Origin of the sequence: Marinomonas aquimarina (genome assembly GCF_900089755.1) — a bacterium.
GTDB lineage: Bacteria > Pseudomonadota > Gammaproteobacteria > Pseudomonadales > Marinomonadaceae > Marinomonas > Marinomonas aquimarina.
The window spans coordinates 1-57,671 of the sequence record NZ_FLOC01000015.1; the positions used below are offsets into that span (position 1 = coordinate 1).

The 57,671-nt window shown below is 47.3% G+C and carries 40 protein-coding genes, 6 tRNA genes and 1 riboswitch (1 of these 47 running past the window's edge); of the genes, 24 read left to right on the forward strand and 22 right to left on the reverse strand.

From position 1 onward, the window contains the following. Positions 1-27 precede the first annotated feature (27 nt). The 4 genes from MAQ5080_RS12500 (at position 28) to MAQ5080_RS12515 (ending at position 2,596) form a co-directional block, all read left to right on the forward strand. A tRNA-Asp gene (locus MAQ5080_RS12500) sits at positions 28-104 on the forward strand. Positions 105-152: 48 nt separating this feature from the next. Then, positions 153-228: transfer RNA gene (locus MAQ5080_RS12505), tRNA-Val, on the forward strand. A 153-nt stretch (positions 229-381) separates the two neighbouring features. Further along, positions 382-1,458, forward strand: a complete 1,077-nt coding sequence (dinB, locus tag MAQ5080_RS12510) for a DNA polymerase IV (RefSeq protein ID WP_067213405.1) — start codon at positions 382-384, stop codon at positions 1,456-1,458. Between the two features lie 121 nt (positions 1,459-1,579). Beyond that, positions 1,580-2,596: a cytochrome d ubiquinol oxidase subunit II gene (locus tag MAQ5080_RS12515; protein WP_067213408.1), complete on the forward strand. Its 1,017-nt coding sequence runs from the start codon at positions 1,580-1,582 to the stop codon at positions 2,594-2,596. Between the two features lie 16 nt (positions 2,597-2,612). Here MAQ5080_RS12515 and MAQ5080_RS12520 read toward each other — a convergent pair whose 3' ends face one another. Beyond that, complete coding sequence (locus MAQ5080_RS12520; RefSeq protein ID WP_067213411.1) at positions 2,613-4,028, reverse strand: aminotransferase-like domain-containing protein; 1,416 nt, start codon at positions 4,026-4,028, stop codon at positions 2,613-2,615. A 162-nt stretch (positions 4,029-4,190) separates the two neighbouring features. On the opposite strand from MAQ5080_RS12520, the gene ggt reads away from it, so the two are divergent. Next, on the forward strand, positions 4,191-5,942 hold the full coding sequence (ggt, locus tag MAQ5080_RS12525; RefSeq protein WP_067213414.1) for a gamma-glutamyltransferase: 1,752 nt from the start codon (positions 4,191-4,193) through the stop codon (positions 5,940-5,942). A gap of 88 nt (positions 5,943-6,030) precedes the next feature. On the opposite strand, the gene MAQ5080_RS12530 is transcribed toward ggt, so the two are convergent. Beyond that, on the reverse strand, positions 6,031-8,478 hold the full coding sequence (locus tag MAQ5080_RS12530) for an EAL domain-containing protein (RefSeq protein WP_067213417.1): 2,448 nt from the start codon (positions 8,476-8,478) through the stop codon (positions 6,031-6,033). Positions 8,479-8,676: 198 nt separating this feature from the next. Here MAQ5080_RS12530 and MAQ5080_RS12535 point away from each other — a divergent pair, with 198 nt between their 5' ends. The 11 genes from MAQ5080_RS12535 (at position 8,677) to MAQ5080_RS12585 (ending at position 20,213) form a co-directional block, all read left to right on the forward strand. Continuing rightward, positions 8,677-13,182 (forward strand): PAS domain S-box protein, encoded by a 4,506-nt coding sequence (locus MAQ5080_RS12535; protein WP_067213419.1) that lies wholly within the window; start codon positions 8,677-8,679, stop codon positions 13,180-13,182. 193 nt (positions 13,183-13,375) lie between these two features. Then, positions 13,376-13,452: transfer RNA gene (locus MAQ5080_RS12540), tRNA-Asp, on the forward strand. Positions 13,453-13,499: 47 nt separating this feature from the next. Continuing rightward, positions 13,500-13,575: transfer RNA gene (locus tag MAQ5080_RS12545), tRNA-Val, on the forward strand. Positions 13,576-13,609: 34 nt separating this feature from the next. Beyond that, positions 13,610-13,686: transfer RNA gene (locus MAQ5080_RS12550), tRNA-Asp, on the forward strand. 39 nt (positions 13,687-13,725) lie between these two features. Beyond that, positions 13,726-13,801: transfer RNA gene (locus MAQ5080_RS12555), tRNA-Val, on the forward strand. Positions 13,802-14,029: 228 nt separating this feature from the next. Next, a complete protein-coding gene (locus MAQ5080_RS12560; RefSeq protein ID WP_067211386.1) occupies positions 14,030-16,222 on the forward strand; it encodes an OsmC domain/YcaO domain-containing protein in 2,193 nt (730 codons plus the stop codon). A 189-nt stretch (positions 16,223-16,411) separates the two neighbouring features. Beyond that, a riboswitch (cobalamin riboswitch) is annotated at positions 16,412-16,623 on the forward strand. Positions 16,624-16,717: 94 nt separating this feature from the next. Continuing rightward, positions 16,718-17,512 (forward strand): DUF4198 domain-containing protein, encoded by a 795-nt coding sequence (locus tag MAQ5080_RS12565; protein WP_067211382.1) that lies wholly within the window; start codon positions 16,718-16,720, stop codon positions 17,510-17,512. Positions 17,513-17,527: 15 nt separating this feature from the next. Next, positions 17,528-18,148 (forward strand): cobalt transporter CbiM, encoded by a 621-nt coding sequence (cbiM, locus tag MAQ5080_RS12570; RefSeq protein ID WP_067211379.1) that lies wholly within the window; start codon positions 17,528-17,530, stop codon positions 18,146-18,148. Next, the gene (locus MAQ5080_RS12575; RefSeq protein WP_067211376.1) at positions 18,141-18,749 is read left to right on the forward strand and encodes a NikL family nickel/cobalt ECF transporter subunit; all 609 of its coding nucleotides are present in this window, start codon (positions 18,141-18,143) and stop codon (positions 18,747-18,749) included. The genes cbiM and MAQ5080_RS12575 overlap by 8 nt, the downstream gene beginning before the upstream one ends. Then, entirely contained in the window at positions 18,733-19,515 is a 783-nt protein-coding gene (gene cbiQ / locus MAQ5080_RS12580) for a cobalt ECF transporter T component CbiQ (protein WP_067211373.1), read from the forward strand. Before MAQ5080_RS12575 ends, cbiQ begins: the two co-directional genes overlap by 17 nt. Further along, positions 19,512-20,213 (forward strand): energy-coupling factor ABC transporter ATP-binding protein, encoded by a 702-nt coding sequence (locus tag MAQ5080_RS12585; RefSeq protein WP_067211368.1) that lies wholly within the window; start codon positions 19,512-19,514, stop codon positions 20,211-20,213. The genes cbiQ and MAQ5080_RS12585 overlap by 4 nt, the downstream gene beginning before the upstream one ends. A 71-nt stretch (positions 20,214-20,284) precedes the next feature. On the opposite strand, the gene MAQ5080_RS12590 is transcribed toward MAQ5080_RS12585, so the two are convergent. Both MAQ5080_RS12590 and MAQ5080_RS12595 read right to left on the reverse strand, forming a co-directional pair. Further along, positions 20,285-21,313 (reverse strand): methionine synthase, encoded by a 1,029-nt coding sequence (locus tag MAQ5080_RS12590; RefSeq protein ID WP_067211364.1) that lies wholly within the window; start codon positions 21,311-21,313, stop codon positions 20,285-20,287. 40 nt (positions 21,314-21,353) lie between these two features. Further along, positions 21,354-22,331 (reverse strand): DUF1852 domain-containing protein, encoded by a 978-nt coding sequence (locus MAQ5080_RS12595; RefSeq protein ID WP_067211361.1) that lies wholly within the window; start codon positions 22,329-22,331, stop codon positions 21,354-21,356. Positions 22,332-22,865: 534 nt separating this feature from the next. Between MAQ5080_RS12595 and MAQ5080_RS12600 the strand changes: the two genes are divergently transcribed. Both MAQ5080_RS12600 and MAQ5080_RS12605 read left to right on the forward strand, forming a co-directional pair. Continuing rightward, complete coding sequence (locus tag MAQ5080_RS12600) at positions 22,866-23,141, forward strand: hypothetical protein (RefSeq protein ID WP_067211358.1); 276 nt, start codon at positions 22,866-22,868, stop codon at positions 23,139-23,141. A gap of 32 nt (positions 23,142-23,173) precedes the next feature. Further along, positions 23,174-24,382 (forward strand): EAL and HDOD domain-containing protein, encoded by a 1,209-nt coding sequence (locus tag MAQ5080_RS12605; RefSeq protein ID WP_067211354.1) that lies wholly within the window; start codon positions 23,174-23,176, stop codon positions 24,380-24,382. 166 nt (positions 24,383-24,548) lie between these two features. On the opposite strand, the gene cydB is transcribed toward MAQ5080_RS12605, so the two are convergent. Together cydB and MAQ5080_RS12615 are read right to left on the reverse strand one after the other, a co-directional pair. Next, positions 24,549-25,544, reverse strand: a complete 996-nt coding sequence (gene cydB, locus MAQ5080_RS12610; protein ID WP_067211351.1) for a cytochrome d ubiquinol oxidase subunit II — start codon at positions 25,542-25,544, stop codon at positions 24,549-24,551. Continuing rightward, positions 25,544-26,950 carry a cytochrome ubiquinol oxidase subunit I gene (locus MAQ5080_RS12615; RefSeq protein WP_067211348.1) on the reverse strand — a complete coding sequence of 469 codons (1,407 nt, stop codon included), beginning with the start codon at positions 26,948-26,950 and terminating at the stop codon, positions 25,544-25,546. The genes cydB and MAQ5080_RS12615 overlap by 1 nt, the downstream gene beginning before the upstream one ends. Positions 26,951-27,255: 305 nt before the next feature. Between MAQ5080_RS12615 and MAQ5080_RS12620 the strand changes: the two genes are divergently transcribed. Then, positions 27,256-29,163 (forward strand): sensor histidine kinase, encoded by a 1,908-nt coding sequence (locus MAQ5080_RS12620; RefSeq protein ID WP_082861111.1) that lies wholly within the window; start codon positions 27,256-27,258, stop codon positions 29,161-29,163. Continuing rightward, positions 29,153-30,556, forward strand: a complete 1,404-nt coding sequence (locus MAQ5080_RS12625; RefSeq protein WP_067211344.1) for a sigma-54-dependent transcriptional regulator — start codon at positions 29,153-29,155, stop codon at positions 30,554-30,556. The genes MAQ5080_RS12620 and MAQ5080_RS12625 overlap by 11 nt, the downstream gene beginning before the upstream one ends. On the opposite strand, the gene MAQ5080_RS12630 is transcribed toward MAQ5080_RS12625, so the two are convergent. The 10 genes from MAQ5080_RS12630 to mbhE form a co-directional block, all read right to left on the reverse strand. Next, complete coding sequence (locus tag MAQ5080_RS12630) at positions 30,553-32,289, reverse strand: ABC transporter permease subunit (RefSeq protein WP_067211341.1); 1,737 nt, start codon at positions 32,287-32,289, stop codon at positions 30,553-30,555. The genes MAQ5080_RS12625 and MAQ5080_RS12630 overlap by 4 nt on opposite strands. Before the next feature lie 3 nt (positions 32,290-32,292). Then, positions 32,293-33,804, reverse strand: a complete 1,512-nt coding sequence (locus MAQ5080_RS12635) for an ABC transporter substrate-binding protein (RefSeq protein WP_067211338.1) — start codon at positions 33,802-33,804, stop codon at positions 32,293-32,295. Between the two features lie 28 nt (positions 33,805-33,832). Next, on the reverse strand, positions 33,833-34,645 hold the full coding sequence (locus MAQ5080_RS12640; RefSeq protein ID WP_067211335.1) for an ABC transporter ATP-binding protein: 813 nt from the start codon (positions 34,643-34,645) through the stop codon (positions 33,833-33,835). Next, positions 34,642-35,400: an ATP-binding cassette domain-containing protein gene (locus MAQ5080_RS12645; protein WP_067211404.1), complete on the reverse strand. Its 759-nt coding sequence runs from the start codon at positions 35,398-35,400 to the stop codon at positions 34,642-34,644. Before MAQ5080_RS12645 ends, MAQ5080_RS12640 begins: the two co-directional genes overlap by 4 nt. Positions 35,401-35,548: 148 nt before the next feature. Beyond that, the gene (mnhG, locus tag MAQ5080_RS12650; RefSeq protein ID WP_067211332.1) at positions 35,549-35,866 is read right to left on the reverse strand and encodes a monovalent cation/H(+) antiporter subunit G; all 318 of its coding nucleotides are present in this window, start codon (positions 35,864-35,866) and stop codon (positions 35,549-35,551) included. Continuing rightward, positions 35,866-36,144 carry a cation:proton antiporter gene (locus MAQ5080_RS12655; RefSeq protein ID WP_067211329.1) on the reverse strand — a complete coding sequence of 93 codons (279 nt, stop codon included), beginning with the start codon at positions 36,142-36,144 and terminating at the stop codon, positions 35,866-35,868. The genes mnhG and MAQ5080_RS12655 overlap by 1 nt, the downstream gene beginning before the upstream one ends. After that, positions 36,137-36,613 (reverse strand): Na+/H+ antiporter subunit E, encoded by a 477-nt coding sequence (locus tag MAQ5080_RS12660; RefSeq protein ID WP_067211326.1) that lies wholly within the window; start codon positions 36,611-36,613, stop codon positions 36,137-36,139. The genes MAQ5080_RS12655 and MAQ5080_RS12660 overlap by 8 nt, the downstream gene beginning before the upstream one ends. After that, positions 36,610-38,109, reverse strand: coding sequence for a proton-conducting transporter transmembrane domain-containing protein (locus tag MAQ5080_RS12665; protein WP_067211323.1), 1,500 nt, complete (start codon positions 38,107-38,109; stop codon positions 36,610-36,612). Before MAQ5080_RS12665 ends, MAQ5080_RS12660 begins: the two co-directional genes overlap by 4 nt. Next, positions 38,106-38,459, reverse strand: coding sequence for a Na+/H+ antiporter subunit C (locus MAQ5080_RS12670; RefSeq protein WP_067211319.1), 354 nt, complete (start codon positions 38,457-38,459; stop codon positions 38,106-38,108). The genes MAQ5080_RS12665 and MAQ5080_RS12670 overlap by 4 nt, the downstream gene beginning before the upstream one ends. Further along, entirely contained in the window at positions 38,459-41,116 is a 2,658-nt protein-coding gene (gene mbhE / locus MAQ5080_RS12675; protein ID WP_197464628.1) for a hydrogen gas-evolving membrane-bound hydrogenase subunit E, read from the reverse strand. The genes MAQ5080_RS12670 and mbhE overlap by 1 nt, the downstream gene beginning before the upstream one ends. A gap of 497 nt (positions 41,117-41,613) precedes the next feature. Between mbhE and MAQ5080_RS12680 the strand changes: the two genes are divergently transcribed. Next, a complete protein-coding gene (locus MAQ5080_RS12680) occupies positions 41,614-41,892 on the forward strand; it encodes a hypothetical protein (protein WP_067211316.1) in 279 nt (92 codons plus the stop codon). Between the two features lie 75 nt (positions 41,893-41,967). Here MAQ5080_RS12680 and MAQ5080_RS12685 read toward each other — a convergent pair whose 3' ends face one another. The 6 genes from MAQ5080_RS12685 to MAQ5080_RS12710 form a co-directional block, all read right to left on the reverse strand. Beyond that, positions 41,968-43,980, reverse strand: coding sequence for a sensor domain-containing protein (locus tag MAQ5080_RS12685; protein WP_231870842.1), 2,013 nt, complete (start codon positions 43,978-43,980; stop codon positions 41,968-41,970). Between the two features lie 390 nt (positions 43,981-44,370). Next, on the reverse strand, positions 44,371-45,486 hold the full coding sequence (locus tag MAQ5080_RS12690; RefSeq protein WP_067211311.1) for a DUF1513 domain-containing protein: 1,116 nt from the start codon (positions 45,484-45,486) through the stop codon (positions 44,371-44,373). Positions 45,487-45,489: 3 nt separating this feature from the next. Beyond that, on the reverse strand, positions 45,490-46,545 hold the full coding sequence (locus MAQ5080_RS12695; protein ID WP_067211308.1) for an imelysin family protein: 1,056 nt from the start codon (positions 46,543-46,545) through the stop codon (positions 45,490-45,492). Next, positions 46,545-47,891 (reverse strand): di-heme oxidoreductase family protein, encoded by a 1,347-nt coding sequence (locus MAQ5080_RS12700; RefSeq protein WP_067211305.1) that lies wholly within the window; start codon positions 47,889-47,891, stop codon positions 46,545-46,547. Before MAQ5080_RS12700 ends, MAQ5080_RS12695 begins: the two co-directional genes overlap by 1 nt. 71 nt (positions 47,892-47,962) lie before the next feature. After that, positions 47,963-49,258, reverse strand: a complete 1,296-nt coding sequence (locus MAQ5080_RS12705) for an imelysin family protein (RefSeq protein WP_067211302.1) — start codon at positions 49,256-49,258, stop codon at positions 47,963-47,965. Positions 49,259-49,419: 161 nt separating this feature from the next. Continuing rightward, positions 49,420-49,995: a hypothetical protein gene (locus tag MAQ5080_RS12710; RefSeq protein WP_067211299.1), complete on the reverse strand. Its 576-nt coding sequence runs from the start codon at positions 49,993-49,995 to the stop codon at positions 49,420-49,422. Positions 49,996-50,303: 308 nt separating this feature from the next. On the opposite strand from MAQ5080_RS12710, the gene MAQ5080_RS12715 reads away from it, so the two are divergent. From MAQ5080_RS12715 to proA, 3 genes are all read left to right on the forward strand, one after another. Continuing rightward, entirely contained in the window at positions 50,304-51,485 is a 1,182-nt protein-coding gene (locus tag MAQ5080_RS12715) for a BaiN/RdsA family NAD(P)/FAD-dependent oxidoreductase (protein ID WP_067211297.1), read from the forward strand. 400 nt (positions 51,486-51,885) lie between these two features. Next, positions 51,886-53,061: a DUF6161 domain-containing protein gene (locus tag MAQ5080_RS12720; RefSeq protein WP_067211294.1), complete on the forward strand. Its 1,176-nt coding sequence runs from the start codon at positions 51,886-51,888 to the stop codon at positions 53,059-53,061. A 46-nt stretch (positions 53,062-53,107) separates the two neighbouring features. After that, a protein-coding gene (gene proA / locus MAQ5080_RS12725) for an anti-phage protein ProA (protein ID WP_067211291.1) crosses the window boundary here: on the forward strand, positions 53,108-57,671 show its 5' portion. It continues 1,241 nt past the right edge of the window; the window shows 4,564 of its 5,805 coding nt (coding positions 1-4,564); the start codon lies at positions 53,108-53,110; the stop codon falls past the right edge of the window.

The following is a 57,671-nucleotide window of genomic DNA, read 5'->3' on the forward strand; positions in this document are numbered from 1 at the left end:
AACAGTGGCTAAACAATCTATGACAACGGAGTGGTAGTTCAGTTGGTTAGAATACCTGCCTGTCACGCAGGGGGTCGCGGGTTCGAGTCCCGTCCATTCCGCCACTTACTTTTAATGAGAAGTAAGTTGGTAAGCAGTACCATCATTATGATGGGTGTGTAGCTCAGTTGGGAGAGCGTCGCCCTTACAAGGCGAATGTCGGGAGTTCGAACCTCTCCACACCCACCATATCCTTCAGCAAACCTTTCTTCTTCAGTCATCTTCAATCTGTCTCTTCTTAATATTCTCTCCTGAGGATTAAAATCCAGCATGCTTGTCGTTTGTCTGGACAAATCTAGCCCAACTCTGTATTAATACTGTTTATTTAAACAGTGCTTCGCTATGCCGCCTATTCAGCCACAAAAGAAGATCATTCATATTGATATGGACGCCTTTTTTGCATCGGTCGAAATGCGTGATTACCCAGAATATCGTCATATCCCGCTTGCTGTCGGTGGCAGTGAAAAACAACGCGGTGTGATCAGTACCTGTAATTATGAAGCGCGCCAGTACGGTGTTCGCTCAGCTATGTCAACGGCATGGGCGAAGAAGTTATGTCCTCATCTCACGGTGGTCCCTGGTAGGATGCAAGTCTATCGGGATGTGTCTCAGAAAGTACGCGCCATCTTTGCACGCTATACCGATTTAATCGAGCCGCTGTCTTTAGATGAAGCCTATTTAGATGTCTCTGACTGTCAGCAGCTGCATGGCTCAGCGACCTTGATTGCCGAAGCCATTAGGCATGACATTCGTGCAGAGCTAAATCTAACGGCTTCTGCTGGGGTGGCCCCAATTAAGTTTCTTGCCAAAATTGCTTCGGATATGAACAAACCGGACGGCCAGTTTGTAATTACGCCAAATGAGATGCAAGACGTTATTGACTCACTACCGCTGGAGAAAATACCCGGTGTTGGTAAAGTCAGTTTAGAAAAACTTCAGCAAGCCGGTTTCTATGTTTGCTCGGACATTCGCAACAGCGACTATCTGACTCTGACGAGACGCTTTGGTCGTCTCGGTGAGTCGTTGTGGCATCGCAGTCATGGCATAGATCAAAGAGAAGTGACCCCCCATCGACAACGTAAATCAGTGGGAGTGGAAAGAACCTTTGCCCACAACATTTTTAGCTTTGATGAATGTTGGCAAATCATTGAGCAGAAGCTCTATCCAGAGTTATGCCAACGCCTCGAAAAGGTGTCGCCCGATAAGTCGATCACCAAACAAGGTATTAAGGTTAAGTTCGCAGACTTCCAGTTGACGACCATTGAACATGTCCACGGCCAGTTAGATTTAGACTATTTTCGTGATCTCTTACAGCAGGTTTTGACGCGCCAAAATGGTCGTGAAATTCGTCTGTTGGGCCTGCATGTGATGCTAAAACCAGACCTAGCGTTGAAACAGCTCTGCCTAGATTTGTCATAGTTCAAATTCACTTACAGCGTTGCTTTCTGTCCCTATTTATTTTCTCAAAGTGTGTACCTGTCTCAGCGCTATCTTCAGCACTAACATGACGGGGTTTTATGACGCTAAATGAGGAATCAAAATGGGGTTGGATTTGGTCACTGTCTGGGGGCTTATACTGGCTTTCGGGCTGATGGTGTACGTTTTATTGGATGGCTTTCATTTGGGGGTAGGGCTACTCGGTTTTACCGTGCATAGTCCGCAGCAAAGAGGAAATCTAGTTGCGTCTCTCGCGCCCGTCTGTGGTGCGAATGTCGCTTGGTTAATCCTATGCAGTATCGGTCTGATGGTGGCTTTTCCATTGGCTGCCGCGCTGCTGCTGGACGCGCTCTATATACCTGTATTGATCATGCTTGCCGCTTTGGGGCTTCGTAATCTGGCGTTTCATGGCCTGTTAAAGACCTCTCAGGCATATAGTCATTCATGGCAGCTGTTATTTAGTGCCAGTGCCTTGATCGCAACCTTTAGCCAAGGCGCGATGATAGGGGCCGTATTGCAAGGCGTGTCGATCGAGCAGCAAACTTATATCGGTGGTGCTTGGGATTGGCTGACTTGGTTCAGTGTATTGACCGGCGTGTGCCTAATGCTCACCTACGCCTTACTGGGCGCAACCTGGCTATTAGCCACCAACAAGGACCAAGGTTTTAGTGAGCAAATGCGCCACTACTCACATCATTTGTTGGTTTGGCTGGGCTATGCGGTCATGAGTTTACAGCTAGTGATTCCATTTTTGACGCCAGAGCTTAGACAGCGTTGGCTGGGACTGCCGAATTTCTTCTATATGGGGTTTGTGCCCATGTTAGGGTTAATGGCATTCGTATGGGCCTATTATGTGATCCGCTTTTCTAAATGGCGGGTTTGGCCACTAGGCATAGTGCTAATGTTTTTAGGAACGGTCTACTTTATGCTGATCACCTGTCTTTGGCCGGCCATCATTGCGCCTGATATCACGCTCCATAGGGCGGCAGCAGCAGAGTCGAGTTTGATGCTCTACTTGTGGGGAGCCGTTATCCTGGTATCGGCTTTGTCTGGCTACTTATATTGGGCATATCAAGCGTTTTATGTGCAAGGGCGAAGGGTGAGCCGCTACCATAGCTAAGTGGTTATCGAGCCCATTAGGGCTCGTCCTTAAGTAACGTGTGAAACAGTAACTGGAGCGCACTTCTGCGACCTTCTGTTAACGGTTGCGAAAAACTTAAACGCATATGGTTGCGGTACAAACCATGGGCAGAGAAAAGGGCGCCGGGGGTTAATACAACGCCCTTTTCTAGCAAGGACGGGTAGCTTTTCTGAGTGTCTATGTGTTCTGGCAGCTCAACCCAGCAGCTTAAGCCTCCCTGAGGACGGCTAAATTTAATGGCTTGGCCCCAGCCCCGCTTCAATTCAGTCAGCAGTTGATCACTTTGTTCTTTAAGTTGTTGCCGATATTGATTCGCGTGCCGCTTAAAATGCCCCTGATGAATAAACGCCGCTAAGCCCTGCTGGATAGCTTGTGGGCTGGCGAGTTGCGTGATCAGTTTTAGCTGAACAATTTTGGCATGCAAGCGGCCCCCAGCGATCCAGCCCATACGCAGTTCACGGGATAAACACTTGGAAAATGAACCACACAAAATGACACGGCCTTGTGTGCACTCACTTTTGATGGCAGGACAGGGACCGTTTTGAAAGCCTAGTTCGCCATAAATGTCGTCTTCGATAATATAAAAATCGTGCTGATTCGCCAGCATTAGCAAGGCTTTCATGTTCGCCACAGGCATTTTTGAACCTGTGGGCGTATGGAAGTTTGGTGTGACAATGCACGCTTTAATGGGCCAGTGTTGAATCTTAGCTTCAAGCTCAGCGATATCTAACCCTGTGTTCGAGTCGGAGGGGATTTCAATCACGTTCAGCCCTAATTGCTCCAATTGCTGTAACACACCATAAAAGGCAGGGGATTCAATCGCTACGGTATCTCCCGCCTGACAAGAAGCCATCAAGGCAAGAAACAGCGCATGCTGGCAGCCACTGGTAATACACAGATCCTCGGCGTTCATCGGCGTGTTGCGCTGGCGATAGAGGTCCACAATTGCTTGACGTAAACCTGCGTAGCCTTTTGGCTCATCGTAATAGTACGCTTTTTGCTCAGGGTGAGTGCGAGACGACTTAGCAATCATACGATTCAGTGTGATCAGGTGTTGCGACACTGGCGTTGAACCATCGCTCGGAAGAATGTCGAATGCCGCACTGCGGGACATGATATCGCGGAAAATATCTGGCACGTTGACGGGCGCGGGGACAGAGGGGGTGGATACCTTGCGCGGCAGATCAGTGTATGACATGCCTTCGGCGACGAAATAGCCTGATTTAGGCACGGCGTACACCAGTTGGTCCGCCTCTAACTTATGCAGGGCATGCACTACCGTTGCTTTAGACAAAGTGTGTTGCTGACACAAGGTTCTGACAGAGGGGAGCTTTTCACCCACTTGGTATCTGCCGGCTTGAATCTGTTGGCGCAGCAAGACTTCTAGAGCCTGATAGCGAAACGCTGACATGGCGACCTCCTAAATGGTTTAACTGGGCATATTTTATCGTATTTTATTTATAATAATGCGTTTCTGTCCCGATTTTGTGGCCGCGTAATTATGCCACAATCCTTTACTATGACTTCTTAAGACGACGCTTGATTGGCAAGCCCACCATATAAGGACTGTATTATGAATGTTGCCGGCAAATCTTTGCTGTTATCGATGGCTCTTTTTGCTTACCACAGTGCATACGCCACCAGTCAGGTCGCCGATGCCTATGCGCCGGAAGCGCAAGGCGAGCTTCAGCAAAAGAACTTAGTAGAAGCCAAGCAGTTCATGGTGGCTGCGGCGAACCCAAAAGCGGTTGAAGCCGGCTATGCCATCTTAAAGCAGGGCGGCTCTGTAATGGATGCTTATGTGGCGGTACAGTCAGCTTTAGGGCTTGTAGAGCCCCAGTCGTCGGGCTTAGGCGGTGGTGCTTTTGCGGTGTATTACGATGCCCAGCAGAAAAAACTGACTACTTTTGATGCGCGTGAAACCGCGCCTCAAGCAGCCACACCAGAATTATTTCAACACCAAGATGGCACGCCCTATCAGTTTTATGATGCGGTCATTGGGGGCCGCTCGGTGGGCACGCCGGGCACGGTGGCACTGATGGAAACCCTACATAAGACGAACGGCAAATTGCCTTGGACGCGTCTGTTTCAGTCAGCCATCGAGTTGGCCAATCATGGCTTTGCAATCTCACCAAGGATGGCGGGGGCCATCGCTAACAGTAAAGAGTCCCTAGCGCGCTACCCTGACACAGCAGCCTATTTCTTGGATGCCAAGGGAGCGCCTAGGGCAGCAGGCTTTGTGCTCAAAAATCCTGCTTACGCACGTACTTTGACCCGTATTGCCCAATCTGGCGCTGAGGCCTTTTATCACGGCGCCATCGCAGAAGACATCGTCCATGCGGTGCGTTCTGTCTCCGATAATCCAGGTGTTTTATCCTTGTCTGACTTTATGTTGTATAAAGTCAAAGAGCGCGAGGCCACGTGTTTGCCATATGAGCAATACGCTATCTGTGGTATGGGGCCACCTAGCTCGGGCGCACTCACGGTTGGCCAGATACTAGGGATGACAAAACATTTTGACCTGTCAGCCATGGGGCCAACCTCGCCTAAAGCTTGGCAGATTATTGGCGATGCGTCGCGATTAGCCTTTGCCGATCGGGGGCGTTATATCGCTGATACCGATTATGTGCCCATGCCCGAAGGCTTGTTGGAGGATGACTATCTCGCAGCGCGCGCTACATTAATCACCCCAGGCAAAGCCTTAACAAGTGTGTCGGCAGGGGAGCCCCGCTGGGAGCAAGCCATTGCGTTGGCCGATGACCAAGCCATTGAATTCCCGAGCACCAGTCATATCTCAATTGTAGATGCCGAGGGCAATGCCTTATCTGTGACGACAACGATTGAAAATGGTTTTGGCTCACGTGTTATGAGCAACGGTTTTCTACTCAATAACGAATTGACGGACTTTTCATTTGCCGCCCATCGGAATGGATATCCAATTGCCAATCGTTTAGAGCCTGGTAAACGTCCTCGTTCCTCCATGGCGCCGACCATCGTCATGAAAGACGGTAAACCCTATATGGTGGTGGGATCGCCTGGGGGCAGTCGAATCATTGGCTATGTGTCAAAAGCGCTGATTGCCCACTTAGAGTGGGGGATGGACATGCAGCAAGCGATTTCCTTACCGAATATGCTCAATCGTTTTGGCACCTATGATGTGGAAAAAGGCACATCAGCGGAGGCTTTGGTGCCAGCATTAGAAGCGATGGGGTATAAGGTCTCAGTCACGAACCTGAATTCTGGGCTGCAGGGAATCCTGATCGAGGACGGCAAACTTTATGGTGGCGCTGATCCCCGACGTGAAGGTATGGTGCTTGGGGACTGATAGCAAAAAAACGAGCTCATAGGGGGCTGAGCTCGGTAACGGTGTTGCCAATCAAACAGGAGATGGTCTGGGCTGCTTAAGTGCAGTGTCAGCTAAGCTGATATTTTTCGGTGAGCTCTGCCTCAGGAATGGGGCGACTGTAGAAATAGCCCTGCATGATGGGACAGCCCATTTCACTGAGCTTCTCGGCATGCTCCTCACTTTCGACACCTTCAGCCACCACCGAAAGCTTAAGGCCATTCGCCATCTGGATAATGGCCGCGATGATGGTGAGGTTGGTGGCATCGTGAAGCATGTTTTTGACAAAGCTTTGATCGATTTTCAATGTGTCTAACGGAAAGTCTTTAATATAGGACAAGCTGGAGTAGCCGGTACCAAAGTCATCTAAGGCAATGTTTACACCGATTTCCTTCAGGTCGTGAATGAGTTGTTTGGCGTGTTCTATATTTTTCGCCAGTACACTTTCGGTCAGCTCAATCTCGATTAAGTTTGGGTTGACGTCAGTGCTCTCAATGACGCTTTTTACTGTATCGATAAAGTGCTTGTCCTCGAACTGTACGGTAGAAACGTTAATGGCGACAGACAGCTGGTGGCCACGTTGTTGCCAGCGGGCAGCTTGCGAGCAGGCTTGATAGAGAATGTGCTCCCCTAAGGGAATAATAAGGCCTGTTTCTTCTGCGATCGGGATGAAATCACAGGGTGAGATCAGCTGGTTGTCATGATTGCGCCATCGAACTAGGGCTTCGACTCCCAAGATTTGTTGGGTGTTGGTATTCACCTTGGGCTGATAATGAATTTCAAAACACTGGCGATCGTTCTTGGAACTTAGAGCTTTTTCCAGCTGATGCTTGAGCTGCAGCTTTTTTTCTAACTGATCATTGTAAAAACTGTATTGGTTTTTACCGGCGGCTTTCGCAGAAAACAGGGCGGACTCAGAGTGACGATAAAGCTCGTCTAAATCTCGGCTGTCTTCTGGATAGATGGAAACCCCGATGCTGGCTGAGATCTTGAGCTTCTCGCCACGGGCTTCCCATTGTGAATTGAAAATCTTTTCGATTAGATGAATGTGACGGGTGACCTCAATACTGCTGTTGAGGTCGGATAATAGAATTAAAAACTCATCTCCGCCTGGTCTAAACAGATTGCCGTCTAGGCTTAAGTCTACCTGCAATTCATAGGCAATCTGCTGCAAGATCATGTCGCCAACTTCGTGCCCAACCAACTCGTTGACACCTTTAAAATCGTCAAGGTCGATCATGATCATAGCCACTTTCTGTGGGCGCCCGCGGGCTTTGTTAATGGCCTGTTGAGCACGATCTCTTAACAGTAAGCGGTTGGGTAAATCCGTCAATGGGTCATGTTGCGCCAAATGGGTCATTTTTATGGCCATGGCGCGTGCTTCACTGACATCATGGAAGACAATGATGGCCCCCGTGACCTTGCCTTCATGATTGCGAATCGGGGCAGCAGAGTCTTCTACGGAAATGCATTTTGTTTGCGATGAGCCAAGGCAGCAGTTCAATGCCATCCCGACAATTCGTTCTTCCTTTAAAGCCAATCTGATTGGATTTTTGTAAGGTGCACCAGAGTCAGCGTCGAACAACGGCATAACGGTTTCAATCGTTTGCCCTAGCGCATTGTGAAAGGACCAGCCTGTCATTTCTTCCGCAATCGGGTTTAAAAAGGTCACCAGTCCTTTGGTATCGGTGGCGATCACCGCATCACCTATCGAGCTCAGGGTGACCCTCATACGCTCCTTTTCATCAATTAACGATTGCTCTGCTAGCTTCCTCGCGGTGATGTCATGGATCAGGGTTAGAAAACCTTGCTCAGGGTTGTCGCTATCTCTTGGCACGATTTTGAGCTGCCCGATCAGCGGGGCTTCATCTAACGGATGGCAGTCAATGTCCATCGAGAAAGTTTTTTGGAGTGAGTTAAGATTACTCAAATCCCTGTAGGCCTGAGCTGGCAAAACTTCACTGATGTGCTGTCCAAGCATCTGAGTCGCTGCAGTGTTAAACCAATGGCCCTTGATATCATTACAATAAATGTTGTGGCCATCCCCATCCCAGTAGGCAACGAAGGCGGGTAGGGCATGCATCAGGTGGGTGATATCATCAGCGTTTTTTTGGATGCGTGCACTTTGTCGTTGCAGTGTAAGTTGGGTGTTCACACGAGCTTTGGTAATGGCAATATCGATGGGCTTGCTGATGTAATCTGCCGCGCCCATTTCCAGTGTTTTCAGCTCATGGTCGCCATCGTTGTGACTGGTAATAAATATAACTGGCGTGTCTTCATGCCCCGGCAAGGCTCTGATTTGTTGATAGGTTTCGTAGCCATCCATCTCAGGCATCTCAATGTCTAAGATGATGAGGTCTAGGGAGTCTTGTTGAGCAATACTGATCGCATCTCTGCCGCTGGTGGCGAAAAAGATGGTGGCCAGATCTTTGATGCTCTCATTCAAGATTTTCAAAATGGACGGTGAGTCGTCCGTGATTAAAATAGAAGGCTTTACTGTATCACTGTGAAACATCATCCTATCCTTGTTCCTATCACATGATGTTATGGCTCATCTGAGTGTAGCAGCTGACTTTAAAGAAGTATGGGGGATTTACAATTTGTTAAATAATAAGTTTATACAGGGCCGGGAGATCCTCTATCCTTAAATGACGTCGGTTTTATCTGTGTCATCCGAAGTTGTCACAGATCGCTAAATGAATAGATAGGAAGTCTTATGAAAGAAAGCACGCGATGGAAAGTTTTAGTGGCAGTCTTTATTGTTTTTACATTAGCGATTTCTTATTTTAACTACAGCTTTCAGTTTCATAAATTAACTAACGAGAGTAAAGCGAGTATAAGCGACGAGCTATCAGAGCACTCGCAAACGCTTCAATCCGAAGTTGACGAACTTACTGACGATCTGCATTTCTTGACCTCCGTGCCACCTATCAGCGGCATCATCCGCGCCACCGAGCAGGAGGACAGCATTGACCCATTGGACAACAGTACCTTAAGCACTTGGAAAAGACGCTTAGAACGCATTTTCCAAAGTTATATTTCTTCCCATGAACATGTCTATCAAATCCGCTTTATAGGTGTGGCCAATAATGGCTTGGAGTTAGTCAGAGTCGAACAAACAGGGCCCTCTGCACAGGTCATGCGTGGCAGCAAGCTTCAAGAAAAAAGCTCAAGGGATTATTTTCAGGAAATTACTTCTTTTAATAGCAAAGACATTTATATTTCGGATGTCAACCTGAACCGCGAGAGTGGTGTGATCCAAGTACCGCATAATCCGACGGTCCGTTTTGCGCAAAAAGTCTATAACGATGCTGGTAAACTGTTTGGTTTTATTATCTTAAATGTTAATGCTGATGGTTTGTTTCAGAAGATAATTAACAATACTAATCAATTCGACCAAATTTATATTACCAATCATAATGGCGAATTTCTGTTTGATCCGAATAATCGCTATGCCTTTAATTTTGAATTTGATGACAGTAACACTTGGCATGATATTTATCGCTCAGACGGGGCGATTGGCTTTTTAAGTGAGACTGATGAATACGGTCATACCACGACCACAGAAGGCATTGCATTAATGGCCGAAGTACCGTTAATGCAGGGGCGAAATGCTATTCAAATTCGTCTGTTTAAAGATACGCAGCACTTGTTTTACAGTGCTCTTACTAACACTGCTTATGGGTTTACGATCTTCATTGTCGGACTTTTTGTCTTCGTTGTGTTCTTTTTGGTTTACCGCAGTAAAAGCCGCAGCCAAGCGTTATTAGAAATCGAGCGCGCTCAAAATACCTCCATCATTGAAAGCAGCCAAGACGCCATTATTGGGGTGACCATGGATGGCAAGATTCGCGACTGGAACCCAAGTGCCAGTAAAATGTTTGGCTATCAAAAGGAAGAAGTACTGGGCCAATCGACTGATACGGTATTGTTGACGGAAGAGACCCTATCGGAAGAAAACCGAATACGTGAAGAGCTAAGGCAGGGGCGTCCGGTTAATCACTTTGAAACCACCCGTAGAACGAAAAATGGCACCAGTATCGAGGTCTCCATTTCGGCGTCACCGATATACGATGCCAATGGTGAGCTAGTGGGCGTCTCTAAGATTATTCGAGACATTACCGAGCAGAAGCGCATTTCTAAGCAACTAGAAGAGTTCAATCAGTCCCTAGAGCAGCAAGTGCGCGAGCGTACCGATGAACTGAATCGCACTTACACGCTGCAATCGGCGATACTTACCAACGCCACCTACCTGGTGATCGCGACGGATACTCAGGGGGTAATCACTCTATTAAACCCCTCTGCAGAAGCGCTATTAGGTTATAACGCTGACGATGTGGTCGGCAAAGAGACGCCACAACTGTTTCATTTAGAGTCGGAAGTACGCGCAAGGGCGGAAGAATTCAGTCAGGCTCTAGGTGAAACGGTGGAGCCGGGGTTTGATGTCTTTGTTGTAAAGAGCCAAAAAGGCCTGAGGAACGAACATGAATGGAGCTATGTATCAAAATCCGGCCAGAGCATTCCTGTCTACTTGGCTGTATCGGCGTTAACAGACAGCGCAGGTGAGATCATTGGTTACCTTGGTATTGCGGCGGATATTAGCGAATTGGTTGTACAGCGTAAGGAGTCTGAGGCGCTGAAAAGTCAGCTTACGACCGCAACCAATGTGGCCAATATTGGGATTTGGGGCTGGAATGCACAAACCAATGAGGTGTCATGGAGTGACATCATGTATCAACTTTATGATTTACCTAGCAGCGTCACCATCAGTTATGACAAATGGATCAGTTACATAATGGTAGAAGATCGGGCCCGTGTTATCGAGCATTTCCAGCAGCATCGACAGGGCGCTGAAGTGGCGGAAATTTGCTTTGATATTATCAGCGAAAAGGGCGCTCGAAAAACGATTCAGGCAGCGGCGACACAGGATTATAATCCTTTTGACGGGTCTACCCAGTTTGTTGGTATTAACCGTGATGTGAGTGATCAAGTGCAATATGAGAAAGCCTTGAGGCAAGCCAAGGAGATTGCTGACAATGCTAGCCGCACCAAATCGGAGTTTGTGGCCAATATGAGCCATGAAATCCGCACACCGATGAATGCGATCATTGGCCTGCTTGAGCTGCTACGTAAAACTGAACTTGATACCAAGCAGCTAGATTTTGTGATGAAGTCTGATGGGGCAGCAAGATCATTGCTCAATATTTTGAATGACATCTTGGATTTTTCAAAAGTGGAGGCCGGCAAGCTGGACATCGACCCTCATCCATTCAAGGTATTGGAGCTGTCCACTCATGTTGCGACCATTTTAACCTCTAACATCGGTGAAAAAGACATCGAACTGGTGGTCGATGTTGCCCCCAGTGTGCCCACGGTGATCACACTTGACTCACATCGACTGCAACAAATCGTCCTCAATATTGCCAGTAATGCGGTGAAATTTACGTCACATGGTGTGGTTTGCATCCACTTTTCTTGTCAACAACAAGAGGAGGGCCAGGAGTTAGTGATCGTCGTCAGCGACACTGGAATCGGCATTCCCAGTGCAAAACAAGAAAGAATCTTTGAAGCTTTCACGCAAGCGGAAACGTCAACTGTTCGTGAGTACGGTGGCACTGGGCTTGGTCTTGTTATTACCAAGATGCTGATTGAGCTAATGGACGGTCAACTGGTGCTGCAAAGTGAAGAAAATGTGGGCACGACCTTTACCGCTCGCATTCCATTTCAAGACTTCAACGAAGCACAGCCATTTCCTGTGCTCGAAAACGCCTTAAATGTGTTACTGATGGATGACCTGCCGCAGGCCCTGACCGCCGCAATGCATGCCGTGGAAATCTTAGGCTGGCATGCCGTGAGTGCTCAGGATCAAACACAACTGCTTGCTGAGTTGAACCGTGCCGCCCAAGCAGGGCAGCCGTTTGATCTTGTCATAATCGACTACGATATGCCTGCAGTATCTGGGGCTGAAGTAGTGACAGCGATTCGGCAACTAGCGCCTGAGGTGTTTGCAGGTCAAGTGTTTATGTTAACGCCACACAATAAAGCGCTCGACCTCATCAAGTTAAATGCAGAGGGTTGCTCAGTCGATGCAGTGTTAGACAAACCCCTCACTCCCGCCAGCCTACTGCAGAATTACGTCGATCTGACATTACTCGAGTCTCAACGAGAAGCCGCGCAAGAGCGACAAAAGCCTCTTGAGGGCATTGATATCCTGCTGGTCGAGGACAATGCCACTAACCAATTAGTGGCCCGCGAGATACTGCAGTCTGAAGGGGCAAAGATCACAATCGCGGTCAATGGAGAGGAAGCGGTTGCTTGGGTTAAAGAGTATCCAGACCAATTTGATCTCCTGTTAATGGACATTCAAATGCCGGTCATGGATGGCTATGAAGCCACTCGAATTATTCGAGAGACGTTACACAGGGAGGAATTGCCTATCCTTGCCATGACGGCAAACGCCTTAGCAACCGACAAAGCGAAGGCATTGGAGCAAGGTATGAATGGTCACATCAGCAAACCTTTCAATACCGCGTCTTTGATCAACATGATCTTAGTTCAAGTGAAAGGGGAAGAATACTCGCCAACGCCCCGTCTTGAGCAAGCACGACCTGCGCCATTAGACAGTGTAACTGAGCCAAGAGCAGGGGAGTCCGCTTTACTGAATGTCGAGGCTGCGTTACAGCGGCTAAATCATATGCATGCACTGTATTTGCAGGCGTTAGATGCATACATACAAGACTCTGAAGCGATTTTAAGTCAGGTGCCGGAGTACGTATCTGAGCAGAATAAGCAGGATACCTGTGAACTCTTGCATGCATTTAAGGGAACGTCTGCCACCGTTGGCGCGGAGCGTTTAGCCGAATTGCTTAAAACCTTAGAAGGGCAATTAAAGCAAAACCAATATTCTCTGTATGCCGAGTCCATGGCCGAGATACAGTACGTTCATTTGCAAACACTGGAGCTCGCGCAGCAATACCGCCAACAAGCCGACGCCACTCAGGAACCTTCTGCAAGAACTGGTTTATCAAAGGTGCACGCCCCTCAGATCCGGACGCTTTATGAATTACTGAAGGCCAACAATATGGAAGCCATTCATGCCTTTGAGCAATTGCACTGTATGGTCTCAAGCGAGGTACTAGAGGAAATTCGTGACATGGTACACGGCTTGAACTTCAAGCGGGCAGCCGACACGTTAGCGCGGCGACTGGAAATCAGTGCCTGAAACTCGCTTATAAAAGGCTGCCAACCGCTCAGATAACCGTGCAATAAGAGGGGATATCTGAGTTCTTGAGTTGTACGTATTTTAACCGACTGATTATTAACGAATTAATTTTCACAAAGAGGTTGTGTTAAAGAAAAGTTTCCCTATAATACGCACAATCTTCTGACGCAGACGTTTGTTTGTGTTGAGGTTAGGAGCGGTAGTTCAGTTGGTTAGAATACCTGCCTGTCACGCAGGGGGTCGCGGGTTCGAGTCCCGTCCGTTCCGCCACTTACTTTTAATGAGAAGTAGGCAGGCATCAATACCATCATTATGATGGGTGTGTAGCTCAGTTGGGAGAGCGTCGCCCTTACAAGGCGAATGTCGGGAGTTCGAACCTCTCCACACCCACCACTTATAGAACAGTGGCTAAACAATCTATGACAACGGAGTGGTAGTTCAGTTGGTTAGAATACCTGCCTGTCACGCAGGGGGTCGCGGGTTCGAGTCCCGTCCATTCCGCCACTTACTTTAGTCCTTAAAGTAAGTATTAATCTTCATGATGGGTGTGTAGCTCAGTTGGGAGAGCGTCGCCCTTACAAGGCGAATGTCGGGAGTTCGAACCTCTCCACACCCACCACTTGTTATATCTTCTCTGTTTGATTTCTACTTACTACAAAATTTTTTATTTCTAGCAGCTTTGATTTTAGTTCAAACGCGCTTGCTTCATTCCAGTTTTAAATTTCTTCAGCTGTATGATCCTGCCCCATGTAGGTCACAAAAATACCCCAGCTTTGCACAGTACATCAGGCGAAGATCTCGGCAAATGATGCTAGACTGCGCCCCAAACTGACGCTGGGATCCCATCATGGAAATCAAAGTAAATTTTTTAGACAATCTTCGCCTAGAAGCCAAGTTCGACGACTTTACCGTCGTTGCCGATCAACCTATCCGCTACAAAGGTGATGGCTCTGCGCCAAGCCCATTTGATTACTTCCTAGCGTCTTCTGCACTGTGTGCAGCGTACTTCGTCAAGGTGTACTGTAAAGCACGTGATATCCCAACTGAGGATATTCGTTTATCGCAAAACAACATCGTTGATCCGGAAAACCGCTACAACCAGATTTTCCAAATCCAAGTAGAGTTGCCTGAGTACATCAGTGATAAAGACCGTGAGGGTATCTTACGTTCGATCGATCGCTGTACCGTGAAAAAGGTCGTACAAACGGGGCCTGAGTTTAAAATCGAAACCGTCGAAGACTTGGATGCTGGCGCCTCCCTGATGGCGATGGAAATGGCCGATGCGGATCATAAAACCACCATCCTTGGTAAAGACTTACCGCTAGAAGACACCATTGCCAATATGTCTGGCCTGCTGGCTGAGTTGGGCATCAAGATCGAAGTGGCGTCTTGGCGCAATATCGTGCCAGGGGTTTGGTCACTTCACTTGCGTGATGCTGCATCACATATGTGTTTCACCAACGGTAAAGGGGCTACCAAAGAAAGTGCTTTGTGTTCTGCCTTAGGTGAGTTCATTGAGCGTGCCAGCTGTAACTTCTTTTACAACGATCAATTCTTTGGCGAAGAGCTGGCGAACGCCGAGTTCGTGCATTACCCAACGGAAAAGTGGTTCCCGCTGACCGAAGACGACTCACTGCCAGAAGGCCTGTTAGACGATTACTGTCTAGATATCTTCGACCCTGAGCAAGAACTACAAGGTTCTCACTTAATCGATACCAACTCAGGCAACATCGAGCGTGGTATTTGTGCCATCCCGTACGTGCGTCAATCGGATCAAGAAACCGTTTACTTCCCATCGAACTTAATCGAAAACTTATTTCTAAGTAACGGTATGAGTGCCGGTAATACACTGCCAGAAGCCATGGTGCAGTGTTTATCAGAGATTTTTGAACGTGCGGTGAAGAAGCAAATCATCGAGCAAGAAATCGTTCTACCGGATGTGCCCATGTCGGTCTTGGAACAATACCCAAGCATTCTGGCGGGCATTCAAAGTCTGGAAGAAAACGGCTTCCCTGTAGTGGTCAAAGACGCCTCTTTGGGTGGTCAATTCCCAGTCATGAACGTGACGTTAATGAACCCACGTACTGGCGGTGTGTTCGCTTCATTCGGCGCGCACCCAAGCTTTGAAGTGGCGCTGGAGCGTAGTTTGACTGAGCTACTACAAGGTCGTAGCTTCGAAGGTCTAAACGACGTACCACTGCCAACCTTTAACTCGTTTGCCGTGCAAGAGCCAAACAACTTCGTTGAGCACTTTATCGACTCGACCGGTGTGATCTCGTGGAAATTCTTTAGCGCCAAAGCGGATTACGAATTCTGCGAATGGGACTTCTCTGGCAGCAACGAGGAAGAGCGTGATGGCTTAATGGGTATCCTCGAGGACATGGGCAAAGAAGTCTATGTGGCGGTGTTTGATGACCTAGGTGCCAACGCTTGTCGTATCCTAGTGCCGGATTACTCAGAAGTGTACCCAGCGGACGATCTGATTTGGGATAACACCAACAAAGCTCTGCTGTTCCGTGAAGACATTCTCAACATCCACAAGCTTGATGATGAAGCCCTTGAAGCTTTGCTAGAACGCTTAGAGGAAAGTGAATTGGATAACTACAACGATATTCGCACCCTGATTGGTGTGGAGTTTGATGAAAACACCCCATGGGGGCAGTTGGATGTCGGTGAACTGAAACTATTGTTGTTCCTAGCCCTGCAAATGCACGAAGAAGCCAAAGACCAAGTCGAGGTGTTCTTAAGCTACAACAACAATACCGTGGAGCGTGGTTTGTTCTACCAAGCGGTCAGTGCGGCTCTTGAAATCACGCTAGATGATGAGCTAGAACTGGAAGATTTCCTACCAAATCTGTCGCGTATGTTTGGCAAAGAGGTAATGGAAAACGTTGTTGGTTCTGTAAATGGCACTGTTAAGTTCTATGGCTTAACGCCGACCAGCATGAAGCTAGAAGGCCTAGATCGTCATTTGAAATTGATCGACAGCTACAAAAAACTGCATGCGCATCGTGCGAAGCAAGCCGGTATTGAGCTTTGATCGAAATACTAAATGAGTAAAAGGGGAGCTGATAAAGCTCCCTTTTTTGTATGTGTTGACGATACCGCGTATAGAGTGAGCAACAGATGAGGGCTCGTCTGACAAGGGGTATTATTTGATTTAGACAGTATGTATCTGATTCATATACAAACAAAAAATGCTCGATTGCATTTTGGGCTAGGGATACGTACTGTGTGCCCCTTATTAGGCCGTACTTAGTACAGGTCCCTTGACCCGGGAAGTTGGTGCGCTTTTTGAAGCAATCCCAACACTGCCCCCGCAACGGTAAATTGGTTATGTCGATTTGTAGGCCACTGTGTGTTTAACATGGGAAGGTGAATCGACTGCAAGCTTGGCTTGCACTGATGAGTCCGGATACCAGCCTAATAAATGATTACCATGGTGTTGCGGAGGGCTTCACCGAGTAAGGATGCTTAATCGCTGACAATACTTATTCCTCCCAACTCCGACTTTTTATTATGTTGGAGATTTCCTGTGTTTAAAAAACTATCCCTAGCAGCGGGTGCGGCACTGTATGCATCGGTGGCTACGGCACACTTTCAAATGCTTTACACGCCAGAATTGCTGCGTGATAACGGTGGTCAAATCAGTTTGAAACTGCCGTTTACGCATCCTTCTGAAAGCGGTCATGTGATGGCGGTCGATCAGCCCAATGCTTTTTACATGATTAAAAAAGGCAAGAAGACGGATCTTCTTGATTCAGTAACGCCGACTAAATGGACTAGTGCCAGTAATACCGGCGAGTCATACGAAGCCGATGTAACGCTTCGAGGACTGGGCGACTATGTCTTTATTTATGAAATGGCGCCGTATTTAGAAGCGTCGGAAGACGTCTATATTCAGCAAATTACAAAGTCTATTGTTAACGTTGGCAGTTTGCCTACGGATTGGAACGAGGACTTGGGACTTAAAGCCGAGATTGTGCCGCTCACCAAGCCTTATGCTATCTATGAAGGCGGTACCTTTAACGGTGTGGTAAAGAGCCAAGGGGAGCCAGTGCCTTTTGCCGAGATCGAAGTGGAGTACGTCAATTACGAACCCAATATGACGACTAATGCCTTTTCTGAAGACGCTAATATCGAGCCACCTGCTGATGCATTTATTACTATGACCATATTTGCGGATGCGAATGGCACCTTTACCTTTGGTATTCCTAAGGCGGGCCAATGGGGCTTCGCTGCATTGGGTGTAGGTTCAGATAAAGAGTTTAAGGGTAAAGAGTTGTCGCAAGATGCGGTGATTTGGGTGCAAGCCCATTCGGTGAACTAAGCAAAGGAAAGAATAATGCATATTGTTGACGGAGCGCTGTCTGTGCCAGTGCTCGTTACGGGAGCCGTACTGACGATTGCAGGCGTCGCTATGGGCTTAAAGAAGATGGACTATGACCATCTGCCACAGGTCGGTGTTCTGTCAGCGGCATTCTTTATTGCTTCTTATATTCATTTGCCGATTGGCTTTTCGAGCGTACACCTCATCCTAAACGGTTTGATTGGTTTAGCGCTTGGTTGGGCGGCCTTTCCAGCGTTATTAGTAGCGCTGTTTTTACAGGCGGTGTTTTTTGGCTTTGGCGGTTTTGTTGTGTTGGGGGTGAATACCCTTAATATCGCCTTGCCTGCGGTGATGATGTATTACCTGTGCCGTCATGGCGTCAGTTCATCATCGGCCAACGTCGCCGCGATCTGGGGCGCAATTGGTGGGGCGGGGGCGATTGTTATGACCACCTTAATGGTGGCCTTGTCCTTGATGCTATCTGGTGAAGCCTTTGCCCTAGCGGCGAAAGCGACTTTTATTGCCCACATTCCTGTGATGATCATAGAAGGCTTTGTCACCGCGGCGGCGGTGCTACTGATTCGTCAAGTGAAACCAGAGTTTTTAGGGATCGATGAGGAGCGCGCTTATGGCTAACGTACGTTATTTCTTAGCCATCATTATGACGACTTTGGCGCTCAATGCTGGTGCCCATAATGTGATTGGCGGTGTCTACGCGATTGGCTCAACCATCGAGGGTGAAATTGGTTTCTCAAACGGCGATATGGCACCCGAGGGTACCGAGGTCATCGTCTTTGACCATCTTGGTAACGAGTTAGGCCGTGTGAAAACCGATGCGGATGGCTTGTTTGCCTTTGACGCGAGTAAGCGCGTTGAACATTTCTTTTATGCCAACTTAAGCTCTGGGCATGTGGTGGAAATGTCATTGCCTGCGGATCAGTTGCCTGCTTCTTTAGCAGGTGACGATGCTCAAGCGGGCAGTGTTAAACAGTCTGAATATGCGGCATCAACAAATACGGACAGCATCGATCAAACTCAGCTGAAAAGTATGATTGAAGCGGCGGTTGCTAAGCAAGTCAAACCGCTGCGCCAAGAACTCACAGCCTATAAAGAAAAAGCCGGACTGCAGGATGTTATTGGTGGTATCGGTTATATCTTTGGTTTGTGTGGTTTAGGTATCTGGTGGCGACAACGTCAAAAAGACAAGCAGGACAAATCGGATGCCGCAATTTCTTGAGCACAGTGGCACCTCTTGGCAAGGCCAAAACGTTAAGCATACGCCATCTTTGATTGATCGATTGGATCCGCGCCTGCGAGTGGTTCTAGTCAGTGTATTTGCCGTCGTTACCGTACTCTCGCAAAGCTTTATGTCTCTGTCGATGGCCGCTGCCATGGGGCTATTGTTGGCGTTGTTGGCACAACTGAATATCAAACGCACACTGCGCCGCGTGCTGGCGATGGATATGTTTATGATCTTTTTGATCATCCTTTTGCCATTTACCACACCCGGGGAAACTTGGTTTGAGGTGGCTGGCTTGAGCGCAAGCAAAGCGGGCTTTTTGCATGCTCTAATGATCTTGCTAAAAGCCCATGCGGTGGTGCTGGCGCTGCTAGCGATGGTGGGCACACTCAGTGCCACCACTTTAGGTCATGCGTTAGCACGTTTGCGCGTGCCAGATAAGCTGGTGCACTTGATGCTGTTTACCGTGCGTTACTTAGAGGTTATTGGTCAAGAATATAAGCGCATGCGCCGCGCCATGCAGGCGCGGGCATTTGTCTTACGCACCAATCGCCACACTTGGCGCGCAATCGGCTATCTGGTCGGCATGTTATTAGTACACTCCTTGGAGCGTTCTGAGCGTATTATGGCCGCCATGAAATGTCGTGGTTACCAAGGTAAGTTTTACCTCTTTGATGACATGACGTTCACGCGACAAGATGTCACCTTTTCATTGTTGTTCGTGCCATGTCTCGGCCTATTAATCGGGATGAATTTTCTATGAATGAGCAAGCGACCTTAATTCAAGTCACGGCGCTTAGCTATCGTTACCCGCGACGTGGCGTGGTGTTAGACGATGTTGATTTTGCCCTAGAAGTAGGGGAGCGCGTCGCGCTAACAGGTCCCAACGGCGCAGGTAAAACCACCTTGCTGCATTTATTGGTCGGCTTAAAGAAACCTAAAGCAGGCGAGGTGTGGGCCTTCGGCTCCACTCGTAAAACTGAAAAGGAATTTATCGAGGTACGTGCTCGAGCCGGCTTCTTGTTTCAAGACCCCGATGATCAGTTGTTTTGCCCCACTGTACTGGAGGATGTGGCGTTTGGCCCATTAAATCTGGGTAAATCGCGAGCAGAAGCCTTGCAAATTGCAGAAGACACCTTGGCCTCGCTGGGAATGGCTGGTTTTGAACAACGCATTACCCATCAGCTATCAGGCGGTGAAAAGCGCATGATTACGTTGGCCTGTGTGCTGGCAATGGAGCCGGATGTTTTACTGTTAGATGAGCCGAGTAATGCCTTGGATACGAAAGCTCGTCAGCGTTTGATCGATACTCTGCTTAAGTTGCCCCAAGCGATGATCATTATTTCTCATGATCAAGACCTGGTTTCACAACTGGCTACAAGAGAGCTTTGCTTGGAAGACGGCAAACTATGTGAGCCAGTGTCTGACACCTATTTACCTCCTAACCTGAAATCCGCGTAGCTAAGGTACTGATTAGACCCTAGCTACGTTGGCTTTCTCTCTTCGTTGTGACCATTGTTCCAGAAGGAAGGTTACTGGGATAACTCTTTGCGCACGATCTCAGCACCAGCACTTAATGCCTGTAATTTAGCACGGGCGATTTCTCTTGAAAGCGGTGCCATGCCACAGTTTGTACACGGATACAGTTTGTCGGCATCAACATACTTCAATGCTTCTCGAAGCGTGGTCGCTACGTCTTCAGGTGATTCAATTGAGTCAGTCGCTACATCTATGGCGCCGACCATTACCTTTTTACCACGCACTAATTCGATCAGCTCCATTGGCACCCGAGAGTTATGGCACTCAAGGGAGATGATATTGATGTTGGAGGCTTGCAGTTTAGGGAAGATCTCTTCGTATTGACGCCATTCAGAGCCGAGTGTTTGTTTCCAGTCGGTGTTGGCTTTGATGCCATAGCCGTAACAAATATGCACCGCGGTCTCACACTTAAGTCCTTCGATCGCTCTCTCTAGGCAGGCGATACCCCAGTCATTTACCTCGTCAAAGAAGACGTTAAAGGCTGGCTCATCAAACTGGATAATGTCCACGCCTGCCGCTTCAAGTTCCTTGGCTTCTTGATTCAAGATCTTGGCAAACTCCCATGCTAACTTTTCGCGGCTTTGGTAGTGATCATCGTATAGGGTGTCGACCATAGTCATCGGGCCAGGCAACGCCCACTTAATAGGCTGCTTGGTTTGTTGACGAAGGAACTTAGCGTCATCGACAAATACTGGCTTTTGTCGCGATACAGCGCTGACGACTACGGGCACACTGGCATCATAACGATCTCGGATTTTAACCGTTTTACGGTTTTCAAAATCGACACCGTTTAGGTGCTCAATAAAAGTGGTCACAAAATGCTGGCGTGTTTGTTCGCCGTCACTGACGATATCGGTGCCAGCCAATTGTTGCTCTTGCAGCGCTACACGCAGAGCGTCTTGTTTGCCGGCGATGAGTTGCTCACCCTCTAATTTCCAAGGGGACCAAAGTGTTTCTGGTTCTGCTAGCCATTCTGGTTTTGGCAGGCTACCGGCGGTGGAGGTTGATAGTAATGTCTTCATAATCCGTTACTCTTATCGATGTTGGGTGCTTAGTCGTGAATTACAGGCCGAAATTGGCGGACCATTGCTTCAGGGTCGCTTGATAGGGCTTGATAAAATGCTCCTCGGTAAACTTGCCTTGTTTGACGGCCAACTGACTGCGCTCTTCCCGATCGTATTCAATCTGTGTCAGCGAGTGGTCAGGGTGCTTTAGACTTGGCTGAAAGCGTTCACCTGCCGCGGCGTTCGCATTGTAAATCTCAGGGCGATATATCTTCTGGAAGGTTTCCATCGTGCTGATGGTGCCGATCAACTCTAAGTTGCTGTAATCATTCAATAGATCGCCAAAGAAGTAGAACGCCAGCGGTGCGGCGCTATTAGCAGGCATAAAGTAGCGCACCTGCAGGCCCATCTGCTTAAAGTAGTTCTCTGTCAGCGAAGATTCGTTTGGCAAGTACTCGTAGCCAAGGATAGGGTGCTTGTTCTCGGTGCGCTGATACACCTTGGTCTCAGACACGCTCAAGCAGATGACTGGCAGCTTGCTAAAGTGCGCTTTAAAGATTGGAGAATGCACAAAATGCTGAAAAATCTTGCCGTGCAATTCACCAAAATCACTAGGGACGCTGAAACCTTGCTGCTCCCTGTTATGCTCCTGTAGCAGCACACTGAAATCGTAGTCACGAATGTACGAAGAGAAGTTATTGCCCACTAAACCTTCAATGCGCTCGTTGGTTTTGCGGTCGATAATATCGGTTTTTAGCACCTCAATGCTTGGAAAGGCCTCGCCATTGCCAGCTACGTCAATGTCGACTGAGACAATGTTTAGCTCAACGGCATAACGATCCCCTGTTGGGTTATCCCAATTGGCCAAGGCATTAAATCGGTTGTTGATCATTCGCAGTGTGTCGCGCAAATTTTGCTGGCGACGTGCACCGCGCGCTAGGTTGGCGAAGTTCGTTGTCAGGCGTGTATTGCTTGATGGTTGGTAGTCTTCATCAAAGCGAATGGTATTGATTGAGTATGAAAAGTCTTGGCTCATGGTGATCGTCATCCTATTTAGGGGATTACTCCCTTTGGTTGTCCCTGCAATGTTTGATCTGCTTAGCTTTTACAGTCATCAGCAACGATGTATAGGGACAATGTATAGGTGATCTGTTTATGAGTAAAATTTGAGTTATTCAAATTGTGTTGAGTGAAACTAATGATGAATTCCCAAGAGTGGTCAACGAAAATAAGTCAGAGGCCGAAACGCCTCCTTGTCAGATCTGCACACAGTTATTTCGAATCCTATAAGCGCTTGGTCAAGAGGTGGGCTGAGGTGAATATAATATTGTTACACTAGTTGACATTATTAAACAGGCCAGAAACAAATTATATTTTTTCAACGGTTTTATGTGTTTTATTAACAAATATATTAGATTTATCTGTTTTAATAGTGGTGCAAATTGTTACAATTTAATTGAGGGGTGTTTAGAGGTTTTTAAATTGATTTGTGGAAATAATTTATAGTGGTTTTTAAATAAATTAGATAGATTAAAAGTTTTTACGTCTGAACAGTAGTAATAGTTTCACTATGAGCTATGTTGAAATATATGATGATTTAATTAAAGTTAAGTTGTTTGGAGTAGTTAATCGCTTCGATGATTATACACTAGAATTTCTAAGTGATATGAAAGTATCTAAAATAGAATTTGACTTTAAAAATGCTGAGACAATCGATAGCTATTTTGTTGGTCTTTTCTTTATGCTCTATACTAAAGGAACTATTTCTTTTGATTTTTATAGGGTGAATAATTATTGTCGAGATGTCTTGGATATGGCCTGTGTTTATCAGCTTGTTAACTATTAGACTTTGATAAAAATAATTTTAAGGTTTCTGTTGTGCCTAACACTGCATCTTATTGCGTAGCTTTACAGCCAATATGTGACTCTAATATGGTCCATGTTGCTGATGAATTGTTGAACCGATCGACATCCACTGCACCTTATGCTGAATTCGATGATGAATTGATGGCAACAGCTAGAGTGTGTAATGCAGCCTTTTATGAAACAGGTCTAGAAAACTTATGTGGTAATGGAAAGTTGTTCTTTAATGCTCCAAGAGAATGGATTTTAAAGCCAGAATTGCTGCCTCCATATCCTAATAAAGTCGTTCTAGAAGTGCTCGAAAATGTGAAAGGAGACCCTGAAGTCATTATGGCGTTAAAGCATGTGAAGTCATTAGGTTATCAAATAGCACTCGATGACTTTGAGCTTTCAGAGGAAACCGAGCCGCTTTTGGAGATAGCTGATATTGTAAAGCTTGATATGTTGATAGAGCAAAAGGAAGAAACCATTGCTTACTATTTGGCAAGAGGCTTAGAGCTACTGGCTGAAAAAGTCGAAGATCTTGAGGTGTTTAAGCGCTGTAAGGAATTGGGTTTCAGTTTATTTCAAGGTTATTTTTATGCCAAAGCTGAAGTTAAAAGTGCCACATCCGTTAAGCGTAGCTGTAATACTAAAGTTCGTTTAAACATATTAAGTGAACTTTATAAAACAGAAGTAGATTTTGAGAAAGTAGAGCGTCTTTTGATGCAAGAGCCTCAGCTGGTTTTACGCTTACTTAAAATGATTAACTCCGCATATTACAAGCGTGCTAACTCTATTCATAACTTGCATCAGGCTGTTACATTATTAGGTGTAGAAAAACTTCGCACCTTAGTGAGTACTTTAGTATTAGCAAACGACCATCCATGTAGAATGCTGTTGCTGCCAAAAGTACTGACAAGAGCTGCGATGTGCCGAACGTTAGCTGAGCGTCACTATAAAGTTGATCCGGATGAGGCCTTTTTAGTTGGGCTGATTTCTTTATCTGATATCATGTTGGATCAGAGTCTTAAGGGGATTTGCGACCAGCTACCTTTATCTGATGAGTTATATAATGCTTTATTGTTTCATGAAGGGAAGCTGGGCAGAATACTAACGATCGTTATTTCTTTTGAAAATGCAAAGCTTAACTTGGCGAGTGGAAAAACGGTTGAAATGCTTAACTCTTTTTACCTGGAGAGCCGTAGTTGGGCGTTAAGCATGTTGTCTGGGTTAAATAATTGAAGAAACGCTAGGTGAAGGCGATGTCTCACCTAGCGTTCTTGTGTTTAAAAAACGCTGTTTATCAAAAATTTCAGACTGTAAGCAAGCAAAGTTAAGCCAATAAAACCAAGTAAATACAGCAAGACAAACCATTGCCATGACTTGAGCGTTTTTCTAGCCGTTTTCATTAATAGCCCTCCTGATAATCTTCGACTTTGCCAGCAAAGACTCGGTAACCCCATAGGGTGTAAGCCAAGATTAGTGGCACAAAGATAACAATACCGACCACTAAGAACTTCAGGCTAGAGTCTGGTGCCGCAGCCTCCCAAATGGTCAACTGATTCGGCATTAGGTAAGGGAATAAGCTCACCACCAATCCCACAAAACCCAGCGCAAAAATCCCTGCTGCGTACCAAAATGGGCGGATTTCATGGGCGGTATCGCTTAGTCCTTGCCAAGCTAAAACGGCGAATAAGATGCAGAGCAACGGCAGTGGGCTTAAGTACAAGAAGTTCATGCCGGCAAACCAGCGTTCACGAATGTCTTCTGATGAAAGTACCGTCCACATGCTGACGAGTAACATTGCCAGCATCACCACTAGAACCAGACGCTTTGCCAAGTAAGCGGCATGTTGTTGAATGCGACCACGGCTTTTCATGTAAAGGTAGCTTGCACCCAGTAGCGCGTAGCCTGCCATGACACTAAAGCCCGTCAAAATGGCAAAAGGCGATAGCCAATACCAACTGTCCAGCTGAATGTGGCTTGCATTGATTCCTTGTACAATCGAGCCCAAGATTAAGCCTTGGCAAAATGCCGCGGTGGCGGACCCTGCACTGAAAGCAAAATCCCAGTAAGGGCGCGAGCGGTGCGCTTTAAAACGGTATTCAAACGCCACGCCGCGAAAGATTAACGCAAACAGCATCAAGATAATCGGCAGATAAAAAGTCGATAAGATGCCCGCATAGGCCGCTGGAAAGGCGGCAAATAGCACCACGCCGCCAAACACCAGCCAGGTCTCGTTGCCATCCCATACATGCGAGATCGAGCGCATCAAATGATCACGTTCCCCCGCTTGATCAAACCATGGGTAGAGAATGCCGACGCCTAAATCAAAGCCGTCCAGTAACACATACATCAACACAGCAAAGCCAAGGATTAAGAAATAGAATAGGACCAAATCCATTATTTTACTCCGTCTTCATGTTTTAGATTTTTTACCCACGCGAGCGCGTAGCCAGGCGCTTTCATACCAATCAGTTGTTCTTCAAGATGTGTCATTGATGGAGGCCCTTTTTTAACCAGCTTGCGCATAAAGTAGAGATAGACCCCTAGCAGTAAGGTGTAGATCACGACAAAGCCGATCAGAGTAAACAGCACGCGTTCCGCAGGCAGCGGTGAGACCACTTCACTGGTGCGCACTAGGTCGTACACTAACCAAGGTTGGCGTCCGACCTCGACCACATACCAGCCCGCTAGTACCGAAATCACGCCGGATGGGGTAAACACAGCTAATGCCGCTAAGAAGGGTTTATTGCTATACAAGGTGCCACGTTTGCGCAGCCATAGGGCAAGCACGGCTAGGCCGATCATGCCAAAGCCCAACCCGACCATTACACGAAAAGACCAAAATACCAGTGGTACATTAGGGCGATCTTCAGGGGGAACGGCTTTAAGGCCCTGTACTGCGCCATCAAAGCTGTGCGTCAAAATCAAACTGCCCAAGCTTGGAATCCCCAGCTCAAAATCATTGGACTCAGTTTCCATGTTGGGCATCGCAAACAATAACAGCGGTACATGCTTTTCTTCGGCGGGCCAAATACCTTCCATCGCCGCCAGTTTAGTGGGTTGATGTTCTTTCACGTTTAAACCGTGATGATCGCCGATCAATGCTTGCAATGGTGCAAGCACCAGCGCGATCCACATGGTCATGGATAAGCCTTTTTTGGCAAACGCTGTATGCTGCTTTTTCAACAGGTAATAGGCGCTGACACCGGCGACCACAAACGTGGCGGTGATAAAGGATGCCAATAACATATGTGCTAAGCGGTAAGGCATAGACGGGTTGAAGATCACTTCAAACCAGCTGGCAACGTGGAATTGCCCATCGACAATGATGTGTCCCTGTGGGGTTTGCATCCAAGAGTTGGCGACGATGATCCAAAAAGCCGATAACCAGGTACCGATAGCGACGGTGACGGTTGAAAAGAAATGCAGCTTGCGTCCAACCCGTTGCCAGCCAAATAGCATCACGCCTAAAAAGCCGGCTTCTAAGAAGAACGCAGTCAATACTTCATAGGCCATTAGAGGCCCAAGAACAGGGCCGACGATGTCGGAGAATTTAGAGAAGTTGGTGCCAAATTCGTAGGACAAGACAATCCCAGAGACCACCCCCATACCAAAGGTAATAGCAAAGGGTTTTATCCAAAATTTAGCCAGTTGCAGATAGCGTGGATCATGGGTTTTGAGCCATAGACCTTCCCAAATTGCGATCAGGGTTGCTAAACCAATGGTGATGCTTGGGAAGATAATATGGAAGCTCACCGTAAACGCAAACTGCAGGCGAGAAAGTAACGCTGTATCGAGTTCCATAAGAGTGTCCTAGGCTTTTGAAGCAAAACGGCGTAGAGCGAGTGGTGCAATGGCGAGGCTGATGATGCTAAGTAAAACAATGGCATCAATTAAAAATTGGCTGTAATTCATGGGTGTTACCTCATCGACTGTATCGTTATTAGTGTATTGAGTTAAATCAGTTCAATTGATCTATAGCAGCAAGTGTGCCAATAAAATAATGTTTTTAAGTTATTGAAATAATTAGATAAAAAATTAAATTTGATGTGTGTGTAAACAAGGTTTACGATTTATCCAAAGTTTACAGTGTCAACGAGGTTTACGTTTTGGCCTTATCGATTGCGTTTGAGTTGTCCATCTGGGTGACCAGTGTCTGTGGTGTCTTGGTTGCGGTCTGGCTGCTATGGCGTGCCCGTCAGCAATCTGACTTGCGCGCTTTAGCAGGCTTTGCGGTGATGATGGCGCTGTGGTGTTTTGGCCACTTGGCGCTGTTTCATAATCAACAAGTGCTTGGCATGGTGCTGCTGTTGGCCAATCCGTTAATGCCGACCTTTTTCCTGCATTTCGCTCTGTTGTTTGTTAATCAAGGGGCGGCTAAACGGCCATGGTTAACTGCCATCGCTGCTCATATGCCTTGGGTGTACGCCACCAGCTTTGCCATAGTGATATACAGCATCTGGGTCGGAGCAGGGGAGACGGTTGCTTTAATCGATGGACGGCCATTTTTTGTTTTTAATACCCAAGGAGCGGTCAATCTCGCTTATACCGTATTGCTTGGCATCTTAGGTCATGGGGTGCTGATTTTGGGTTGGCAGCAGCACGCAGGCAACAAAAAGCGCTCGATCTTAGCCATGTTTGGTGTCGCGGCGTGGGGCTTGCTGTTGGCGACAAGTTTCGTATTTCCTTCCTTTGGTATTAATGTCTTTCCTTACCCCATGCTATTACTGCCGAGTTACCTGCTATTGCTAGTGTATGGGGTGGTGCGTTACCAAATGCTCGAGGTAAACCACTTTGCCAACCGAGCCTTGTTGGCGCTGGCCATGATGCTGGTGGTGCTCTGTGTGATCGCGGTATTGGGCGCTTTCTCGGGCCCCATTGGCTTACAGGCTTTGGCCACGGTGCCGATTTGGCAATTATGGCTCTATTCATTGATTGTACTGCTGATCGCAGCAGTGGTTTATCCATGGGTACGGCGCTTCAGTGAGCGCTTGGTTTTTCCTGGAGCAGTGTTAAACGAACAGATCCTAGAAAACTGGAACCGTGAGCTCAATCAAGCGGAGTCTTGGCAAGCGTTAGAAACGCAGGGCGAACAGTTGTTAGCACAGCATTTACGTCAACCTGTGGCCATTGTTCTGAATCAAAATGAAACGTCTGAAGGTCTGCAAGTTGCCGTTGAAAAAGATGCCAACGGCTGGTTTGCTCAGCCTTTACATAGCAAAGATATCAGTCCGGGGATGCGCCTCACCCTAGATGTGTTCGGTTCACTGTTTGCCACGAAATGTGCGGCGTTAGAGCGCTCTCTTGCGCTAGCCGAGGCGGAGCGCAAGCGCTTGGACGAACAGCATTTGGTGGAGCTTGGCAGTCTATCCGCCGCCATGGCCCATGAGCTGCGTAACCCTCTGAACATTATTTCAATGGCGTCCTACAATTCTCCCGCCGATACGCGCCGCCATATCCAAGAGCAGTTAGCCCGAGCAGATCGCTTAGTGAGCGATATGTTGGTCTACTCCGGCAAGCTCACGTTGCACTATCAGCCGGTGGCGTTGAAGCCATTACTCGGTAGCGTATTAAGCACCTTAAACACCGACAATGTGCTGATGACCTTGCAATTAGAAGAGGGGCTTGAACTGAGCGCTGATCCGCATCGGTTACAGCAGGTATTGATTAACCTTATTGATAATGCCTTGGCCTTTGTGCGCAACCAGAGCGATGGTTCGATTTGCGTCGAAGCCCACTATGAAGACAGCGAACTCGTGTGCCGCATTCACAATAATGGCCCCGCTCTTGACCCTAACGTTAGCCAAGATGAGTTGTTCCGCCCCTTTGTCAGTAAGCGACAAGGTGGCAGCGGTTTAGGATTAGCGATCGTGCGCCGTATCATGGATGCCCATCATGGGCAGATTCGTCATCGCGATGACTTAGGCTGGCCAGTGACCTTTGAATGCCGCTTGCCCTTAGATCCGCAAAAAACTTCAAACACGCAAACAGTAGGAGAAACACAGGATGTCGGATAACGGTTACATCTTGTTAGTAGACGATGAACCCGCCTTTCGTGAATTGGCGGGTGGTTGGTTGCGTCAGCAAGGCTTTAGAGTCAAAACGGTGGGCTCGATAGACGAAGCGCTCGAAGCGAAAAAAGGTCAAGGGCAACCGGACTTAGTATTGCTGGATTTGTCTTTACCGCCGTATTTTGATCCGCAGAAAACCTTGCTTTCGATGCCAGAATTTGAAGGCTGCCCAGTGATTATTATTACTGGTCATGCGCAGCGGGAGCTATCGCTGCAAGCGATTTCTCAAGGGGCGTGGGATTTTATTGCCAAGCCAGTGGACCCAGATATGCTGGCGGTGGTGGTGCGTCGAGCGCTGGCGAAAACGCGGTTAGAGCGTGAAGTGGCGCGCCTACAAGGCAGTGCCACAAAGTCAGGTGCTGATGCCTATATCGGTATTTCAGACAGCACCCAGCGCATTCGAGCGTTGATTGAGCGTATCGCGCCCACGGATGTGCGTGTGCTGGTGACTGGCCCATCGGGGACCGGCAAAGAAGTGATTTCCCGCGCGCTACACGATCTCAGTACTCGTTCTAAAGGGCCGTTTATCTCAGTGCACTGTGGTGCTATCCCTGCAGAGTTATTAGAAAGCGAATTATTCGGCCATGTTAAAGGGGCCTTTACGGGGGCGGATAAAGATAAACAGGGCTTATTAAAGCTTGCAGATGGCGGCACCTTGTTTCTCGATGAAATCGGCGAAATGCCGGTGCCAATGCAAATTAAGTTGCTGCGTGTGTTGCAAGAGGGCAGTTATTACCCAGTCGGTGGGCGCAGCTTAGAGCAAATTGATGTGCGAATTGTCTCTGCAACCAATGCAGACCTAGCTGAGCGAGTGCAGCAAGGGGACTTTCGCGAGGACTTATACTATCGAATCAAGGGCGTCAGCATTGAAACGCAAGCGTTGGATACGCGACCTGAAGACATCCCAACCTTGTTACAAAGTTTTTTGAGTGATCTTGAAGCCAAGCAGGGCAAACGTTATTCCCTTGCCAACGATGCTTTGCAATGGTTTCGACAGCGCCTCTGGCCAGGCAATGTACGTGAGCTGAAAAACACCCTAGAAAGCGTCGCCGCCATCAGCATGGGTGGGCAAATTACGTTGGCAGAAATTCAGCTGTTAAATTACGCTCTGGAGCCCGATCGGCCTGCAAACCTAGTCACTGAACCAGCGCCAGGTTCAGCATCGACGCCCGTTAATTTGGAACGTACTCTGGATGAACAGGTTCAGGCATTAGAAATCTCGTTGATTCAGGCAGCACTTATTAAAACCGAGCAAAATAAAACCCAAGCGGCAAAGCTACTTGGGTTATCACGTCAGGGACTGATTAAGAAGATTGAGCGTTATAAATTAGAGGCTTAATCATCAAACAGTAGGTTAATCGCGACTCCAAAGAGTACCAAACCAACAATTGGCCCCATGACACCTTGGGGGGCGCGTTCGATATAAGGCAGGTTTTCTGCAATCATCAAGCCCCACTCTGGGGTAGGTGGCTTCGCCCCAAGCCCAATAAAACTTAAAGCCGTTAAGCTCAAGGTCGTGACGGGTAAGCGCAATAGAGCGTGGCGCAGCAGTGGCGGTAAAATATAAGGCAGCAGGTAGAAGCGCAAAATGCGTACCTGGCTTGCACCCCATACCGGAGCCAAATGCGTATAAGGCTGAGCTTTGGCTTCCATAATCAAGCTTGAGCAGTGCGCTGCTAAAGGTGCCCATGACACGAGTACAATCGCAATCAAAGCGCTGTAAGGGGTCATGCCAAAGATACCCGCGATCAATAAGCCAGCAATGATGTAAGGAATGGCTTTGGTGACTTCAATAAAGCCTTGGGTGTAACGGGCAAAAAAGCCCATAAACATACCCACCAACAAGCTTAAGGCTGTAGCAATGATGCCGCCTTGGAAGGTTGAGATCATCCCCGCACCTAAGCGCGCTAAGAGGTCTCGGCCCAAGCCATCACCGCCTATCGGTGCAGCCAGGCTTGGTGATGCAAGACGGCCAAATTGTGATAGGTAAGGGTCACGGAAGGATGCCCAAACTACGACACCCAGCAAAAAGAGTAGGATGGCGATCGCTGTATTTCGCTTGCCTTTGCTTTGAGTGAAACGGAAGTTAGAGGGGGTGCTAATTAATTTACCGCTTTTTAAACTCTTGCCAAGAATGAGCTGTTGTAGGAACAAGCCAGTACAACTGATAGCAATGGAAATGGTCAATAAGATCAGTAGTCCACCTTGAAGCACTGGCAAATCTTGGGCTTTCGTGGCACCAAGAATCAGACGACCTACGCCAGGGATAGAAAAGATCTGCTCCACGGCCACCGCGCCACCGGTTAAACCAATGATGATCATGGTGATTTGTGGGATCAGACTGCTGATGGCTTTTTTTAGTGCTGATCGAATGATGAGATTGGGTGCAACATTGGCACTTAGCCAAGTGATTACCCAAGGCTCTTTAAGCACTCGCTTTAAACTGTCACCCAACAACCGGCTAAATAGACCACTGGCGGGTAAGGCTAATGCCAAGCTTGGTAACCATAGTGTTTCAAATCCTTGCCAGCCATAAGGCGGCAAGAGACCAAACCAAATGGCGAAGACCAGAATTAATACCGTCGCCACCACGTATTCAGGTAGCGAGATTAATACGGTACTAAAGCTATTGTGGTTCGAAGATTGTGAGCCTTTGCGCCAAAAGTACATGCGGTACAGCACTGCCGTACCGCACAGTACAAATGTCAGTGCTAGAGCACTGGACATCAACAACAATGAAGTCGACATGGTCTGTAGAAGCCCATCCAATACCGGAGAGTTATCGATCCAAGATCGGCCTAAGTCTCCTTGTAAGGCATTGGAAGCCCAGTCCCACAGGCGTTCGGTGGCAGTACGATCGAGCTGTAAGTCTGCTCGCACGGCCGCTAACGCTTCTGGGGTCATCAATTGTGCTTGCCCAGCGCGGGCACGCAAAATGGTTTGACTGGGGTCGATGCCGGCGATATCCGGCATCAATCCCAAGACAATCACGACTATGACAAGCGCGGCGACACGAGATAGCCAAGGCGCTAACATCGACATAGCAGGGAACAGGGTTTCTACAGAACGCATAGATTACTTAACTTCAGTAAATTGGTTGATCAAACGACGCTCACTAGGGTCACGCACCACGTTTGACACGCGGCCAGTTTCACCTTGGATAACACGCTCATGCAGCATAGGCACTGCGGCATAGTCGTTCAGGATCGCTTGTTCCGCATCGATGATGGCTTGGTTACGCTGTTTACCTAAAGGCTGTAGATCGGCATGTTTTAATGCTTGGTCAACGTCTTCAGAACAGAATTGACCTAGGTTGAAGGAGCCACTACAGCTGAAGTCACTGACCATGTAAGCAACTGGGTCACCCGAATCCAGTACCGTCGCACGAGAAAGGATAAAGGCATCGAATTTACCCGCTAGGGCATCATTTTCGATTTGTGCGTATTCACGGATGTCCAACTCAACCGCAAAACCTGCTGCTTCCAGTTGCTGTTTTAATAGCGCCGCCACTTCAGGCAGTTCCGCACGGTCAGTAAAGGTACCGATCACGATTGACTCACCGTTTGCTTTTAGGTCGTCCGCAAGCTCAGGGCGCTCAGGGCGAATAGGTGCTGCCCATGCCAAAGCAGGGCCTAACAAGCCTTCCGCGATATCCGCGTGGCCTTCGTATACCACGTTAACGATCTGCTCGCGATCAATGGCTGCCGCTGCGACTTTTCGTAGTTCGATGTCACTGAAAACGCCTGAATCACTGTTTAGGTACAGTGTGTTGGTACGCGGCATCGCCACTTCTGTTAGAAGCTCTGGGTCGATGGTCGCGATTTGAGCAACAGGAACGGCTTCTACGACGTCCGCCGTGCCAGTTTTTAGGGCCGCAGCACGGGCAAAACCGTCTGGCACGTATTCTGCGATCACTGATTCGATTTTGGCTTTTTCGCCCCAATAGTTGTCATAACGCTCTAGCTTGGCGCTGGTTGTACCATTGATTTCCAATAGTTCGAATGGACCTGTACCGGCACTAATTGGTACCACGCGACCATCTTCTTGGTACGCACTTGGCGCAAGGATCGCTAGCTGTGGGCTCGATAGACGGCTTGGTAATAGCGGATCAGCAAAAGTCGTTTTGACCTCTACTTGATAGTCACCTAGCGCACGTACTTCAAGGTCGATGCCATCCAAAATACGTGGCTTTGGTGCTGCATTGATGGCCGCTTGAAGTGAGTTAACGACGTCTTTAGCGGTTAACTTCTCACCATTGTGAAACGTTACGCCTTCGCGGATAGTGAAGTGCCAAACCAATGGTTCAACCTGTTCCCAGCTCGTTGCCAACATTGGTTGTGCTTCAGAGTCTGGTGATAAATTGACCAAGGTTTCTGCAGTGCTCCAACGTGACAGTTTAAACGCATCATCCGAAAGCGGTGATAAACCAGTACGCGGCGGCTGCATCATGGCTAGGCGGATTTCAGATACTTCTGAGGCATTCGCGTTGCTTACCGCTTCTTCCGCTTGTTTGTCAGACGAGTCAAAGCAGCCAACCAGTGGCAAGGTGAAGGCAATAGCACACGCCAATTTCGTTTTTAAACGCATGGGATGAGTCCTTATTATTAGAGATTGATTAAGAATGTTTGAGGGCTAAACAGGGTTGTGCCGCGATGAGCGCTTGAGTCACTTCATGACTCGGAGCATTCATCACTTGTTCGGTGGTATTGTGTTCAATAATTTTGCCGTGATTGAGTACCAGCATTTCGTCACATAATGCTTGCGCGGCGGTCAAATCATGAGTGACCAAAAGCAGCTTCATATTGCGGCGTTGTTTGATGGTATTGAGCAGATCAATCAAGCGCTGACGACTGACGGGATCCAAGCTACTGGTAGGCTCGTCGGCCACCAAAATTTCGGGTTCTAACACCAGTGCGCGCGCGATGGCGACACGTTGCGCTTGACCGGTCGATAATTGATTGGGCTTGAAATCGAGTAAATGCTGAGACAGGCCAACATCCGTTAGCGCTTGTTGTATGACCTGTTCGTGATCACCTTCGATCGCCATATTTTGCAGCGGCTCCGACAAGATCTTGCGAACGCTGTAAAACGGGTTCAGGCTGGTGTGCGGCTCTTGTGGCACCAAACTCATGGCCCGACAAAGCGCCACTTTATCGCTTTTCGTTTTTAAAGGAAGCTTTATACCAAAAGCTGATACATGGCCTAAAGTGGGCTTCTTGGCGCCAAATAACAGGTCAATCAGAGTCGACTTGCCTGCCCCTGATGGGCCGACAATCGCCAAGCTGGTGTGGCCAAACGTCAATGACAGATTATCCAGCGCTTTATACTCTTTGCCACCGAGCCACTTAGGCTTATTAAAGTAGGAGACACTGACTTGGTGAAAGTGAATCTGCGCCTGCGCGTTATTAAATAAAGAAATCACACTCATGCGACTAGGTCCCTCAATGAACAGCAAAATTGATGCGTGCTGGCCGCTAAGGCTTCTTTTGGTGGACCAAACGCCAACATAGTACCTTCGTCAATCAGTAGCAGTTTGTCGCATTCCAACGCGCTGTGCAGGTCATGGGTAATCAATAGACCAGCGACTTGATTGTTTTTTACGCTTTGTCGAATCAGTTTTAAGATTTCGCGTTCCGTAATCGGGTCTAATGCACTGGTAGGCTCATCTGCCACCATGATGTTGGCACTGCTCAGTAATCCTATGGCAATACAGATTCGCTGGCGTTGGCCGCCAGATAACTCACTAGGTAACTTGTTAAGTGTATCTTCTGGGGCGCTAAAGCCGAGTTGCTCAAGTAGACTGATAATCTTTTGCTTCTGAGTTTTGCTTGGCTTGGTCTTAGATGAGGTTAATGCTAGGGTCAGCTGTCCGCCAACTGACACCAAAGGGTTTAAGGCTTGTAAGGCATCTTGGAAAATAAACGCTGGGCGCTGATCAGGCTGGCGTTGGATCATCGGGATGTTATTCACTTCGACACCATTGATGGCTACGCTGCCTTGAGTGCTTAAGGTATCCGGTAAAAAGCCTGCTATAGCGCGGGTCAGCATTGACTTACCGATACCAGAAGGACCCATAATGGCAATTAACTCCCCCGCTTGCGCTTGAAAAGAAATGCCTTCAAACAGGGCTTTTTCAGGGGAGTTAATGGATAAATCACTCACGGTAAGGAAAGCAGAAGTCACAAAAATACAGCCGTTCAAGATATGTTATAATATAACGGCGTAAATTATCATTTTATCTCTGCTTCAGAAAGCGTCTCGGCCAGTTTACTAAGCAATAAATGTGAATTTAGGGTGGCATGCACGGTGTCGTGGTGCCTACATCGAGCCCTTAATTCTGCTTTTTCTGCTTACGTTTAGGATTTCGCCACATTTTATAATCTGTCTGGCGCATGGCTTTGCCTAACAAATGGGCCGCGATAGGCGAGGTCAGGAAAATAAACAGCATAGTGCCTAAGGTGCGTGAGATAACTGTCGTCTCAGGGATGGCAATAGCCACCGCGACGAGGAGCGAGGCGATCCCTAAAGTGCCTGCTTTGGTGGCTGCGTGCATACGGGTATAAAGGTCCGGCATGCGCAACACCCCTAAACTAGCAGTTAAGGTAAACAAGGTCCCAATGCATAAAAGAATAGCGACGAGTATGTCCATTACTGTTCTCCTGTGCGTTTAACGATCAAACGAGCAAAGGCAATGGTGCCAAGAAAGGCAACCAACCCCAACGTGATGGCAATGTCTAACAAGGTCTGTTGGCCACTGTCGAGGGTATAGACGGCAATGAAACCAATGGTCACAAAGGAAATCAGATCCAGTGACACCACCCGGTCAGCCAAGGTGGGGCCCACCACTAAGCGTATCAATGCCATAACAACGCTGAGCAACAAGCCTGCGTAGGCGAACGAGATACTCCACTGCAACCAGTCAACCACGGGTCACCTCCAAAATTCGTCTTTCCAAACCGTCTTTGATATCGCGAATGACCGCTTCATGCTCTGGGGCAAACATGGCATGTACCACCAGATGCTTTTTATCTGGGGTGACGTCTAAGCTTAATGTGCCCGGGGTGAGAGAAACCATGTTGGCTAACAGAGTAATTTCTAAGTCGGATTGGGCATCCAGCGGCACATAAATAATATCTGGCTCACTTAAATGGGTGGGCGTGATCACATCCCACACGACTTTAAGCACCGATACCACTAGCTCATAGAAGAAATACAGCAGCAAGCCAACGGCGGCACTGAATACGCGAAAGTAACTGTTCTTAATGCCAAACGGTTGACTTAATCGCAGCGCGAAAAAGCCTGCCACAAAGCCAAGCACAAAGTTGATGCTGCTGTAGTTACCACTTAGCAACATCCAGCTCAGAGCGAGGAACAGGTTGAGGAAAAAGTAAATCATGGTGCACCTCCCAGAACGGCTTGGATGTAGGCGTCAGGCACCAATAGCTGCTGCGCGGCGTGCTCTGCGAACTGATAGAAAGGCTCCGCGACCAGGCCGATCAGCAAGCTGAGGGCTGCCAACATCACGATAGGAAGGCTGTACAAATACAGCGTCGCTCGACTCAAGGCCTTGCTCTCAAGTTCATCATTCGTTGGCTTTTTCCAGAACGCCTCGTTCCAGATTTTGCTCATGGAAAAAATGGTCAGTAAGCCAACTAATAATGCCGTCGCCGCGAGCCAATAGTCGCTCGTTTGTAAGCTTGCCTTGATGACGATAAATTTGCCCCAGAAGCCTGATAAGGGGGGAAAACCTGCCAGAGAAAAGGCGCTGATAAAGAACAAAAAGGCCAGCCAAGGCATGGCTTTGTAGGCACCGCCCAATTGTTTCAGGTGACTGGTGCCGTAGCGGCGCTCAATCAAACCGCCAATCAAAAACAGGTTCGCTTTGACCAAGATGTGGTGCACGACATAAAAAATGGCGCCAGCAATGGCCAAGGGGGTGTAGACCGCCAAGCCCATGATCATATAGCCGATTTGGCTGATGATATGAAACGACAGGATCTTTTTGATATCAAACTGACTTGCGGCGCCCAACACCCCAGTTAACATGGTTAAGGCGGCCACCCACATCAAAGTGCTTTGCCAGCCACTTTCATGCAGTGGGAAGACGAGCGTAAACACGCGCATCAAAGCGTAAACCCCCACCTTGGTCAGCAGGGCCGCAAACAAAGCCACTACAACATTAGGCAACGTGTGGTAAGACGCAGGCAGCCAAGCAAACAATGGGAACAATGCTGCTTTGATGGCGAAGGCAAACAGAAACAGACCGCTTAACAACACTTGCGACTCTGGCGCAATCAAGGCTGCTTTAGTATTTAAGTCGGCTAAATTTAAGGTACCCGTGGCACCGTAGAGAAGACCAATGGCCAGGAGGAAGAATAGGGTGGAGATCAAATTCAACACCACATATTTTAAGGCCCCATCGATCTGAGTCTTATTGGCATCAAGGATCATCAGACCAAAAGATGCAATCAGCATGACCTCGAACCAAACATAGAGGTTGAAAATATCGCCGGTCAGAAAAGCACCGTACACCCCCGCCAGCAGCACATGCATCAGTGCGTGGTAAGCGGTATAGGAATGCTTAGTGCGAATGTCAGCCATGGCATAAAAGACACTGATCGCACCGATGATGGCGGTAATCAGCACCATGGCAACGGTCAAGAAGTCGGCCACGAAGACAATCCCGAACGGTGCTTGCCATTGGCCAAAGGCCACCGCTTGCGGGCCATTGAGAATCACCTCATAGGTTAACAAGGCCGCAACAACCAAAGTAGCGCATACGCTTGTGGCGCTGATGAGGTCACAGAGCCATTTTCTACGTTGGCAGGTAAATACTGCCACTGCCGTCAGGAGCGACAATACAACGGGCAGCGTGAGCCAAATAGTCGTCATTCATCCTCCTCAGAACGTTTCATATCATCCACATCGGCTGAGCCAGTTTGATAATAAGCGCGGTAAAACAGCAATAAAGCAAAAATCAGCAAGCCAAAGCCAATGACAATCGCTGTCAGGATCAACGCCTGTGGTAAAGGATTGGCTGCTCCGTCTGGGGGCAGCGTGGCGTCAGCTCCGATCAAAGGTAATAGCCCAGGTGTTAAGCGCCCAGCGGTGAAGATGGCTAGGTTTAACGCGCTGCTAAGCAGGATAAGACCAAATAACACTCGTAAAACGTGGCGTTCCAGCAGCAAATAAATACCGGCGGCGACTAACACGCCCACCACTAAGCTCCATAAAACTTCCATCAGTCGAGTACCTCATTGACACGTAATAAGATTCCCATTACTCCGCCAATGATGGCGAAATAAATACCCACATCAAATAGTAGCGGCGTGCCCAATGGCAGCACGTCTTTCCACCACAAACCGGTCAGGAACGGCAAATGGAAAGCCATGCTTAGGAGTCCGGCAATAAAGCTCAAGCAGATACCAAACATGGCAATGCCCATCGGCGAATAGTGTAAACGGTCCCGCACGTACTTAGGCGACTTGGCAAACATCAGCAGCGCTAGACCAATGACTGCAATCAGCGCTCCAATAAAGCCTCCGCCCGGTTCATTGTGGCCGCGCATCAACAAGTACACAGAGAACACCAGCATTAACGTCGAAACGATCTGTGCTGTTGTGGTGAAAATCAGAGAGTGAACGGGGGCACGTTTGTAATTTTGACTGCTTAACAAACTGATCGCGGCAATCCCTGCGATGACCACGACAATCATTTCCCCTAAGGTATCGATGGCACGGAAGTCCACTAAGATGACATTCACAATGTTGCGGCCATGGCCTTCTGGCAGGCTGTTGTTGGCAAAGAACTGCGCCAACGTCGGATCCAAAGGTTGTGCGGTAATGTTGATTAGCAAGGCGGACACAGACAAGCCAACGCCCCCCGCAATCACGGCATGCAACAGGCGGCGTTTTTTAGAGTGGCGTACCACCGTCGTCAGCCTTGGCATGTGACGCATCAGTAAGACCACAAACACCACCATTAAGGTTTCCACCAACAGCAAGGTTTTGGCGACGTCGGCCGCACTGTACAGCATAAATACCAAGGTGGTCATAAAACCCACCATGCTAAGGGACGCGACGGCTAATAGGCGCGAGTGGGATAAGGTACAAACTAGGGCCGCCGAGATCAGCAAGAGCGCGATGGCAATTTCATAGAAGTTGAGCTGGAACAGTTCCATTAACCGTTCGGGGGCAATCATCAATGGCTGACTGAGTAGGATAACCGCCAACACTACGCTGAACATTAGTACGTAGTTGCTCAGACGCTTTTGCTGTAAACAACGTGTCTGCCAGGTCGCTAGGCGCATTAAGCCGTTCATGATCAGATCGAAAACAGCTTCCGCGTTGGGCAAGATCGCTTTCTTTTGTTTGGCTAACCAGCGTGGGTAGAGGGCGTAAACGGCTCCCCCTAACAGCAGGGTCAGCACACTTAATAACAACGGCAGGTTAATACCATGCCAAAACTTACTGGCATCAGGCGTGGCCGCAGGCAAACTTGATATCACCCCTGGAATAATGATCTGACTGTTGAGCCAGCCAAGTCCCAACACCGGCGCCGCGACACTGCCTACGGCAAGCAACATGGCTGGCAGCCATAAGCCTTTCGACGACTCAACTTGCTTGACGACAATGGGTTCTCGTTGGTAATTGGCAAAGAACGGCTTGTAAATAATGGCAATGGCAAGGGCCACCATAAACACGTTGGCCAGCATTAACACTGCTGTGATCAGGCCACTGGCTTCCAGTCCTGACTTGTACATATATTCCTTGCTTAAGAAGCCCAGCAATGGCGGTACGCCAGATTTCGACAGGGCGGCCAAGATGGCGGCCACCAAACTGAGCACCAACACCGCACGTAGGCCGTGCAACTTTCTGATGTCGCGTGTACCAGTGGCCTTATCGATATTGCCCACCACCATAAATAAAGCGGCTTTATAAAAGGAATGCGCCAAGATGAATAGTAGCGCTGCGGTGAGGGCAAACTCAGTGCCAATACCGATCAGCAGTACCAGCTCCCCTAGCGCCACATTGGTGCTGTAAGCCAGCATTAACTTTAAATCGGTTTGTTTGATTGCTAAGAGAGCGCACCAAATAGCAGTAAACCCACCCACTATCACTAAGGCGTAGAACCAAACCTCACTATCTGAGTAAACCGGAGACAGCCGAGCCAGCAGGTACACCCCAGCTTTGACCATGGTCGCAGAATGCAGGTAGGCGCTCACCGGCGTTGGCGCCGCCATGGCATTCGGCAGCCAGAAGTGGAATGGGAACTGGGCCGACTTGGTGAACACACCCAACAAAATCAAAAGCAGGGAAGTCACAAACCATGGATGATCGGCAATTTGCTCGGTTTGTTGCAGGATGACACTGACTTCGTAACTGCCCGCCATCTGGCCAAGAAAGATTAAGCCAGCTAGGAAGGCTAATCCGCCGGCACCTGTGACCAACAGTGATTGCAGTGCCTTTTTGCGTGATTCGTTTTGTTCGTGGTTAAAACCAATCAGTAAATAGGAGGTAATGGTGGTGAGTTCCCAAAACACAAACAGCAGCAGAATATTATCGCTGGTCACCAACCCCAGCATGGAAAGCATAAACAGCGTCAGATAGAGGTGAAAGGAAAAACGGCCCCCGTCACCACGCATATACGCCAGCGCATAGAATTGTATCAATGCGCCAATGCCAGTTATTAAGCCTGCAAACAGAAAGGACAGACCATCCAAGCGAAAGCTTAAGTTAATATCAAGCCCTGGGATCCAATGACCTTGCCAACTCACGCCTTCAGGCTGATACCAGCTTAAAATGCTGAACAGCAAAACAATTGGTATTAATGGAAAAATGAGCAACGAGACGTGCTTTTGCGAGTTCGGTGTTTCGGGACTATCGGTAATGTTATCCACTATTTCCCTCCAAAACATAACCTTGGTGCAATGCAATCTAACGTTTAGACCTTTAGTGCTGTAAGAGTTTCCCTAATGAATCAAAAAAAACGAAATTTTGGGCATTAAATCCAGTACGTGGAATCTTGAGAAATGGACCATTGAAAGGCGGCGGCTTAACGATATTTTTTTGCTGCATAAGCATTGATCACTTACTTCGAAAGTAGACTCAGATTGCCATTTATTCAAGTGGCTAAAGGGGAAGTGCAGCGCCTAAACAGTGTTTGGAAGGCATTGGTTTCGTTGAATTTTACTCTGTGATGGAAGATTTCAGCGGCATGATGTAGGGGGATATCAAACAGGCATTCTGATGGACCATGGATGGTGATCAGTGAGGTCATGAAGGGGCAGGACACGAGCGCCTAGCGTGGCGTGCACGTCAGCTCTCATTTTGTTGCATTCTCTCTAGATAGCCAATGTGCTTTAATATGCGAAAGAAAATTGGTCTGAGGTTGGTTATGGCGAAGTTTGTTTTCTCAAAAGCATTAAAATTGGTATCGGTGGCGCTATTGGCGTCTTCCACGTTGGCGGTCAACGCAGCGGAACGTGAAGCCGATGATTGTACAGAACGACTTGAGAAGTACTTAACCACCCTGCGTGACAATGTGGCTTCTGATTACATTGCACCGCGCCAAAAAGAAGCCTCACAGAAGCTGCTTGATAAAGCCGCGCGCTTGAAGGCCAACACCGAGTACCATTACACCGATTGTGCTGTATTTGATAAATTATTGTTCTAATAATGTCGAACACTTAGCATTAAAAAAGCTGGCCTAGGCCAGCTTTTTTAATGCGCCAAAGACCCCATAACCTGCTTAGTAGACCATGCGTAATTGCTTGGCTTTTTCATGTTGGTTGCAGGTCCACTCTGAAATCGGTGAAGGCTTGCCGAAGTAGTAGCCTTGTAAGGTATCACAACCCAAACCAATCAAAAGGTTGGCTTGTTCACGGGTTTCAATCCCTTCGGCAATGACGCTCATATTCAGGGATCTGGCCAGTTGCACCGTGGATTTAACAATGTCTAGGTGACGTTTGTCATCGGGTAGTGGCGCGACAAAACGGCGATCAATCTTAAGAATGTTGGCGGGAATGTCGATCAGTTGGCCCATGGACGCTTGTCCGGTACCGAAGTCATCAATGGCAATGGAATAGCCATACTGAGACAGGGCGCGCAGACGTTTATGAATGAGTGGGTTCGTCATCACTGGGCTGGTTTCAGTGATTTCCAGCTCCAGCATTTCACTCAGCCATGGCCGTTCCGACGTCATCGACATCATCAGAGCAAAGAAGACATCGTTCATGAGTTCTTGGCCGGCAAGGTTAAAGGCAATCGGTGTCTTAATGCTTTCCGCATGCCATTCTTCTAACACTGCGACCAACTGTTTGAGCAAATTCTCAGCCAGCTTAGGTAGTAGACCTAACTCTTCGGCGAGTTTGATGAACACGATTGGCGACACAAAGGTGCCGTCTTCCAGCTGCCAGCGCGCCAAGGCTTCAAACGAGCGAATGTCACCAGATGACACCACCTGAGGTTGCAGCCATAACTGGATCTGTTTGTTTTTAATCGCTTCGCCTAGTGCTAGGCCTAATTTGTGCTCTTGGATGAGTTTCGCTTCCAGTTGTTGATCAAAGAAAGCGATACGTTCTGCTGAGGTGGAGTATTCCAAGGCCATTTCACAGCGCTCAAGAAGCTCTTCGGCGGTTTCTCCTTCATTCTGGTAATAGGCGACACCGATCTGATAGTCGATATTGAGCACATCATCGCCAATGCGGATTTGTTCCGGTAAGACCGACTTTATGAGCGTACGCAGATTACGTTGAATCAGATAGGTTTGTCCCACCGGCATAAAACAGGCGAATTTCACACCACGTAAACGGCCAGAGATGGTTTTGTCAGATAGGCGCGATTGCAGGGTGCGGGAGAAATTAAGAATCACACGGTTCGCTTGATCACGGCCATATTGCTTATTTAGCAGCTTAAACTGACTGATGCGGATGATGAACATCGCGCCGGTGTAATAGTCCGATACATTGTGAATGCGATGATTCACCTGATTGCAAAAATTCTGATGGTTTGGAAGACGTGTCAGTGAGTCAAAGTGCGCTAAGCGAGAATTGGTTTGTTGCGTGTTCTCAAGCTCTTCGGTCAGGGCACGCAGATGAGTGATGTCCTGTAGATGAAGCACATAATGGCCATGGGTGGTTAGGCTAGAGCGGTGTACTTCCAAAAAATTTTTGGTGTTCGACTTTAATACGCACTCAGACACATTGCTTTGCCAAAAGAAACGGTTCGATGAATCTGAGATGGAGGCAATCCAATCATTGATTTTAGTGCCTTCGATCGCCTCACAGGCAACGCTTGGAAACAGATCCAACGCTTTCTGGTTCAGCTTAATAATGACACCGCGTTTATCACACAGCAGGGTCGGCGTGCCCGTATGTTCGAAGATCTCTTCGTACAAATCCGAGTGGTGGTTAATGCTTTTGGCCAGCTCTTTAAGGCGGTTAATACTGCGTTGCAAGGTTTTGATCAAGCGCGAAATGGCCATCGGCAAAGCCACATTGAACAATGCGAAGACCAACAATTGAGCGTATAAACCACTGAAAGTGGTGCTTGTGAGGGCTGCGGAGCCGACACTCTGAGAAAGGTGTAGGCTCATAGCAAGCGTGATTAGATTGGCCACGCTAAAGAATAAAGAAACCTTAAAACGATAAAACAGTCGTGTTAGCAGTGGCAACGAATAGAGCAAAATAACGCCAAGCTGTAAACTACTGCTCTGTTCTGAAAAGCCGACCAGCACCACTCCCGACACAGCGATAGTCGCCATTAATATCAGTGAAGCATGTCGGTCAAAATTTCTAGAGGAGGCAAGCAGTAGGATCAACAGGAGTGAACAGCCGATCCCCGAGGCGGTAACGAGGTAAGCGGAATCGGTACCATCTAATAAAAGGGTACTGTGAAGAGTGAACGCTGACACAACTAATAAGCTTGCACTTAGCAAAATTCGCAGTGCGCTTATACGGAAGCTTTTAGGATCCCCAGACTCGTGCTCAGCGTCATCAATTACAAAAAACTGCTTTAAAAAGTTTAATAACATCAAACTACTACAATCAGATTCGTGGTCGCTATAACAGCACGAAATGTGCAAGCTAACCCATCAACATTACCGAAAAAAACTGCGTCTGACCATCCTGAGTATGATGCAATTTGTTAAAACTTATATATTTATGTCAATTCGCCTCAAATGATTATCCCAATGAATGTCGGCGAGTTGATTCAGCTGGCTAATATTCTGTGTACGCGGTGTTGAAATCAACTGTTTACCTGTGCCACTGGTCAAGACAAACTGATCTTTCTTATTTGTTGCAACCAAACCGCACACATCACGGCAATTATCCACACCAAGAAAGGCTCTTGTTGGTACATCCCAATAGGCAACAAAGCCGCCCCGTGGGGTGCTGATGGCTAACGTTTTACCACTCTTGTCGAAACACACACTGCCGCAGTACTGTTTGAAACGCGCGCGAACGTGTTCAGGCATGTCCAAGTATTCGAGGGCATCCGAATCGACCGAGGCGAGGGCGACCAATGGCACCTTGTCCCATAATTCGCCTTGGTATTGAAAGCCTAACGCGACCACTCCTTGAGCATTCACATCGAGATGGCGAATGCTCAACTGATGCAGAGATGGCTCATGTTGAGCTTGGTTGATCACACTACCGTCTGATAATGACAGAAATGTTACATTTGGGCTCATGGAGTCTAAGTTCATGATCTCTCGATCATTATCGGGATGGGTACGCAGGCCTCCATTGGCAATGACAAGGGTATCTGGGGTTAATAATACCGATTCATGGGGGCCAATCCCGCCGCTGCTGTATTCGTTTAATACCTGTCCCTCTGGCCAGGCACGAACCACGACTTTTCCGGCGCCAGTAGGGAAATGGTTCTCTTGTGTGATCAAACGTGTGCCATCTTGAGAAAACACTGCATGGCCATAAAAGTGGTGTTCCGCTAATGGCTCAATGCGCTGGATGGCTTGTCCGGTGAAGGGATTGAAAAAATCCATATAAAAGCCAGGGCGGCGGGCCACAGCACCGACCACGGAATGGGTCGGGTGCACCACCGGGGCATGGGCGCGATCAGGCAATGGCATCGACCAAAGTAATTTGCCATGACTGCCAAACGCGCCAATAAAATGCTCCGTTTTACTTTTCGAAAACGCTGAAAAAAACAGCTCGCCTTGGGCTTCAATGGGCATACTCGAAGCCCAAGTCGGGATTGATAGGGCGGCCAAAGACGAGGCCAGAAACGCGCGACGACTTAGCTGCATAGATCAATCTCCGTCACGGCTGTTAAAACCAATTTGGAAGCCCATGGAGGTGACCAAGTTGGTCAGCTGTGTTTGGCTATTGGAAATAGACTGTACCAATGGCTTCGCCATCTCCACACGTTCGGCCTGAGTGTATTGCCCTGTGAAATAGTCCTTTGGTAATTGCAGTGCCAGTTTAACGTTATCTGCCAATGCCGCTTCCAATGCCTGTGCGAGCTCGGGTTGTTCGGCCATGGCGGTATCAAATAGCGATGGCTGACCGAGATGGTACAGGGTGCGGTAAGCTTTTAGGTTGGTCTCGATAGCCGGCAGGGATTGTTCACTGCGGTAAAACTCGGCTAGTTTTAAGTTTGGCTGGCCTTTGTAACCAATGGGGGTCTCTAACTTGGCATCTTTGACCACCGACATATGTTCTAGCCATTGTTGTACCAGTAACTCAACAACCAAATGTTCGGCGCTCTCGGTTGAGCCTTCTTCTGGGAAAATCCAATCGGTGGCTTTGCTTTGCTGCCATTGCGTAAGCACGTCATGAGTGGTCTGTGCGTGATGACGACTGATGGCCTCCAAGACTTCACAGTCACTGGGCTTGCGAATGACGTTGAAATCACCATGGTACAGAAGCGATTCGATGGCGGTCATACCACGCACGGCAATGCTGGCGGAAGTCCAGAATTTTGGCGTTGTCATGGTGCTTGGGTCCATGCTTAAAGTGCGCAATTGGCGCTGAGTGACCCCTTTCTTATCGGGCCAGTATTCGTAGGCGTAGTAGCGCATAAAGTAGGTGACAGGGCCGAAGTTTAACCACTGTACCTGTTGCCAATGGGCAAGGTTGTCATTAAAAGCCTGCTTGGCAGTGGCTAAATTGGCGCTGTTAGGCGCAGCACAAAGGGTCGCGGTGGCATCGGCTAAGGCGTTTGCACTGCTGCTAAAGCTTTCATACTTTGGCACTATGTACTGGGATTGCATTTGCTCGAGTGTATCGTCCCATTGGTTGGCGAAGGCAGAGCTTGCCGCCAGCAAAGCGGCCGTTGCTGTGAGGGCTTTTTTCGTCATTGACATCAGAGTGACTCCAAAAATCTTATAAATAAGGTACGTTGCTTGGCATTGAGGGATTTGTAGGCCTCTTTGCTGGCTTGAGCTTCGCCCCCGTGCCACAAAATGGCTTCTTCGATGGTGCGTGCTCGGCCGTCATGTAGATAGCCATTGCGGCTAGAGACTTGTTCAGAAAGTCCTATGCCCCAAAGTGGCGCGGTACGCCACTCTTGTGGGTCTGCATTGAGGACCGGAAAGTCATTGGCAAGGTCGGGACCCATGTCGTGCAGTAGCATATCAGTAAACGGGTAAAAGTCTCTATTCGACAAGACCTTATATTGCGATGAGCCGGTCGTCAGTTTGGCGCGATGGCAGCTTGCGCAATGTGCGTCATCAAATAGCTTTTTGGCTTCTTTAAACCATGGCTGATCAAGGTTACGCATCGCCGGCGGGCGACTGAGGGCTAAGTAAAGGTCCAGCAGACGAGATTGCTCAACCCCGACTTCCAAATTATCAATGTGCTGACTGTTACCATTAGGCGCTATCATACAGTCTGTTTGCTGCGCGGTGCAGTCACCACTGGCAAGCGGAAACAACGGGGTAGAGAGGCCAATATCGCCATTAAAAGCAGATTGGTTTTGTGCTGTTAGTGTGCTGACACTGGCTTTGTGACCAAATTTCCCCAGCTGTTTAACCCCCTGGTGCTCAATCCAGTTTGCTTTACCACTGATACCATCTTGGTCGGCATCTTCAATGTCTTGATACTCTAAAATCAGTGTGCTATTCACCGCATCTAATAAGCCCATGCCCACCAGTGGCGGCGACACTCGCATGGAGAAGCCCGTGTCTTGTTGAAACTCACCATAGTTTAACTGGGTCCATGTAATGCTCGGCTTACGCAGGGTCACACTGTAGCCATCTGGAAAGCTTTCGATCCGCTCTTGCCATTCAATGCGATAATTGCCTTCCGGCTGGATATTGGTGGCGCTTAATGGATGGAATTGTCGACCATACATGGCATCGCCCACCACACCATTTAAGGAGGTTTGGCTTTTACTGCCAAGACGAATAAAGAAAGAGGGCACTTCACTGCCAAGTTGGTCTGCTGTTGGGGCATGGCCACGGCCACTGTTGATGTGGCAGCTGTGGCAGGAGCGGGCATTGAAAAGTGGTCCTAAGCCATCGCTGGCCGTGGTCGACGAGGGTGAGGGAACCCAAAAGCGCTCAAATACGCTTTCGCCAAGGAAAAACTCATGTTTGAGCTCGCCTGGCATATTTGAAAAAGGTTGTTTGTAGGCATCACTGTCAGCTACTGATGCGATTGCGAACGAAGAGCAAGTCAGTGACAGTAGAAAACGCGTTAATAGGGCCATGGTGTAGATCTTCTTAACGACAAAAGGGGCGACCTCAGTCACCCCTTTGCATTACAGGAAAAGCGGATCGCTTACTCGAACACTGCGCCTGGATTATCCAAGCTATCCGAACCTTCTAGAGCAATGCCTTGTAGGTCAAGCGCACGAATGATTTCTTCTGTGGTACGTGTTTGATCAACCAGAGAGTCAACAAAGGTTTGTACCAGTGCATTACCTGCTGTGTTGTTCATGGCAATCAAGACATCAAATGTTTGGCCTTGTTTGGCTGCTTCTACCATGGCCTTACCTGCTGCATCAGTCGCCAAAAGGTCAGCCTTCATTTCAACGTCAAGAGCTGGGTTTTGTGCCACGATCAGCGCAGACAATGATGGGCCTTTCACCCAGCTGCCATCAACACGTTGGTACTCACCAAGGTAAACGTTCTCGATACCTTTGGCATCGTAGTAGTGCGAGTTGTGTGTGTTGTCAGAGAAGCAATCGTGTTCTTCTTCTGGGTCATGCAACATTAGACCAAGCTTAGTACGCTCGCCACCTAGTTCACCGTACGCCAAGCTGCCCATGCCCGTTAGGATAGTGCTCAGACCTTCTGCAGTAGACTGATCTAGTAGCGCGGCACGCGCGTCGCCGCCTTGTTGCCAAGCATTCGCCATGAATTTAAGGTCAGATACGAGCAGCTCAGTCGCCGCAGATAGGTATTGACGACGACGGTCACAATTACCGTTCGTACAGTTATCTAGATCAAAGTCCGTTGCAGGGCGCTCGCCTGCACCTGGGTTAGTACCGTGTAGGTCTTGACCCCAAAGTAGGAATTCAATGGCGTGGTAACCGCTGGCAACGTTGGCTTCAACGCCGTCTGCTTCTTGTAGGTAGTCAGAAATCAGCTCGGGAGTAATATTAGACGCATCGACTTGCTCACCGCCGATCACCAATGATGAATTCGCCACCACGTTGGCAGTGTACAGCGGGTTGATGTCAGACTCAGAACCGTAAGAAGTGGCTGAAACATAGTCGATCAGACCTTCGTCTAAAGGCCAAGCGTTGACTTTGCCTTCCCAATCGTCAACGAATGCGTTACCGAAACGGTAGACTTCTGTTTGTTGGTAAGGCACACGGGCAGCGATCCAAGCGTCTTTTGCTGCTTGTAAGTTCGCTTCAGTCGGCGCAGCGAGAAAAGCGTTGATTTTAGACTCAAGCGTCAGCGCTGTTGTGTAAGAATCACCGTAAGCTGCTTCGGCAATATCAGCATAATGAACGACAACGCTTTCAGGCGTGACTGCCGTGCTTTCAGGTTTGACTGATTGAGTACCACATGCCGTTAGAAGACCTGCAGCAACCACTGCTGCAATAGGGGTCAAAACTTTTTTCATTACTTACCACTCCGTATGCAAATTGTGTCCGCATTCTATTGAAAATGAAAACGATTATCAATGGTGCTTTTAATTCAATAACTCACAATTTGATTTAGCGCAAAACCTCGTGGTCAGTGGACACTTTGTGTCAGGGCATATGCTAGCGGCGCTACAGAGAGTTACTCACAGGTTACACCGAATTGACTCAGTGAATCTGTGGACAATCGATATTGACAGCTCGAATCACGGAAGTGATTGCCAGACTCCCAAGATATCGACACGGTTTCAGGGACGCTCTGTTTATAACTTGGAATAAAGCGGTAGGAGGCGAGTACTTCTATTTCACTGTTCGGGCCTAGCTCTAGGGAATGGCCGATTAAGCGCTGGCGGGTAGCCGGATCGTAAAGGGTGTAATCTGTGGTGTATTCACGGTTGCCACTTTCATGCTCAAAATAGAGCCAAATCTTGCGATACGTCACCGAGGCATTGCTAGGGTTCTTCAAGGTAAACTTGGTAAAGATTTGCTGTGGCACAGATAGCGATTGGCTTGCTTTTACAAAGCCCTGTTCAGGCGCGGCACCTTGCCATGGTGTTTGGCCGCCAAAAGAAATCGTTGCCAGCTCGATCTTGGCATCAGCAACGCTTTCATTGGCATAAGAGAGTAGGTCTTTGGCTGGCGCATACATGGCGACAACAATGGCCAGCAGGGCAAAAAATTGAGTTTTACCGCGTAAGTAGTGGATTAAAGCGTTCATAAAAGCACCTTTACTGTATCGATATACAGTACTGTATATAAAAACAGTTTAAGGGTGCAAGCCTTTTGTTGACGTTTTATTGAACAAAATTCGAAATTGATACAGAGCGGCGCGTTGAAAGAAAATCTAAAAAACGCTTGCTTTAAAAAATATCACTGATTTATAAGGGAAAAACGGGAATTCCCACAGTCTTTTTCACGGTTTCTGTGGAAATAAGCTGGAACGCCTTTTGCTGTATGGGATTGCACAATGTGGGCATATTTTTCATCAGTTAGGTATAATGCGCCTCTCAATATACAGGGGTAATAATGGAAAATTTCGACGTCGTCATCATCGGAGCAGGTGCTTCAGGCTTATTTTGTGCTGCGCAAGCGGGTTATCGTGGCCGTAAGGTACTAGTTCTGGATCACGCTAATAAAGCGGGAAAAAAGATCCTTATGTCTGGCGGTGGTCGCTGTAACTTTACCAACCTGGATGCCGCGCCTAAGCATTTTCTATCGGCGAATCCACATTTCTGCATTTCCGCCTTGAAGCGCTATACCCCAAATGACTTTGTTGAACTGGTCGATCGACATGGACTCGAATACGTTGAAAAGGCACCTGGACAATACTTTTGTCAGCATTCTGCCAAAGATTTGCTCAATATCCTGCTTACTGAGTGTGAATGGTCTGGCTCGGAAATTCGTCTGGATACCAGCATTAAAACCATCGCTAAGCAGGAACAAGGTTTTCATCTCCTCACTTCTCAGGGCGAAATCCAATGTGAATCCTTGGTGGTGGCGAGCGGGGGCTTGTCTATCCCAACCCTAGGGGCGTCAGGTTATGGCCACCAAGTGGCAGAGCAGTTTGGCTTAAAAGTATTGCCAAGACGTGCCAGCCTAGTGCCGATTACCATTCAACCGACCATGAAAGAAAAGTTATCCACACTCTCTGGCGTCAGTGTGGAGATTGAGGCCAGCGCCAATGGTATGAGCTTTAAAGAGCCCATGTTATTTACCCATCGTGGCATCAGTGGACCGGCTATTCTTCAAATCAGTAACTTCTGGCAACCAGGCGATGAGCTACAACTAAACCTGTTGCCCGATCTAGACCCAGAGGCCCATTTTAAAGCCCTACGCAACGATAAACCGAAACGCGCTCTAGAAACCGAGCTCAACAGCCTGCTGCCAAAACGTTTAGTGGAAGTAATCAAACAAGACCTGCCTTGGATGAGCAAACCCATGGCTGAGTTATCCAATGATAATCTCGCTGAGTTGATTCAATATCTTACTCACTTTGACGTACAGCCGAATGGCACCGAAGGCTATCGTACTGCCGAAGTGACCCTCGGTGGCATCGATACTAACGAAGTCAGCTCGAAAACCTTCGAGTGCAACAGTGTGAAAGGTCTGTACTTTATTGGTGAAGTGCTCGATGTCACCGGCTTTTTGGGGGGCTACAACTTCCAGTTCGCTTGGTCGTCAGGTTTTGCCGCTGGGCAGTTTGTGTGATTGGATTCAAACAATTAAACCATATACTTTGTAATGAACCTTAAACTTTTGGCGAAAAAACTAGGAATTGCACCGTAAACTTTTCCAAGGCCAAAAATTGATTAAAAGCCTCTATCTTATTCAGGACGGGGGCTTTCGTGTTTTTAAAGCTAATTTCTTAGAAACATGAAATTAAACCGTATACTTTTATTCAATGCACAGATTTAGTGCATTGAAAGCTGCTTCCCCAAACTTTGTCTGCTTACACGTTCCTTACGCTATAGGCCTATGGTAGATTCTTCTTATATAAGGTTTATAACCGCTACGGTATTGTGGCGGCAGATGATCAGGGCGTGCGGACAGTGAGTACTTTCATCCTATGAAGCAAAGTGCTCGTCAGATGTTTTTAGGGATTGTAAGAATGGATGAAGCATCAAAAACAAAGAGAATTACGATAAAGACTGAAACAGGAAGTAAGTGGTTTGATGCTCCTCAAAAATTAATACAATGGATTCAAGACCAACGAAAGTCATATTCCACCCTAAAACAACTAGCGCAGCAATATAACGTTAATTTTGGGCAATTGGATAGTGCTTGGAATACCTTGCACAATACGGCTAGTCGCCTTCAGCAGCTAAGTAATCAGCCTGATCAATACGATGTTCATATTAGTCAATTTCAAAAGCAATTTTCGGACTTTTTAAACCGAAAAGAAATTTTTACCGAAGATGCCCCCTTCTTTAGTTTTTTTTCATCACAAAAAGAGGTTTCTTCCATAAAAGGACTTGCAGTTCTAGTTGATCATTTTGGTTGGAATTTTAAGCCAATCGATTATCAAATGTTGCGAGCCCTTGAGGAAACTCAAGATTATTTCGATGGTAATCAGCAAGCTGTAAACGATCAAGCTCAAACTATGCAAACCCTTAGGCATAGCTGGGATATGGAACTTACAGAGCATCGCGATATTTGGACAGCAAACTACATTGATCAGCTTAATAATGTTGAACAGCTTAAGGAAGAGGCTAATTCTTTAATTAAGGAATGGTCTTTAACCCAATCAGAACACAAGCTTGCATTGCAAGAAAAGCTTGAGAAGGCTGAAACTGATCTTGAGAACTTACGGCGCACCTATGATGAAGAGCTATCATTACGTGCGCCTGTTAAGTACTGGAAAATGCAACACGAAAGCCATCATCAAAAGGCTGTCGGCTTTGGCATTGTTTTGCTCGTAGTTACGCTCATAGTTCTTTGTACCATTATTGGATTTTCTGCCTACACTCTAGATATGTCGTTAAAGGATGTAACTTTGAGCAAAATCTTCGCTGCGGCAGCTATTACGACCATAGGCTTGTGGCTTATCAAAATTCTAGCCAACATATTTATGTCGCACTTGCATTTAGCTACCGATGCACAAGAGCGAAGAACCATGATTCATACTTATTTGGCTTTAATTCGAAAGGTGCAAGGTCCTGCTGAAGACGATAGGCAGCTCATTCTGCAAACGCTTTTTAGGCCTAGCTCAACTGATATGATCAAGAATGACCAAGGGCCCAGTCAGCTAGTTGATATGATCAATAGGCTTTCGACCAAACAGTAATACTAGTAACTAAGGGAGTAGTTTCTCTTAAGGGTTAGGGATCACCATGACAACCAATACCACTTCTACCTTCTGTAAACTATCTGTTCAGTTGGTTAATAAAATCAATTTTGCTAGCCACCAGAGTTCGTTTTCTATTTTGAGAGAAATCCAATTAGAAAACATATCAGATGAGGTATTAGAAAACTTAGAGATCCGTTTAACGTCCTCTCCTGCGTTTTTGAAACCAAAAACATGGAAAGTCGATCGCTTGTCAGCTGGGTCTGTTTTGCCTATCAAAGAGCGTGACCTTGAGCTGGATGGTGGTTTTTTAATGGGGCTTACAGAATCAATTTCAGGCTTGATAACTGTTGTGGTTTATCAAGGTGATGAACTTCTTGCTGAAAGTGATCATAAAGTGGATCTGCTGGCTCATAATGAATGGGGGGGCGCAGAATACATGCCAGAGTTGCTGGCTGCATTCTGTACGCCTAACAATGTAGCAGTTGATCGCATTCTGAAAGATGCTAGTCGAGTGTTAAGGCAAGCTGGAAAGCCAGATCAGATTGATGGGTATGTGTCTAAAAGTCGAGAGCGCGTTTGGTCAATTGCCTCATCTATTTATACTGCTATTGCAAACCTTCAATTAAGCTATGCACTTCCTCCATCAAGTTTCGAACGTAATGGTCAAAAAGTCCGCTTTCACAATCAAGTAATCGAATCAGGCTTGGCGACGTGTTTAGATTCGACAATGTTGTTTGCGGCTGCTTTTGAGCAAGCTGGCTTGAATCCCCTTATAGTGTTGAAAGAAGGCCATGCTTTAGTTGGTCTATGGCTTCAGCCTGAGGAGTTATCGGCGGTAACTACAGATGAAGCGGAAGTTCTTCGTAAGCGCTTACCAGATCATGAATTGATCCTAATTGAAACAACGCTTGTAACAAATCATCCTACAGTATCCTTCTCAAAAGCAATTGAGAGAGGCTGTCAGGCTATATCTATGGACGAAGACGATCTCTTTGAATTGGCCATTGATATCCGTCGAGCCCGCTCTCATAAGATTCGACCATTGGGTTTTGTTCAACAATCGTCACGGTTAGATGCCTCACTAGAGTCAAATACTTCAAGTGATGAGGTACTTGAGGAAGCTCCAAGTTTGCCTGATTTTGAGGACGAATCGTTTGAACAAGAGCCAATAAAAACACCTGGTGGCAGACTTGATCGATGGCAACGAAAACTTCTAGAGCTTTCTGCGCGAAACCCTTTACTTAACCATAAAGATGGTAGAGCAAGTTTATCGTTCGTGGCTCCAGATGCGGGATTGTTAGAGGATTTATTAGCGGATGGAGCTCGTATCTCTATTTCGCCATTTCCAGAGTTGTCTTCGAGCAAGCAGGATTCAGAGATTCATGAGCAACGCACGGGCGAAAATATTCAGAAGGACTACGCTTGTGATGCTCTTAATAAAAAGCAGCTATTAGTTAATTTAACTGAAGATGAACTTAATAAACGTGCTGTTGAAATTTACCGTAAAGCTCAAACTTCAATGCAAGAAGGCGGTTCAAATACACTCTATTTAGCGATTGGCTTTTTATTTTGGAAGCAAAATAAAAAAGATGGGAAGCGCTACCGTGCACCTTTAATCTTGTTGCCAGTTGCTCTTGAGCGTAAGTCTGTACGTAGTGGTATTAAGATTATTGCAGGTGATGATGAGCCAACGTTCAACACCACTTTATTAGAAATGTTGAAGCGTGATTTTGGTATTGATCTAGGGTATCTAGCTGGTGACTTACCTAAAGACGATTCAGGGCTAGATGTAGCCAAGATATTTAGTTGGGTACGAGCTGCTGTGAAGGATGCAGCTGGATTTGAACTAGTCGATCAAGTTGCTTTAGGTCATTTTTCTTTTGCTAAATATCTTATGTGGAAGGATTTAGTTGATCGAGCAGATCAGCTGAAGCAAAGCCCTGTGGTTAAGCATTTATTGGAAACACCTAGGGAGCGCTATGATTCTGACATCTCGTTTGTTGAACCCAATCAATTAGATTATCAATTTAATCCATCGGATTTATTGACCCCATTGCCAGCTGACTCATCGCAAATGGCTGCTGTTGCCACCGCTGATAGAGGCAAAGATTTTGTGATCATCGGCCCTCCTGGTACAGGTAAAAGCCAAACCATTAGTAACCTTATTGCCCATATGTTGGGTAAAGGAAAGAAAGTCCTGTTTGTTTCTGAGAAAACGGCAGCACTTGAAGTTGTTCATCGCCGATTAAAAGATATTGGACTTGGTTCATTCTGTTTGGAGTTGCATTCAAATAAAGCAAAAAAAGCAGACGTATTAGCTCAGCTAAATGCTTCTTGGACTCAAAGTAACTCTTATACGGCAGAGACTTGGCATAGTAAGTCTGAGCAGCTTAAACATGATAGAGACAAACTCAATAACTTAGTTGAAGCATTACACCGTAAGCGTAGTAATGGTTTGACGGCCCATTATGCGATGGGAATAAAAGTTCGAGATGCACATCTACTGGATAAGGTTGAGTTATCTTGGAGCACTGCAAGTGATCACACTCAACAAGATTTAGATCAAATGCGTCATGCAGTAGCAAACCTTTCTGTGCAAGCAAGTGCGATAGGTACAATAAATCAACATCCTTTATCATACATTCAGGCTGATGATTGGGGACCTGCGTGGCAGGATGCTTTGATTCATAGCGCTCAAACATTAAAAGACACAGCTATCGAAGCAAAAAAAGCTGTAGAAGATTTTGTAAATGCACTGGGATTTGAATTTGGCGCTATTTCACTTAACCAACTCGCTATGTTAGAGGAGTTAGGGCAAGTATTATTAGACTCATACCGAACTCAATCAGGTTTTGCTCTTGAACCCGATGGCCAAGATCTAATCGAAGCTTTGGAACAAGCAGTAACGCTACTTCAAAGCTATATTCGACTACAAAGTGAGTTAAGCTGTGATTACGCTCCTTTATCTTGGAAAAGTATTGATCCAGAAGCACTAAAATCTGATTGGGATTCCGCGAATGAGTCGTGGTGGTTGAAACGCATTTTTGCAACACGAAGGATTATTAAAGACGTTAAAGCAAAAGGAGCCTTGGGAGAGCCGGATCTTGATCAAGATATCCAAGTATTATTAGATCTTAAGCAGAAAGGAGAGTCTATTGCAGAGCTAGACAATCAGCTTTCTAGCCTAAAAGATTGGAAGAGCCATGATACAAAACCTGATGTAGTTACCTCGTTGCAGTTGATTGGCGTTCGAGCTCGTAAAGCCGTGAGCCAGATGGCAACAGACACAGAAACATTGATGGCTTTGCGAAGTAAGGTACGCACTTTGCTTCATGATGGAAATGATCTATTAGCGCCTGATGGAATTGTTGGAATTGCCATTAACCGAATGATTTCAAGCACGTCGAAGTTTGAAGTTTCATTTAATGATTTTAAGTTAAAAGCTGCTAGTGAAAGAGTTAACTCGTTAGAACACTTCGATGAAGTTATAGAATTGTCAGATATTGTGTTGTCGAAGCAATCGGGTCTCAAATCTTGGTGTGCTTGGAATAAACGTAAACATGAAGCTCAAAATTTACGATTAGGCTCACTTGTAGATGCTATTGAGACAGGTGTGATTGCTGCACCTCAAGCAGAAGATGCTTTTGAGGCCGCTTACTGTGCATGGTGGTCAAAGGTAGTCATTGATGAGGATCGTGTATTGAGAGAGTTTTCTTCTCCTGAACATGAGCAGACCATTACAAACTTCCAGGAATTAGATAAAGAGTTTTGTCAATTAACAGCCCAGTATATTGCAGCAAAGTTATCAGGACAGATACCAAGTACTGATGCAGGAACACGAGCAAGTTCATGGGGAATACTTCGTCATGAAATTCAAAAGAAAACAAGACATAAGCCTGTACGACAACTGTTGGAAGAAGCCCCAGATGCAGTGACTACACTTGCTCCATGTATGATGATGTCCCCATTATCTATTGCTCAATTTCTTGGAGCTGGAAAGAATTTATTCGACGTTGTGATTTTTGATGAAGCTTCACAGATTACCGTATGGGATGCAGTTGGAGCTTTAGCACGAGGCAAACAAGTTATTGTTGCTGGTGACCCCAAACAGATGCCACCTACGAATTTCTTTGGGCGTTCTGATAGCGACCCTGATGGTGATGTCGATGGTGAAGGAGATTTGGAAAGTATCCTTGATGAATTATTAGGGGCATCAATTCCTCAAAGATTGTTAAACCTACATTATCGCTCACGAAGAGAAAGTCTGATTGCATTCTCAAATAGTAATTATTACGACAGTTCATTAGTGACTTTCCCTGCCCCAGTACATCCTGATAATGGCGTTAGGTTGGTAAAACCAAATGGTTTTTATGCTCGTGGTAAAGCGCGACACAACCAAGGAGAGGCCAAAGCAGTTGTTGCAGAGATTATTGATCGTTTAAAAAGTGATGATGAAGTTATACGTAACCAGTCTATAGGGGTTGTGACCTTTAATACTGAGCAGCAATCATTAATTCAAGATTTACTTGATGAGGCTCGTAGTGAAGATCCAAGTATTGAATGGGCATTCGCAGAAGATCACTTGGAGTCGGTGTTTGTTAAAAATC

What these genes read in the sequence shown, in the direction of transcription:
- MAQ5080_RS12700 (WP_067211305.1), bottom strand. Translation starts at nt 47,891, where the DNA reads ATGGCCCTATTAACGCGTTTTCTACTGTCACTGACTTGCTCTTCGTTC.
- MAQ5080_RS12690 (WP_067211311.1), bottom strand. Translation starts at nt 45,486, where the DNA reads ATGCAGCTAAGTCGTCGCGCGTTTCTGGCCTCGTCTTTGGCCGCCCTA.
- cydB (WP_067211351.1), bottom strand. Translation starts at nt 25,544, where the DNA reads ATGGATTTGGTCCTATTCTATTTCTTAATCCTTGGCTTTGCTGTGTTG.
- MAQ5080_RS12705 (WP_067211302.1), bottom strand. Translation starts at nt 49,258, where the DNA reads ATGAAAAAAGTTTTGACCCCTATTGCAGCAGTGGTTGCTGCAGGTCTT.
- MAQ5080_RS12520 (WP_067213411.1), bottom strand. Translation starts at nt 4,028, where the DNA reads ATGTCAGCGTTTCGCTATCAGGCTCTAGAAGTCTTGCTGCGCCAACAG.
- MAQ5080_RS12715 (WP_067211297.1), top strand. Translation starts at nt 50,304, where the DNA reads ATGGAAAATTTCGACGTCGTCATCATCGGAGCAGGTGCTTCAGGCTTA.
- MAQ5080_RS12720 (WP_067211294.1), top strand. Translation starts at nt 51,886, where the DNA reads ATGGATGAAGCATCAAAAACAAAGAGAATTACGATAAAGACTGAAACA.
- MAQ5080_RS12710 (WP_067211299.1), bottom strand. Translation starts at nt 49,995, where the DNA reads ATGAACGCTTTAATCCACTACTTACGCGGTAAAACTCAATTTTTTGCC.
- MAQ5080_RS12635 (WP_067211338.1), bottom strand. Translation starts at nt 33,804, where the DNA reads ATGCGTTTAAAAACGAAATTGGCGTGTGCTATTGCCTTCACCTTGCCA.
- cbiM (WP_067211379.1), top strand. Translation starts at nt 17,528, where the DNA reads ATGCATATTGTTGACGGAGCGCTGTCTGTGCCAGTGCTCGTTACGGGA.
- MAQ5080_RS12595 (WP_067211361.1), bottom strand. Translation starts at nt 22,331, where the DNA reads ATGAGCCAAGACTTTTCATACTCAATCAATACCATTCGCTTTGATGAA.
- MAQ5080_RS12590 (WP_067211364.1), bottom strand. Translation starts at nt 21,313, where the DNA reads ATGAAGACATTACTATCAACCTCCACCGCCGGTAGCCTGCCAAAACCA.
- MAQ5080_RS12615 (WP_067211348.1), bottom strand. Translation starts at nt 26,950, where the DNA reads ATGGAACTCGATACAGCGTTACTTTCTCGCCTGCAGTTTGCGTTTACG.
- MAQ5080_RS12585 (WP_067211368.1), top strand. Translation starts at nt 19,512, where the DNA reads ATGAATGAGCAAGCGACCTTAATTCAAGTCACGGCGCTTAGCTATCGT.
- MAQ5080_RS12670 (WP_067211319.1), bottom strand. Translation starts at nt 38,459, where the DNA reads ATGGAAGTTTTATGGAGCTTAGTGGTGGGCGTGTTAGTCGCCGCCGGT.
- MAQ5080_RS12515 (WP_067213408.1), top strand. Translation starts at nt 1,580, where the DNA reads ATGGGGTTGGATTTGGTCACTGTCTGGGGGCTTATACTGGCTTTCGGG.
- ggt (WP_067213414.1), top strand. Translation starts at nt 4,191, where the DNA reads ATGAATGTTGCCGGCAAATCTTTGCTGTTATCGATGGCTCTTTTTGCT.
- MAQ5080_RS12625 (WP_067211344.1), top strand. Translation starts at nt 29,153, where the DNA reads ATGTCGGATAACGGTTACATCTTGTTAGTAGACGATGAACCCGCCTTT.
- MAQ5080_RS12640 (WP_067211335.1), bottom strand. Translation starts at nt 34,645, where the DNA reads ATGAGTGTGATTTCTTTATTTAATAACGCGCAGGCGCAGATTCACTTT.
- MAQ5080_RS12695 (WP_067211308.1), bottom strand. Translation starts at nt 46,545, where the DNA reads ATGTCAATGACGAAAAAAGCCCTCACAGCAACGGCCGCTTTGCTGGCG.
- MAQ5080_RS12560 (WP_067211386.1), top strand. Translation starts at nt 14,030, where the DNA reads ATGGAAATCAAAGTAAATTTTTTAGACAATCTTCGCCTAGAAGCCAAG.
- mnhG (WP_067211332.1), bottom strand. Translation starts at nt 35,866, where the DNA reads ATGGACATACTCGTCGCTATTCTTTTATGCATTGGGACCTTGTTTACC.
- dinB (WP_067213405.1), top strand. Translation starts at nt 382, where the DNA reads ATGCCGCCTATTCAGCCACAAAAGAAGATCATTCATATTGATATGGAC.
- MAQ5080_RS12680 (WP_067211316.1), top strand. Translation starts at nt 41,614, where the DNA reads ATGGCGAAGTTTGTTTTCTCAAAAGCATTAAAATTGGTATCGGTGGCG.
- MAQ5080_RS12665 (WP_067211323.1), bottom strand. Translation starts at nt 38,109, where the DNA reads ATGACGACTATTTGGCTCACGCTGCCCGTTGTATTGTCGCTCCTGACG.
- MAQ5080_RS12575 (WP_067211376.1), top strand. Translation starts at nt 18,141, where the DNA reads ATGGCTAACGTACGTTATTTCTTAGCCATCATTATGACGACTTTGGCG.
- MAQ5080_RS12600 (WP_067211358.1), top strand. Translation starts at nt 22,866, where the DNA reads ATGAGCTATGTTGAAATATATGATGATTTAATTAAAGTTAAGTTGTTT.
- MAQ5080_RS12630 (WP_067211341.1), bottom strand. Translation starts at nt 32,289, where the DNA reads ATGCGTTCTGTAGAAACCCTGTTCCCTGCTATGTCGATGTTAGCGCCT.
- MAQ5080_RS12685 (WP_231870842.1), bottom strand. Translation starts at nt 43,980, where the DNA reads ATGGCGACTATCGCTGTGTCGGGAGTGGTGCTGGTCGGCTTTTCAGAA.
- MAQ5080_RS12535 (WP_067213419.1), top strand. Translation starts at nt 8,677, where the DNA reads ATGAAAGAAAGCACGCGATGGAAAGTTTTAGTGGCAGTCTTTATTGTT.
- cbiQ (WP_067211373.1), top strand. Translation starts at nt 18,733, where the DNA reads ATGCCGCAATTTCTTGAGCACAGTGGCACCTCTTGGCAAGGCCAAAAC.
- MAQ5080_RS12660 (WP_067211326.1), bottom strand. Translation starts at nt 36,613, where the DNA reads ATGATTTACTTTTTCCTCAACCTGTTCCTCGCTCTGAGCTGGATGTTG.
- MAQ5080_RS12530 (WP_067213417.1), bottom strand. Translation starts at nt 8,478, where the DNA reads ATGATGTTTCACAGTGATACAGTAAAGCCTTCTATTTTAATCACGGAC.